The 57,671-nt window shown below is 71.8% G+C and carries 13 protein-coding genes and 1 pseudogene (1 of these 14 running past the window's edge); 12 read left to right on the forward strand and 2 right to left on the reverse strand.

Going from position 1 to position 57,671, the window contains the following annotated elements; genetic code table 11:
- Positions 1-426: 426 nt before the first annotated feature.
- The 8 genes and pseudogenes from ACIGWZ_RS08125 to ACIGWZ_RS08160 all read left to right on the forward strand — a co-directional run.
- Positions 427-6,543: pseudogene (locus tag ACIGWZ_RS08125) on the forward strand (type I polyketide synthase); the annotation flags it as partial.
- Positions 6,544-6,562: 19 nt separating this feature from the next.
- On the forward strand, positions 6,563-39,544 hold the full coding sequence (locus tag ACIGWZ_RS08130; protein WP_400062050.1) for an SDR family NAD(P)-dependent oxidoreductase: 32,982 nt from the start codon (positions 6,563-6,565) through the stop codon (positions 39,542-39,544).
- Between the two features lie 240 nt (positions 39,545-39,784).
- Positions 39,785-40,540, forward strand: coding sequence for a thioesterase II family protein (locus tag ACIGWZ_RS08135; RefSeq protein WP_400062052.1), 756 nt, complete (start codon positions 39,785-39,787; stop codon positions 40,538-40,540).
- Positions 40,541-40,909: 369 nt separating this feature from the next.
- On the forward strand, positions 40,910-43,828 hold the full coding sequence (locus ACIGWZ_RS08140; protein WP_400062054.1) for an AAA family ATPase: 2,919 nt from the start codon (positions 40,910-40,912) through the stop codon (positions 43,826-43,828).
- 104 nt (positions 43,829-43,932) lie between these two features.
- Positions 43,933-46,665, forward strand: a complete 2,733-nt coding sequence (locus tag ACIGWZ_RS08145; RefSeq protein ID WP_400062056.1) for a LuxR C-terminal-related transcriptional regulator — start codon at positions 43,933-43,935, stop codon at positions 46,663-46,665.
- On the forward strand, positions 46,655-49,429 hold the full coding sequence (locus ACIGWZ_RS08150; RefSeq protein WP_400062058.1) for a LuxR C-terminal-related transcriptional regulator: 2,775 nt from the start codon (positions 46,655-46,657) through the stop codon (positions 49,427-49,429). The genes ACIGWZ_RS08145 and ACIGWZ_RS08150 overlap by 11 nt, the downstream gene beginning before the upstream one ends.
- Positions 49,430-49,923: 494 nt before the next feature.
- A complete protein-coding gene (locus ACIGWZ_RS08155) occupies positions 49,924-50,505 on the forward strand; it encodes a PAS domain-containing protein (RefSeq protein WP_400062060.1) in 582 nt (193 codons plus the stop codon).
- A gap of 960 nt (positions 50,506-51,465) precedes the next feature.
- Positions 51,466-52,467, forward strand: a complete 1,002-nt coding sequence (locus ACIGWZ_RS08160; RefSeq protein ID WP_400062061.1) for an aldo/keto reductase — start codon at positions 51,466-51,468, stop codon at positions 52,465-52,467.
- 99 nt (positions 52,468-52,566) lie between these two features.
- Here ACIGWZ_RS08160 and ACIGWZ_RS08165 read toward each other — a convergent pair whose 3' ends face one another.
- Both ACIGWZ_RS08165 and ACIGWZ_RS08170 read right to left on the reverse strand, forming a co-directional pair.
- Entirely contained in the window at positions 52,567-53,439 is an 873-nt protein-coding gene (locus tag ACIGWZ_RS08165) for an NAD(P)H-binding protein (protein ID WP_400062063.1), read from the reverse strand.
- The gene (locus tag ACIGWZ_RS08170) at positions 53,436-53,864 is read right to left on the reverse strand and encodes a nuclear transport factor 2 family protein (RefSeq protein ID WP_400062065.1); all 429 of its coding nucleotides are present in this window, start codon (positions 53,862-53,864) and stop codon (positions 53,436-53,438) included. The genes ACIGWZ_RS08165 and ACIGWZ_RS08170 overlap by 4 nt, the downstream gene beginning before the upstream one ends.
- Positions 53,865-53,953: 89 nt before the next feature.
- Between ACIGWZ_RS08170 and ACIGWZ_RS08175 the strand changes: the two genes are divergently transcribed.
- From ACIGWZ_RS08175 to ACIGWZ_RS08190, 4 genes are all read left to right on the forward strand, one after another.
- Positions 53,954-54,562, forward strand: a complete 609-nt coding sequence (locus ACIGWZ_RS08175) for a TetR/AcrR family transcriptional regulator (RefSeq protein ID WP_400062067.1) — start codon at positions 53,954-53,956, stop codon at positions 54,560-54,562.
- Positions 54,563-54,689: 127 nt separating this feature from the next.
- Positions 54,690-55,259 (forward strand): ArsR/SmtB family transcription factor, encoded by a 570-nt coding sequence (locus ACIGWZ_RS08180; protein WP_400062069.1) that lies wholly within the window; start codon positions 54,690-54,692, stop codon positions 55,257-55,259.
- Complete coding sequence (locus ACIGWZ_RS08185; protein ID WP_400062071.1) at positions 55,256-56,542, forward strand: MFS transporter; 1,287 nt, start codon at positions 55,256-55,258, stop codon at positions 56,540-56,542. Before ACIGWZ_RS08180 ends, ACIGWZ_RS08185 begins: the two co-directional genes overlap by 4 nt.
- Positions 56,543-56,793: 251 nt before the next feature.
- Positions 56,794-57,671, forward strand: partial view of a calcium-binding protein gene (locus ACIGWZ_RS08190; RefSeq protein ID WP_400062073.1) — the 5' portion only. 22 nt of this gene lie beyond the right edge of the window; only the first 878 of its 900 coding nucleotides appear in the window; it begins with the start codon at positions 56,794-56,796; its stop codon lies off the right edge, out of view.

Consider the following 57,671-nt stretch of genomic DNA (forward strand, 5'->3'; position numbering starts at 1 on the left):
GGGGCCGTGGCGGAGGCCCTCGCGGCGAACGGTGCCGAGGTGCGCCGTCTGGTGCTGGACGAGGAGTGCGCCGACCGTACGGTGCTGCGCGAGCGCCTCGCCGAACCGGCGGGCGCCGACGGCCTCACCGGCATCGTCTCCGTCCTCGCCGAGGCGGAACGGCCCGGCAGCCGCCACCCGGGGATCGCGTGCGGACTCGCGCTGACCGTCTCCCTCGTCCAGGCGCTGGGCGACGCCGACATCACCGCCCCGCTGTGGCTGCTCACCCGGGGCGCCTTCTCCACCGGCCCCTCCGACCCCCTGACGCGGCCCGTCCAGAGTCAGGTCGCCGGCGTCGGCTGGACCACGGCCGTCGAGCACCCGCAGCGCTTCGGCGGCGTCGTCGACCTGACGGAGAGCCTCGACGCACCCGCCGGTCGGCGCCTCGCCGCCGTGCTGGCCGGCCGCTTCGGTGCCGAGGACCAGCTCGCGATCCGCCCCTCCGGCACCCTCGCGCGCCGCATCGTCCGCGCCGACAGCGGCACGCGCCGCACGACCCGCACATGGAAACCGCGTGGCACGACGCTCGTCACCGGTGGCTCCGGCACCCTCGCCCCGCACCTCGCCCGCTGGCTCGCCGGACAGGGCGCCGAGCACCTGGTGCTCGTCAGCCGCCGCGGTCCGGACGCCCCCGGAGCGGCCGAACTCGCGCTGGAATTGCGGAAGTTCGGTACGGCCGTAACCGTCGTGGCGTGCGACATCACCGACCGCGACGCCGTCGCCGCGCTCCTCGACGGCCTCAAGGCGGACGGCCACACCATCCGCACCGTCGTCCACACCGCCGCCGTCATCGGGCTCTCCGCCCTCGCCGACACCACCGTCGAGGCGTTCTCGGAGGTCCTGCACGCCAAGGTCACCGGCGCGCAGATCCTCGACGAACTCCTCGACGACGAGGAACTGGACGACTTCATCCTCTACTCCTCCACCGCCGGCATGTGGGGGAGCGGCGTCCACGCCGCGTACGTCGCGGGCAACGCCTACCTGTCCGCCCTCGCCGAGCAGCGCCGCGCCCGCGGCCGGCGCACCACGTCGCTCCACTGGGGAAAGTGGCCCGACGATCTGGAGCGCGAGCTCGCCGACCCGCACCAGATCCGCCGCAGCGGCCTCGAATACCTCGACCCCGAACTGGCGATGACGGCGCTCCAGCGCGCCTTGGACGACGACGAGACCGTCATCGGCCTCATGGACATCGACTGGGACACCTACCACGACGTCTTCACCGCAGGCCGCCCGTCGCCTCTCTTCGACCAGATCCCCGAGGTGCGGCGCCGCCTCGCCGAGAGTGCCGGGCCGGGCACCGCAAGCCCGGCCACCAGCGGCCTCGCGGGGCAGTTGCGCGGGCTCTCCGACGCGGAGCGGGACCGCCTGCTGCTCACCCTCGTCCGTACCGAGGCCGCCGCCGTCCTCGGCCACGCCTCCGCGGAGGCCTTCCCGGAGCGGCGCGCCTTCCGCGACATCGGCTTCGACTCGGTGACCGCCGTCGACCTGCGCAACCGCATCGCCGCCGCCACCGGTCTCGGCCTCCCGTCGACGATGGTCTTCGACTACCCGAACGCGGTCGCCCTCGCCGGCTTCCTCAAGGAGCGCTCGCTCGGCGTCGCCGGTGCGGTGCGGCAGGCGGCCGACCCGGCCACCACGGACTCTCCGGCCGACGACGACCCGATCGCCATCATCGGCATGGGCTGCCGCTATCCCGGTGGCGCCGCCACCCCCGAGGAGCTGCTGCGTCTCGCGCTCGACGGCGCCGATGCGATCTCCGCGTTCCCGTCCGACCGCGGCTGGGACGCGCAGAGCCTGCACGATCCGGACCCGGACCGGCAGGGCCGCACCTACTCCGTGCAGGGCGGCTTCCTCCACGAGGCCGCCGGCTTCGACCCCGGCTTCTTCGGCATCTCCCCGCGCGAGGCCCTCTCCATGGACCCGCAGCAGCGCCTCCTGCTCGAAACGTCCTGGGAGACCTTCGAGCGGGCGGGCATCGACCCCGGGACGCTGCGCGGCAGTTCGGCCGGCACGTTCTTCGGCGCCAGCTACCAGGACTACGCGACCAGCGTGCAGAACGGGACCGAGGGTTCCGAGGTCCACATGGTGACCGGCACCGCGGCCAGCGTGCTGTCCGGCCGGGTGTCCTATCTGCTCGGCCTGGAGGGCCCGGCGGTCACCGTCGACACCGCCTGCTCGTCCTCGCTGGTCGCCCTGCACCTGGCCTGCCAGTCCCTGCGCAACGGCGAGAGCACCCTCGCGCTCGCCGGCGGCGCCGCCGTGATGGCCACCCCGCACGCCTTCGTCGGCTTCAGCCGCCAGCGGGCCCTGGCCCGCGACGGCCGCTGCAAGCCGTTCTCCGACGCGGCCGACGGCATGACCCTCGCCGAGGGCATCGGCGTCGTCCTCCTGGAGCGACTCTCCGACGCCCGCCGCAACGGCCACCAGGTCCTCGCCGTGATCCGCGGCTCCGCCATGAACCAGGACGGCGCCTCCAACGGCCTCACCGCCCCCAACGGCCCCTCGCAGCAACGGGTGATCCGCCAGGCCCTCGCCAACTCCGGCCTCACCGCCGCCGATGTGGACGCCGTCGAGGCGCACGGCACCGGCACCAAGCTCGGCGACCCGATCGAGGCGCAGGCCCTGCTCGCCACGTACGGCCAGGACCGCGACCCGGCGCGGCCGTTGCTGCTGGGTTCGGTGAAGTCGAACATCGGTCATACGCAGGCCGCGGCCGGTGTCGCGGGCGTCATCAAGATGGTCATGGCGATGGACGCCGGTGTGCTGCCCGGCACGCTGCACCTCGACGAGCCGTCCGGGCACGTCGACTGGAGCGCGGGCGCCGTCGAGCTGCTGCGCGAGCGCACTCAATGGCCCGAGACGGGGCGCCCGCGGCGGGCCGGCGTCTCCTCCTTCGGCATCAGCGGAACCAACGCCCACCTCGTACTGGAGCAGGCGCCGCCCGCCGAACCGGCCGCCGCCGAGGAACCGCAGGACGCGGACTCCGTCGTCCCGTGGCTGCTGTCGGCCACGTCCGCGGCGGCGCTGCGCGACCAGGCCGCCCGGCTGCGGACCGCCGTCGAAGCCGACCCGGAGCCGGTACCGGCCCGCATCGGCCATGCCCTTGCCACCACCCGCGCCACCTTCGACCACCGCGCCGTCGTCCTCGGCGAACGGCGCGAGGACTTCCTGCGCGGTCTCGGCGCGCTGGCGGACGGCACGTCGGCGGCCGGCGTCGTCACCGGCCTCGCGGGTGGTGCCGGCCCCGCGGGACCCGTCTTCGTCTTCCCCGGCCAGGGCTCCCAATGGTGGGGCATGGGCCGCGAACTGCTCGCCACGTCCGAGGTGTTCCGCGCCGCCGTCGACGACTGCGCCGCGGCCCTCGCCCCGTACCTCGCGTGGTCGCTGCACGACGTCCTCGCCGGTGACGGCGATCCGGCGCTCCTGGAACGGGTCGACGTCGTGCAGCCCGCCCTGTTCACCATGATGGTCGCGCTGTCCGCGCTGTGGCGCTCCCACGGCGTCGAACCGGCCGCCGTCGTCGGCCACTCGCAGGGCGAGATCGCCGCCGCGTACGTCGCCGGGGCGCTCAGTCTGGACGACGCGGCGCTCGTCGTCGCCCTGCGCAGCCAGGCCCTTCCCCAGCTGTCCGGGCTCGGCGGCATGATGTCGGTGGCCGCACCCGTCGACCGCGTCACCGAACTGCTCACCCCGTGGGCCGAGGCGCTGTCCGTTGCCGCCGTCAACGGCCCGCGCTCCGTGGTCGTCTCCGGTGACGCCGACGCCCTCGACGCGCTGCTCGCGGCCTGCCGTGAACAGGGCGTCCGCGCCCGCAAGGTGTCCGTGGACTACGCCTCGCACGGCCGGCACGTCGAGGCGGTACGCGACGAACTCGCCCGCGTCCTCGCCCCGGTCAGCCCGCGCGTCCCCGAGGTGCCGTTCTACTCGACCGTCACCGGCGGCCGTCTGGACGAAGCCGCCTTCGACGGCACCTACTGGTACACCAACCTGCGCCGGACCGTCCGCATGCAGGACGCCACCGGCGCCCTGCTCGCCGACGGCCACCGCATCTTTGTGGAGATCAGCCCGCACCCCGTGCTCGCCGCACCGATCCAGGAGACGCAGGAGGCCATGGAGGAGGCCGGCGCCGAATCCGCGGTGGTCCTCGGCTCACTGCGCCGCGACGAGGGCGGCCGCAAGCGGTTCCTCGTCTCCCTCGCCGAGGCGCACACGCACGGCGCGGCCGTCGACTGGACCACCGCCTTCGCCCGGACCGCCCCGTTCGCGTACGGCCGGGTCGACCTGCCGACGTACGCCTTCCAGCGGGGAACCTTCTGGCCCGAGCCGAAGGCCGCCGACGCCCCGGCCGGCGGCGACGCGTCCGATGCCGCGTTCTGGGAGCTGGTCGAGAACCAGGACCTCGACTCGCTCGCCGACGCGCTCGGCGTCCCCGCCGGAGACGGGCGGTCGCCGCTCGGCGCCGTCCTGCCGGCGCTGTCCGCCTGGCGTGCCAAGTCCCGCAACCGCACCCTCGTCAACGAGCTCCGCTACCGCGTCGACTGGACCCGCGTCGGCGAACCCGCGGCGGCCCGCGCCGCCGGTCGGCTGCTCGCCGTCGTCCCGCTCGGCCATGCCGACGAACCCTGGGTGGCCGCCGCGCTCGACGCGCTCGGCAGCGACACCGTCCGCTTCGAGGCCAAGGGCATCGACCGCGCCGAATGGGCCGCCCGGCTTGCCCAACTCGTCGAGGACGGCGGCCAGTTCACCGGTGTCGTTTCGTTCCTGGCCGCCGCCGAGGAACTCCACGAGGACTTCGGGTCCGTTCCCGCCGGGCTCGGCCAGAGCCTCGTCCTCGTCCAGGCACTCGGCGACGCGGGCCTCACCGCGCCCCTGTGGTGCCTGACCCGCGGCGCCGTGGCCACCGGCCGCGACGACGCCCTCAGCAGCCCGGTACAGGGCGCGCTGTGGGGCCTCGGCCGGGTCGTCGCGCTCGAACACCCCGACCGATGGGGCGGACTGATCGACCTGCCGGCCGTCCTCGACGCCCGCGCCGCCGCACGGCTCACCGGCCTGCTCACCGACCCGGCCGGCGAGGACCAGCTCGCGATCCGGGCCTCCGGCGTGTTCGCCCGCCGCCTGACGCCCGCCGCACCCGCCGAGGACCGGCCCGCGCGGCACTGGCGCGGACGCGGCACCTGCCTGGTCACCGGCGGTACCGGCGGCATCGGCGGCCGGGTCGCCCGCTGGATGGCCGAGCGCGGCGCCGCACACCTCGTCCTGACCAGCCGCCGCGGCCCGGACGCCCCCGGCGCCGCCGAGCTGCGCGCCGAACTGGAAGCGCTGGGCGCCCGCGTCACCCTCGCCGCATGCGATGCCGCCGACCGCGAGGCGCTGGCGGCGCTCCTCGCGGACCTCCCCGCCGACCAGCCGCTCACCTCCGTGTTCCACTCCGCGGGAGTGGCCGACGGCGACGCCGCCGTCGCCGACCTGACGCCGGCACAGCTCGACGGCCTGCTGCGCTCCAAGCTCACCGCCGCCCGGCATCTGCACGAGCTGACCGCACACCTCGACCTCGACGCGTTCGTCCTCTTCTCGTCCGGCGCCGCCATCTGGGGCAGCGGCGGACAACCCGGCTACGCCGCCGCCAACGCCTACCTCGACGCGCTCGCCGGCCACCGCCGCTCGCTCGGCCTGACCGCCGCGTCCGTCGCCTGGGGAACCTGGGGCGAGGTCGGTATGGCCACCGTCCCCGAGGTCCACGAGCGGCTGCGCCGCCAAGGCGTCCTCGCGATGGAACCGGCGCACGCCATGGGCGCCCTCCAACAGATGCTGGAGGACGACGACACCGCACTGACCGTCACGCGGATGGACTGGCAGGTCTTCGCACCCAGCTTCACCGCGACCCGCCCGAGCCCGCTGCTGGCCACCGTTCCCGAGGCGGTACGCGCCCTCGCCGACGACCAGGCCACCGCTACCGGCCCCGAAGGCGACACCCCCGTACCGCCGCTGCGCCGGCGCCTGGACGCGCTGCCCACCGCCGAACGCGGCCGCGCGCTCGTCGAGGCCGTCCGCGCCGAGGCATCGGCGACCCTCGGCCACGACACACCCGACGCGATCCCCGCCACCCGCGCCTTCCGCGACGTCGGCTTCGACTCCGTGACCGCCGTCGAGCTGCGCAACCGGCTCCGCACGGCCCTCGGTCTGCCGCTGCCCGCGGCCCTCGTCTTCGACTACCCGACCCCCACGGCCCTGGCCCGGCACATCGGTGCACTGCTCTTCGGCGCGGCACCCGATGACGCGGACACCGGCCGCGCCGACGACCCCGACGCCCGCATCCGTGAGGCACTCGCCACCGTCCCCATCGGGCGGCTGCGCAAGGCCGGCCTCCTCGACCTGGTGCTGAAACTCGCCACCTCCGACGACGCCGACACCACCGCCCCCGAGGCGGCAGGCGAAGCGGACTCACTCGACGACATGGACGCCGAAGCGCTGCTGCGTCGTGCCACCGAGAACTCGGCGAACTGAAAGAGAGCTGGAGACAACGATGAGCACGTCCACCAACCAGTACGTCGAGGCACTGCGGTCGTCCCTGAAGGAGAACGAGCGGCTGCGCAGGCAGAACGAGCAGCTGGTGTCGGCGGCGTCGGAGCCCATCGCGGTCGTCGGCATCGGCTGCCGCTTCCCCGGCGGCGTCGCCTCGCCCGAGGACCTCTGGGATCTCGTCGCGCAGGGCCGGGACGTCATCGGGCCCTTCCCCCAGGACCGCGGCTGGGACCTCGAGCGCCTCGCCGGGGGTGGCGAGGGCGGCAGCCTCGCCCAGGTCGGCGGCTTCGTCGACGACGCCGCCGGCTTCGACCCGGGCTTCTTCGGCATCTCGCCGCGCGAGGCCGTCGCCATGGACCCGCAGCAGCGCATCCTGTTGGAGATCACCTGGGAGGCGCTGGAGCGCGCCGGCATCGACCCCGCCGACCTGCGGGGCAGCCAGGCCGGTGTGTTCGTCGGCACCACCGGCCAGGACTACGGCGAGGTCATCAAGGCGTCCGACGAGGACGCCGAGGTGTACGCGACCACCGGGCACGCCGCCAGCGTCATCTCCGGACGCCTCTCGTACACGCTGGGCGCCGAGGGCCCGGCCGTCACCGTCGACACCGGCTGCTCCTCGTCCCTGGTCGCCCTGCACTGGGCCGCCCAGGCGCTGCGCGGCGGCGAATGCTCGCTCGCCCTGGCCGGCGGCGCGTCCGTCATGGCGACGCCCGGCCCGTTCGTCTCCTTCACCTCGCAGAACGGCCTCGCCGCCGACGGCCGCTGCAAGCCGTTCTCCGACGCCGCCGACGGCACCGGCTGGGCCGAGGGCGCGGGCATCTTCGTCCTGATGCGGCTGTCCGACGCGCAGCGCGAAGGCCGCACCATCCTCGCCGTGCTGCGCGGCTCCGCCATCAACCAGGACGGCGCCTCCAACGGCCTCACCGCCCCCAACGGCCCCTCCCAGCAGCGTGTCATCCGCGCCGCGCTCGACAGCGCCCACCTGACGGCCACCGACGTCGACGCCGTCGAGGCGCACGGTACGGGCACCACCCTCGGCGACCCGATCGAGGCGCAGGCCCTGCTCGCCACGTACGGACAGGGCCGCGAACGGCCGCTGTGGCTGGGCTCGGTGAAGTCCAACATCGGCCATGCGCAGGCCGCGTCGGGCGCCGCGGGCGTCATCAAGATGGTCATGGCGCTCCAGCACGGCCTGCTGCCGCGCAGCCTGCACGCCGCCGAACCGTCCCGCAACGTCGACTGGACCGCGGGCTCCGTGGCACTCCTCGACGAAGCCGTCGACTGGCCCGAGACCGGGCGCGCCCGCCGCGCCGGTGTCTCCTCCTTCGGCATCAGCGGCACCAACGCCCACGTCATCCTCGAACAGGCCCCCGCCGCACCGGAGCCGACCACCGACAAGGGCGCCGCCCGCCCCGCCGTCGAGCCCGCCCTCGTACCGTGGACGCTCTCCGCCCGCACCGCCGCCGCCCTCGACGCGCAGCGCGCACGGTTCGCCGCGTTCCTCGCGGGCGCCCCCGAGGCCGGGCCGCTCGACATCGGCTACTCGCTCGCCGCGGGCCGCTCCGCGTTCGAGCACCGCGCCGTCCTGCTCTCCGACGGCACCGACCCGGCCGCCGCCGGCGAGGTTGCCCACGGCGTGGCCGGCGAAGGACTGTGCGCCGTGCTGTTCTCCGGCCAGGGCTCCCAGCGCCCCGGCATGGGCCGCGAACTGGCCGCCCGCTTCCCGGTGTTCGCCGACACCTTCGACGAGATCGCCGGTCTGCTCGACGCGGCCGGCGACCGGCCGCTGCGCGAGGTCGTATGGGGCTCCGACGCCGCACTGCTCGGCGAGACCGGATGGACCCAGCCCGCCCTCTTCGCCGTCGAGGTCGCCCTCTACCGCCTCATCGCCTCCCTCGGCGTCACCCCCGACTTCGTCGGCGGCCACTCCATCGGCGAGATCGCCGCCGCGCACGTCGCCGGTGTCCTCTCCCTGGAGGACGCCTGCCGCCTGGTCGCCGCGCGGGCCGGCCTCATGCAGGCGCTGCCCCGCGGCGGCGCCATGATCGCGATCCGCGCCACCGAGGACGAGGTCGCACCCCACCTCACCGACCGCGTGTCGATCGCCGCCGTCAACGGTCCGACGTCCGTGGTGATCTCCGGCGAAGAGGCCGCGACCCTCGCCGTCGCCGCCCACTTCGCGGCACAGGGCCGCAAGACGACACGACTGCAGGTCAGCCACGCCTTCCATTCGCCGCTCATGGACCCGATGCTGGCGGAGTTCCGCGCCGTCGCGCAGCGCCTCACCTATCACGAGCCGCGCATCCCCGTCGTCTCCAACCTGACCGGCACGATCGCCGCCGCCGACGACCTGTGCTCCGCCGACTACTGGGTCCGCCACGTCCGCGACGCGGTCCGCTTCGCCGACGGAGTCACCACCCTCACCGGCCGCGGCGTCACCACCCTCCTCGAACTGGGCCCCGACGGCGTCCTGTCCGCCATGGCCCAGGAGTCGCTGCCCGACGGCGACTTCGCCGCCGTCCCGCTGCTGCGCAAGGACCGCCCCGAGGAGCAGTCGGCCCTCACCGCCCTCGCCGGGATCCACGTCCGCGGCACCACCGTGCGCTGGTCGCGCCTGTTCGACGGCACCGGAGCCCGCCGCGTCGACCTGCCGACGTACCCGTTCCAGAACCAGCGCTTCTGGCCGGCCGCCGGCCGCTCCACCCAGGACATGCGGGCCGCCGGACTCGGCTCCGCCGAGCACCCGCTGCTCGGCGCGGCCGTCGAACTCGCCGACGGCGAAGGCGTCCTGTTCACCAGCCGCCTCTCCGTCCAGTCCCACCCCTGGCTCGCCGACCACGGCGTGCAGGGCCGCGCACTGCTGCCCGGCACCGCCTTCGTCGAACTGGCCGTCCGGGCCGGCGACGAGGTCGACTGCGACCGCATCGAAGAACTCACCCTCGCCGCACCGCTGGTGCTGCCCGAGCGCGGCGGCGTCCAGCTTCAGGTCCGCGTCGGCACCGCCGACCCCGCGGGCCGCCGCCCGCTGGGCATCTACTCCCGCCTGGAGGACGGCTTCGACCTGCCGTGGTCGCGGCACGCCACCGGCGTCCTCACCGCCGGCGGCGGCGCCCCCGACCCCGACTTCGACGCCACCGTCTGGCCACCCGCCGGCGCCGAACGGATCGACCTCGACGGCTGCTACGAGCGCCTCGCCGGCCTCGGCTTCGCCTACGGACCCGTCTTCCAGGGCCTGCGGGCCGCCTGGCGGAGCGGCACCGAGGTGTACGCCGAGGTCGCGCTGCCCGATCACGCGGGTACCGACGCCGCAGGCTTCGGCCTGCACCCCGCGCTCCTCGACGCCGCCCAGCACGCCGCCGCCTACACCGACCTCGGCGCGCTCAGCCGCGGCGGCCTGCCGTTCGCCTGGGAAGGTGTCTGCCTCGCCGCGTCCGGCGCCACCACCGTCCGCGCCAGGATCGCCCCCGCAGGCGACGACACCGTGTCCATCGCCGTCTACGACACGGCGGGCGGCACCATCCTGTCCGTGGACTCCCTGGTGTCCCGCGCCGTCCCCACCGACGCACCCGGCGACGGCGCCGCCGTGCACCGCGACTCCCTCTTCCGCACCGAGTGGACCACGCTCCGCAACCGGCCCACCCACCTGCCGGCCTCCGTCGCCGTCATCGGCCCCGACCCGTCCGCCGTCGCCGACGCGCTGCGCACCACGGGCATCCGGACCACCGCCCACCCCGACCTCCCCACCCTGGCCGCCACCGAAGGACCGCTCCCCGACCTGGTCCTCTCCACCGCGTCCGCCGCCCCCGGCACCCCGGTCACCGACGCCACCCGCGCCCTGACCGCCGCCGCCCTCGACCTGACCCAGCAGTGGCTCACCGACGACCGCTTCGCCGACGCCCGCCTGGTCTTCGTCACCCACGGCGCCACCGACGGCGACGACCTCGCCGCCGCGGCCGTCCACGGCCTGATCCGCACCGCCCGCACCGAGAACCCCGGCCGCCTCGCCCTCCTCGACCTCGACCGGGACCCCGCCCGCACCGCGCCCGAAGCCATGGCGGCCGCCCTGGCCGCCGCGTACGACGAACCCGACCTCGTCGTACGCGGCACCGACGTCCGCACCGCCCGCCTGGTCCGCGTGCCGGTGCCCGCCGAGCCCCGCGACTGGAACCCGGACGGCACCGTCCTGATCACCGGCGGCACCGGCGGACTCGGCGGCGTCCTGGCCCGCCACCTCGTCACCGCACACGGCGCCCGGCACCTGCTCCTCGCCAGCCGCCGCGGCCTCGCCGCCGACGGCGCACCGGACCTGGTCGAGGAACTGACCGGGCTCGGCGCCTCCGTACAGGTCGCGCCCTGCGACGTCGGCGACCGCGCCGCGCTCGCCGGCCTGCTGGACACCGTCCCCGACACCCACCCGCTGACCGCCGTCGTGCACACCGCGGGCGTCGTCGATGACGGCGTCGTCGGCTCGCTCACCCCGCGGCGCCTCGACACCGTCCTGCGGCCCAAAGCCGACGCCGCCTGGCACCTGCACGACCTCACCCGCCACCTCGACCTCGACGCGTTCGTCGTCTTCTCGTCCGTCGCCGCCACACTCGGCAGCCCCGGGCAGGCCAACTACGCCGCGGGCAACGCCTTCCTGGACGCCCTCGCCCTCCACCGCCACGCCGCGGGCCTGCCCGCCGTCTCCCTGGCCTGGGGCCCCTGGACGCAGAGCGTCGGCATGACGAAGACCCTCACCGACATCGACGTCGAGCGGATCGCCCGCTCCGGCATGCCGCCCCTGACGGTGGAAGCGGGCACCGCCCTGTTCGACGCCGGTCTCGCCTCCGGCCTCCCCGCCGTCGCCGCGGTCCGCCTCGACCTCCCCGTCCTGCGCACCCAGGGCGATATCGCGCCGCTGCTGCGCGGCCTGATCCGCACCCCCGCGCGGCGCGCCGCCGCCCCGGTGTCGCAAGCCGCCGACGGCCTGGCCCAGCGCCTGGCCCCCCTCGACGCCGCCGGGCGCCGCGAGATCCTGCTCGACCTGGTCCGCGCCCAGATCGCCCAGGTGCTCGGCCACGCGGACGCCGCCGAGGTCGAGGCGGGCCGCCAGTTCCAGGACCTCGGCTTCGACTCGCTGACCGCCGTCGAACTGCGCAACGGCCTCAACTCCGTGACCGGCCTGCGCCTGCCCGCCACCATGGTCTTCGACTACCCGACACCGAGCGCGCTCGCCGACCACCTGCGCGACGAACTCCTCGGCGCCGCCGCCGACACCCCGGCGGCCACCCCCCTGCCGGCCCTGCCACCCACCGCCGACGACCCGATCGTCATCGTCGGCATGGCCTGCCGCTACCCGGGCGACGTCACCTCGCCCGAGGACCTGTGGCGCCTGGTCAGCGAAGGCGCCGACGCCACCGGCCCCTTCCCGGCCAACCGCGGCTGGGACCTGGAGAACCTCTACGACCCCGACCCCGACCAACCCGGCCGCACCCACGTCCGCGCCGGCGGATTCCTGCACGACGCCGGCTCCTTCGACCCCGACTTCTTCGGCATGAGCCCGCGCGAGGCCATGGCCACCGACGCGCAGCAGCGCCTGCTGCTCGAACTGTCCTGGGAAGCGGCCGAACGCGCGGGCATCGACCCCGTCTCCCTCCGCGGCAGCCGTACCGGCGTCTTCGCCGGCATCATGTACAACGACTACGGCACCACGCTCACCGGCGACGAGTACGAGGCGTTCCGCGGCAACGGCAGCGCGCCCAGCGTCGCCTCGGGCCGCGTCTCCTACACGCTCGGCCTCGAAGGCCCCGCCGTCACCGTCGACACCGCCTGCTCCTCCTCCCTGGTCGGCATGCACCTCGCCGCCCAGGCCCTGCGGGCCGGTGAATGCTCCCTGGCGTTCGCCGGCGGCGTCACCGTGATGTCGACGCCGAGCACCTTCGTGGAGTTCTCGCGGCAGCGCGGCCTCGCCCCCGACGGACGCTCGAAGGCGTTCGCCGAGGCCGCGGACGGCGTCGCCTGGTCCGAGGGCGTCGGCATGCTCCTCCTGGAGCGCCGCTCCGACGCGCTCCGCAACGGCCACGAGATCCTCGCCGTGCTGCGCGGCTCGGCCGTCAACCAGGACGGTGCGTCGAACGGCCTGACGGCCCCGAACGGCCCGTCGCAGCAGCGCGTCATTCGCCAGGCCCTGGCCAGCGGCGGTCTGTCGGCGGACGACGTGGACGCGGTGGAGGCGCACGGCACGGGGACGACCCTGGGCGACCCGATCGAGGCGCAGGCCCTCCTCGCCACCTACGGCCGCGACCGCGACCCGCAACGGCCACTGTGGCTGGGTTCGGTGAAGTCCAACATCGGCCACACCCAGGCCGCGGCCGGCGTCGCCGGCGTCATCAAGATGGTGATGGCGATGCGGCACGGCATGCTTCCGCAGACCCTGCACGTCGACGCCCCCTCGTCACACGTCGACTGGAGCGCGGGCGCCGTCGAACTCCTCACCGAACACACCGCCTGGCCCGATAGCACCGGCGTCCGCCGCGCCGGCGTCTCCTCCTTCGGCATCAGCGGCACCAACGCCCACGTCATCATCGAACAGCCGCCGATCACGGCCACCGGCACCGCGGTCGACCCCGCGCACGGCCCCGTCGAAGAACTCCCGGCCGCCCCCTGGCCGCTGTCCGGCAAGTCGCCGAAGGCCCTGCGCGACCAGGCCGCACGCCTCCTCGCCCACGTCGAGGCCCACCCCGCGCTGCGGCCCGTCGACATCAGCTACTCGCTCGTCACGGCCCGCTCGGCCTTCGACCACCGTGCCGTCGTCCTCGGCGCCGACCGGGACGACGCCCTGCGCGCCCTCGCCGCGCTCGCCGCGGGCGAGGACGACGCCGACCTGCTGACGGGCACCGTCGGCTCCGGCCGCACCGCCTTCCTCTTCTCCGGCCAGGGCTCCCAGCGCCTCGGCATGGGCCGCGTCCTCTACGAGCGCATCCCGGCGTTCGCCGCCGCCCTGGACACCGTCCTCACCGGCCTCGACGCCGAACTGGGCCACTCCCTGCGGGACGTCATCTGGGGCGACGACGCCGAACTCGTCGACCGCACGGGCTTCACCCAGCCCGCCCTGTTCGCCGTCGAGGTCGCCCTGTTCCACCTCGTCGCATCGTGGGGCGTCACGCCGGACTTCGTCGCCGGGCACTCCATAGGGGAGATCGCCGCCGCGCACGTCGCGGGTGTCCTGTCCCTCGCCGACGCCTGCCGCCTGGTCGTCGCCCGCGCCGTCCTCATGCAGTCGCTGCCCGAGGGCGGCGCGATGATCGCCGTCCAGGCCACCGAGGACGAGATCCTCCCGCACCTCACCGACGACGTGTCGCTCGCCGCGATCAACGGCCCGGCATCCGTCGTCCTCTCCGGCGCCGAGGACACGGCGCTCGCCCTCGCCGCGCACTTCACCGAACAGGGCCGCCGCACGAGCCGGCTACGCGTCAGCCACGCCTTCCACTCGCCGCTGATGACGCCGATGCTCGACGACTTCCGCACGGTGGTCGAGGGGCTGTCGTTCGCCGAGCCGAGCATCCCCGTCGTATCGAATCTGACGGGTGATCTGGCGTCGGCCGACGAGCTGTGCTCCGCCGACTACTGGGTCCGCCACGTCCGCGACACCGTCCGCTTCGCCGACGGCATCCGCACACTCGGCGAGCGCGGCGTCACCACCTTCCTCGAGCTGGGCCCCGACGGCGTTCTGTCCGCCATGGCGCAGGAGTCCACGCCCGAAGGCGCCGGCACCGTGCCGCTCCTGCGCAAGGACCGCCCGGAGGAGCAGGCCGTCATCACGGCCCTGTGCCAACTCCACGTCCGCGGCGTCGACGCCGACTGGTCGACCGCCTTCGACGGCACCGGCGCGACCCACGTCGACCTGCCGACCTACGCCTTCCAGCACCGCTGGTTCTGGCCCGCCGCCCGCACCGCCGAGACCCGCGACATGCGCGCCGCCGGACTCGGCGCCGCCGAACACCCCCTGCTCGGCGCCGCCGTGGAACTCCCCGAAGGGGAGGGCGCCCTGTTCACCGGACGGCTCTCCGCCCAGTCCCACCCGTGGCTCGCCGACCATCGCGTCCACGGCACCGTCCTCCTGCCGGGCACCGCCCTCCTCGAACTGGCGATCCGCGCGGGCGACGAGGTTGGCTGCGGCCACGTCGAAGAACTGACCCTCGCCGCACCGCTCACCCTGCCCCAGGACGGCGCCGTCCGGATTCAGGTCCGCGTCGGTGTCGCCGACGACAGCGGCCGCCGCACCGTCACCGTCCACGCCCGCCCCGACAGCACCGACACCCGCACCTGGACGCTCCACGCCACCGGCGTGCTCTCCGACGAGGCCCCGGCAGCCCCCGCGTTCGACGCCACCGTCTGGCCGCCCACCGGCGCCCAGTCTCTGGATGTCGTCGGCTGCTACGAGCGCTTCGCCGAGGGCGGTTTCGGCTACGGGCCGGTGTTCCAGGGTCTGAAGGCCGCTTGGCGTGACGGTGAGGTCTTGTATGCGGAGGTCGCTCTGCCGGAGACCGCAGCGGACGACGCTGCCGCCTTCGGTCTGCATCCGGCGCTTCTCGATGCGGCCCTGCACGCCGCGCTGCTCGCCCGCGACGGCGAGGACGGCTCCGGTGGACTGCCGTTCTCGTGGGAGGGTGTCTCCCTGTTCGCGTCGGGTGCTTCGGCGCTGCGGGTGCGGCTGTCCCCGGCCGGGGACGACGGAGGCTCCGTCGCGATTGCCGTGGCCGACACCGCCGGGCGGGCCGTCGCCTCCATCGACACGCTCGTGGCGCGGCCCGTCCTCGCCGAGCAGCTCAACGGGGCCGCCCACCTCTCGCACGACGCCCTCTTCCACCTCGACTGGGTCCCGGTCACCCTGCCGACCACGGCGGACGCCACACCGCCGGCGCTCCTCGGCGCGGACACCGCGCTCCTCGCCGACGCACTCGCCGGCACCGGTGCCACCCGCCACCACGACCTCGCCACCCTCGCCGCATCCGACACGGCGGTGCCCGGAACCGTCCTCGTCCCGTTCGGCGCCCCACACGACGCCGACGCCGACTCCGACACGTGCTCCGGCATCGACACCGACTCCGACGCCGACACTGGCGTCGATAGTGCGGCGTCCGCCCATAGCCTCACCTGCGAGGCTCTGTCCGTCCTACAGCAGTGGCTTGCCGAGGACCGACTGGCCGACTCCCGCCTGGTGTTCGTCACCCGCGGCGCTGTCGCCTACGGCGACGAACCGGCCACCGATCCCGCCGCCGCGGCCATCTGGGGCCTCGTGCGCTCGGCGCAGACGGAGAACCCGGGAGTCTTCGGCCTCATCGACCTCGACGGAACCGACGCCTCCGGCGCCGCCCTCGCTGCGGCACTCGGCTCCGACGAACCTCAGCTCCTCCTGCGTGAGGGGCGGCTGCATGCTGCCCGATTGGCCCGTCCCCGTCCGACGTCGTCCGGCGAGGGTGCTGGCGAACCGGTCGAGTGGAGCGGAGAGGGCACGGTTCTCATCACCGGTGGGACCGGGGGGCTGGGTGCGCAGTTTGCCAGGCATCTGGTCAGCCGGTACGGCGTCCGTAATCTGCTGCTTGTCAGTCGGCGTGGTTTTGAGGCGCCTGGCGCGACTGAACTGGTTGCGGAGCTCACTGCGCGTGGTGCCGAGGTGGTGGTGCGGGCCGGTGATGTCGCTGACCGGGACACGGTGGGGGCCCTTCTCGCGGGTATTTCGGAGGCGCGTCCGCTGTCAGCGGTGGTGCATACGGCGGGTGTTCTCGATGACGGTGTGGTGGGTTCGCTGACGGTTGAGCGGTTGGCTTCGGTGTTGCGTCCGAAGGTGGATGCGGCGTGGCACTTGCATGAGGCGACGCGCGGTCTGGATCTCGATGTGTTTGTGGTGTTCTCGTCGGTGGCGGGTGTGTTGGGTGGTGCCGGTCAGGCGAACTATGCGGCAGCGAACGCCTTCCTGGACGCCCTGATGGCGCGGCGCCGGGCCGATGGTCTTCCCGGTCTGTCTCTGGCGTGGGGCCCCTGGGACCAGGGTGTGGGGATGACTGCGGGGCTCGATGTGCGTGAGGTGCGTCGGGCTGCGGAGTCGGGGATGCCGTTGCTGGCGGTGGAGGAGGGGCTTGCGCTCTTCGATGCTGCTCTTGCCACGGGCGGTGCGGCGCTGGTGCCGGTCCGCCTCGACCTCCCCGTCCTGCGCAACCTGAACCCCGTACCCGCCGTATTCCGCGGCCTCATCCGCACGCCGCTGCGCCGCACCGCGGGCGCGCCGTCCGCCGCAACCGACGCCGGACTCCTGGAGCGGCTCGGCCGCCTCGACCGAACCCAGCGCCACGAGGCACTTCTCGACCTCGTCCGCGCCTGTGCCGCGCTCGTCCTCGGCCATGCGAGCGGTGCCGACATCGACGCCGAACGCGCCTTCCGCGACCTCGGCTTCGACTCGCTGACCGCCGTCGAGCTGCGCAACCGCCTCAACTCCGCGACCGGACTGCGCCTTTCGGCGACGATGGTCTTCGACCACCCGACACTGAACGCGCTCGCCGATCACCTGGTCACCGCACTGTTCGGCGCCGAGACCGAGACCCGCGTACCACTCCAGTCCCTCCCGTCCATGGATGACGACCCGATCGTCGTCGTGGGGATGGCGTGCCGCTATCCGGGTGGTGTGGCCTCGCCGGAGGATTTGTGGCGTCTGGTCAGTGAGGGGGGCGATGCGATCTCCGGTTTCCCGGCGGACCGTGGTTGGGACCTGGACAACCTCTACGACCCGGACCCGGAGCATTTCGGGACCTCGTACTCGCGCTTCGGTGGATTCCTTGAGGGTGCGGGGGAGTTTGATCCGGGGTTCTTCGGGATGAGTCCGCGGGAGGCGTTGGCGACGGACTCCCAGCAGCGGTTGTTGCTGGAGTCGTCGTGGGAGGCGGTGGAGCGGGCGGGGATCGATCCGCTGTCGTTGCGGGAGAGCCGGACCGGTGTGTTCGCCGGTGTCATGTACAACGACTACGGGAGCATCCTGGGCGGTAGGGAGTTCGAGGGTTTCCAGGGTCAGGGCAGCGCCGGCAGCGTCGCCTCCGGACGTATCTCGTACACCTTTGGCTTCGAAGGCCCGGCGGTCACCGTCGACACCGCCTGCTCCTCCTCCCTCGTCGCCCTGCACTGGGCGATGCAGGCACTCCGCTCGGGCGAGTGCTCCCTGGCCCTGGCCGGCGGGGTGACCGTGATGTCGACGCCGAGCACGTTCGTCGAGTTCTCGCGGCAGCGTGGCCTGGCCCCCGATGGACGCTCGAAGGCGTTCTCCGAGTCCGCTGATGGGGTGGGCTGGTCCGAGGGCATCGGCATGCTCCTGCTGGAGCGGCAGTCGGATGCGGTCCGTAACGGTCACCAGATCCTGGCTGTGGTCCGTGGCTCGGCAGTCAACCAGGACGGTGCGTCGAATGGCCTGACAGCCCCGAACGGTCCGTCGCAGCAGCGCGTCATTCGCCAGGCTCTGGCGAGTGGTGGTCTGTCGGTCGGTGATGTCGATGTGGTGGAGGCGCACGGTACGGGGACGACGTTGGGTGACCCGATCGAGGCGCAGGCCCTCATCGCCACATACGGCAGCGACCGTGCCCCCGAACGGCCCCTGCTGCTGGGTTCTCTCAAGTCGAACATCGGTCATACGCAGGCTGCCGCGGGTGTGGCGGGCGTCATCAAGATGGTGATGGCGATGCGGCACGGGGTGTTGCCGCGGACCCTGCACGTCACCGAGCCTTCCTCGCACGTGGACTGGTCCGCGGGCGCCGTGGAGCTGCTGACGGACCGGATGGCCTGGCCGGAGACGGGTCGGGTGCGTCGTGCCGGTGTGTCGTCTTTCGGTATCAGCGGAACGAACGCGCACGTCATCCTGGAACAGCCAACAGCCATGCGTGAAAGGGATATTGAGGCGGTTGCCTCCGAGCCCGGTGTGGTGCCGTGGGTGCTGTCCGGTAAGTCGCCGGAGGCGCTGCGCGACCAGGCCGCAAGGCTCCTCGCCCACCTCCCGGAACACCCGGAGCTGCGCCCGATCGACGTCGCCCACTCGCTCGCCACGACCCGCTCGGCCTTCGACCACCGCGCCGTCGTCCTCGCTGCCAACCCCGCCGACACCGTCCGTACGCTGACCGCCCTGGCCACTGGCCAGCCGGACACTGCGGCCGTAACGGGCCGGACCCGCACCGGCCGCCGAGCCGTCGTCTTCTCGGGTCAGGGTGCGCAGCGGTTGGGGATGGGGCGTGGGTTGTATGGCCGGTTCCCTGTGTTTGCGGAGGCGTTGGATGGCGTACTGGCTCTGCTTGAGGGTGAGTTGGGTGGGTCGCTGCGTGAGGTGATGTGGGGTGAGGATGCCGGGTTGTTGGGGGAGACCGGGTGGACTCAGCCTGCGTTGTTTGCGGTGGAGGTGGCGCTGTTCCGGTTGGTGGAGAGCTGGGGTGTGCGGCCGGACTTTGTGGCGGGGCATTCGATCGGTGAGGTTGCGGCCGCGCATGTGGCCGGGGTGTTGTCTCTTGAGGATGCGTGCCGTTTGGTCGCTGCGCGTGGGCGTTTGATGCAGGCGCTTCCGGCCGGTGGGGCGATGGTCGCGGTGGAGGCGACCGAGGGCGAGGTCATCCCGCTGCTGACGGATGGTGTGTCGATTGCGGCGGTCAATGGGCCGGGCTCTGTGGTGGTGTCGGGTGCGGAGGCTGCCGTGGTGGCTGTGGCGGATCGGTTGGCCGAGCAGGGTCGTCGTACCACCAGGCTGCGGGTTTCGCATGCGTTCCATTCGCCGTTGATGGATCCGATGCTGGATGAGTTCCGTGTGGTGGTCGAGGGACTGTCGTTCTCCGAGCCGAGCATCCCTGTCGTATCGAATCTGACGGGTGATGTGGCTTCCGCCGAGGAGCTGTGTTCGGCCGGGTACTGGGTGCGGCATGTCCGTGAGGCCGTCCGCTTCGCCGATGGCATCCAGACCCTCGAAAGGGAAGGCGTCACGACGTTCCTCGAACTCGGCCCCGACGGCGTCCTGTCCGCCATGGCGCAGCAGTCCCTCACCGAGGGTGCGGCCACGGTGCCGTTCCTGCGGAAGGACCGGGACGAGGAGACGTCGGCGCTCACCGCGCTGGCTCATCTGCATGTGGCGGGAGTTCGTATCGATTGGTCGGTGTTCTTCGCCGGTGCCGGCGCTGCCCGTGTGGATCTGCCGACGTACGCGTTCCAGCGCGTCACCTACTGGCCTTCCGGGGCGCAGATCGCCGCCGCGAGCGGCGGTGCGGTCGGGCTCACTGCCGCCGGGCACCCGCTGCTCGACGGATCGGTCGAACTCGCCGAGGGCGAAGGGGTGTTGTTCACCGGGCGTCTGTCGCTGCGGTCCCACCCGTGGCTGGCCGATCACACGGTCCTGGGCACCGTGCTGCTGCCGGGCACGGCGCTGTTGGAGTTGGCCTTCCGCGCCGGTGACGAGGTGGGGTGTGATCGTGTCGAAGAACTGACGCTTGCCGCGCCGCTGGTCGTGCCCGAGCGCGGCGCGTTGCAGACACAGGTGCGGGTGGGTGTCGCCGACGACAGCGGCCGCCGCACCGTCACCGTCCACGCCCGCCCCGACAATGCCACCGACGCCTCCTGGACCCAGCACGCCACCGGCATCCTGACCGCCGACGAGGCCCCGGCAGCCCCCGCGTTCGATGCCACCGTCTGGCCGCCCACCGGCGCCCAGGCTCTGGATGTCGCCGGCTGCTACGAGCGCTTCGCGGAGAGCGGCTTCGGCTACGGGCCCGTGTTCCAGGGCCTGAAGGCCGCTTGGCGTGACGGCGAGGTCCTGTACGCGGAGGTCGCTCTGCCGGAGACCGCAGCGGACGACGCTGCCGCCTTCGGTCTGCATCCGGCTCTTCTCGATGCGGCCTTGCACACCGCGCTGCTCGCCCGCGACGGCGAGGGCGGCTCCGGTGGACTGCCGTTCTCCTGGGAGGGTGTCTCCCTGTTCGCGTCGGGTGCTTCGGCGCTGCGGGTGCGGCTGTCCCCGGCCGGGGACGACGGAGGCTCCGTCGCGATTGCCGTGGCCGACACCGCCGGGCGGGCCGTCGCCTCCATCGACACGCTCGTGGCGCGGCCCGTCCTCGCCGAGCAGCTCAATGGAGCCGCGCACCTGTCCCACGACGCGCTGTTCCACCTCGACTGGGTACCCGTCGCCGAGGGGCCGCGGGACCAGGACATGCCCACCGCCGTCGCCTTCGTGGGCGCGGACACGGCCGGCCTCGCCGACGACCTGGCCGCGGCCGGCATCGCCACGTCGACCTACCCCGACCTGGCCGCCCTCGCGGCCGATGACGCCGGGATCCCGGACACGGTGCTCGTCACGGTGGACGGCAGCGGCGCAGGGTCCGCGGCCGACTCCGCGCACGCCCTGAGCGCCGCCGCCCTCGCCCTGATCCAGGAATGGATGGGGGAGGTGCGGTTCGGCGGGGCACGGCTCGTCCTCGCGACGCGCGGTGCCGTCGCTGCCGGTGGTACCGACATCACGGACGTCGCCGCCGCAGCGGTCTGGGGCCTGGTGCGCTCCGCGCAGTCGGAGAGCCCGGACACGTTCGTCCTTGTCGACCGGGGTCCCGCCGCGACGGCTCAGGGCGCGACGGCTCAGGGCGCGTCGGCCGATAGCAGGTCCGCCGACGACAGGTACACAGATGACAGGTCCGCCGCAGCCGAACGCGGTCGGGTGCTGGGCCGGGCGCTGCGCAGCGGTGAACAGCAGCTGGCGCTGCGCGACGGCACCCTTCTCGCCTGCCGGCTGGCTCGCCACGATGCGGCCGCCGCGCTCGTTCCGCCGGCCGCCCCGGCCTGGCGGCTCGACAGCACGGCCAAGGGCAGCCTCGACGGCCTGGCCCTCACCCCGTACCCGGAGGCCCTGGAACCCCTCAGCGGCCATGACGTCCGTATCGAGATCCGCGCCGCCGGGCTCAACTTCCGCGATGTCCTGAAGGCCCTCGACATGTACCCCGGTGACGCGGGCCGGTTCGGCCACGAGGCCGCCGGTGTCGTCGTCGAGGTCGGCCCAGAGGTCACGGGGCTCGCCCCCGGCGACCGGGTCATGGGGATGGTGTCGGGCAGCTTCGGCTCGCTCGCCGTGGACGACGCACGCCGCCTCACCCTCCTGCCGGACGACTGGTCCTGGGAGACCGCTGCCGCACTGCCGCTGGTGTTCCTCACCGCGTACCACGCGCTCAAGGACCTCGGCGCCTTGCACGCCGGGGAGAAGGTCCTCGTGCACGCGGGTGCCGGCGGTGTCGGCATGGCGGCCGTGCAGATCGCCCATCACTTCGGCGCGGAGGTGTTCGCCACCGCGAGCGAGGGCAAGTGGGACGTGCTGCGCTCCCTCGGCGTCGCCGACGACCACATCGCCTCCTCCCGGACGCTGGACTTCGAGGCCGCGTTCGCGGCCGTCGCCGGCGACGGCGGACTGGACATGGTCCTCAACTCGCTGGCCGGTGAGTTCGTCGATGCCTCGATGCGGCTGCTCGGCGACGACGGACGGTTCCTGGAGATGGGCAAGACCGACATCCGCGACGCCGACGGCGTCCCGGACGGCATCCGCTACCAGTCCTTCGACCTCGCCTGGGTGGAGCCGGACGCCATCGGCGCCATGCTGGCCGCGCTGATGGACCTCTTCCGGGCCGGTAACCTCCAGCCGCTGCCGGTCCGCACCTGGGACGTCCGGCACGCCAAGGATGCCTTCCGCTTCATGAGCATGGCCAAGCACACCGGCAAGATCGTGCTCACCCTGCCCCGCACCTGGTCCTCGACCGGCACGGTGCTGGTGACGGGTGGTACGGGTGGATTGGGCGGTGTGGTGGCGCGTCATCTGGTGGTGGCGCGTGGGGTGCGGCGTTTGGTGTTGACGAGTCGTTCCGGCCCGGCGGCTCCGGGTGTTGCCGAGTTGGTGGCGGATCTGGAGTCGCTGGGTGCTGTGGTGTCGGTGGCCGCGTGTGATGTCGCCGATCGTGCCGCGGTGGCCGGTGTGGTGGCCGGGATTCCGGACGAGCATCCGTTGTGCGCGGTGGTGCATGCGGCGGGTGTGCTGGACGACGGTGTGGTCGGCTCGCTCACCCCTGAGCGGTTGGCTTCCGTGCTGCGTCCGAAGGTGGACGGTGCGTGGAATCTGCATGAGGCGACGCGCGGCCGGGACCTGGACGCGTTTGTGGTGTTCTCGTCGGTGGCGGGTGTGTGGGGTGGTGCGGGGCAGGCCAACTATGCGGCGGGTAACGCGTTCTTGGACGCATTGGCCGTTTACCGTCAGGGCTTGGGGCTGCCCGGTGTCTCTCTTGCGTGGGGTGCTTGGGAGCAGGGTGTGGGGATGACTGCGGGGCTCGATGCGCGTGAGGTGCGTCGGGCTACGGAGTCGGGTATGCCGTTGCTGGCGGTGGAGGAGGGGCTTGCGCTCTTCGATGCTGCTCTTGCCACGGGCGGTGCGGCGCTGGTGCCGGTCCGCCTCGACCTCCCCGTCCTGCGCAACCTGAACCCCGTACCGCCCTTGCTGCAAGGTCTTGTCCGCGCCCCAGCACGCCGCGCCGTCGCAGCCAGGGCAGGCACCGACGCCGACCTGGCCGAGAAGCTCGGCCGACTCGAGCGCACCGAGCGACACCAGGCCCTGCTCGCCCTGGTCCGCGAACAGGCCGCCCTGGTCCTCGGCCACGCCGACGGCGCCGGCGTCGACCCCTCCCGCGCCTTCCGCGACCTCGGCTTCGACTCGCTCACCGCGGTGGAACTCCGCAATCGCCTCGGCGCGGCCACCGGTCTGCGGCTGCCGGCCACGGCCATCTTCGACTACCCGACCGTCGCCGCCCTCGCCGAGCACCTCCTCGTCGCACTCCTCGGCCCCGACGCCGCATCGGACCCCGACCGCCCGGACCTCTCGCCCTCCCAGCTGGAGGACGACCCGATCGTCGTCGTCGGCATGAGCTGCCGCTTCCCCGGCGGCATCACCTCGCCCGAGGACCTGTGGCGCCTGGTCAGCGAAGGAGCCGACGTCGTCTCCGACTTCCCGGCCGACCGCGGCTGGGACCTGGACCACCTCTACCACCCCGACCCGGCGCACACCGGCACCTCGTACACCCGCTCCGGTGGGTTCCTGCACGACGCCGCCGAGTTCGACGCCGACTTCTTCGGGATGAGCCCGCGTGAGGCGATGGCGACCGACTCCCAGCAGCGACTGCTGCTGGAGTCGTCGTGGGAGGCGATCGAGGGAGCCGGCATCGACCCGCTGTCGCTGCGCGACAGCCAGACCGGCGTGTTCGCCGGCGTCATGTACAGCGGCTACGGCACCACACTCGACGGCGCCGAGTTCGAAGGCTTCCAAGGGCAGGGCAGCGCGCTGAGCGTCGCCTCCGGACGTGTCTCCTACACGTTCGGCTTCGAAGGCCCGGCGATGACCGTCGACACCGCCTGCTCCTCGTCCCTGGTCGCCCTGCACCTCGCCGCCCAGGCCCTGCGCGCCGGAGAATGCTCCCTGGCACTGGCCGGCGGTGTCACCGTCATGTCGATCCCCGACACCTTCGTGGAGTTCTCGCGGCAGCGTGGCCTGGCCCCCGACGGACGCTCGAAGGCGTTCTCCGAGTCCGCCGATGGGGTGGGCTGGTCCGAGGGCGTCGGCATGCTCCTGCTGGAGCGGCAGTCGGACGCGATGCGTAACGGTCACCAGATCCTGGCCGTCGTCCGTGGCTCGGCAGTCAACCAGGACGGTGCGTCGAACGGTCTGACGGCGCCGAACGGTCCGTCGCAGCAGCGCGTCATCCGCCAGGCTCTGGCGAGCGGCGGTCTGTCGACCGGTGATGTCGATGTGGTGGAGGCGCACGGTACGGGGACGACGTTGGGTGACCCGATCGAGGCGCAGGCGCTCATCGCCACGTACGGCCAGAACCGCGCGGACGACCGGCCGCTGCTCCTCGGCTCCGTGAAGTCGAACCTCGGCCACACCCAGGCAGCCGCCGGTGTCGCCGGCGTCATCAAGATGGTCATGGCGATGCGGTACGGCGTCCTGCCCCGCACCCTGCACGTCACCGAGCCTTCCTCGCACGTGGACTGGTCCGCGGGCGCGGTGGAGCTGCTGACGGACCGGACGGCCTGGCCGGAGACGGGGCGGGTGCGTCGTGCCGGTGTGTCGTCGTTCGGTATCAGTGGGACGAATGCGCACGTCATTCTGGAGCAGGCAACGGCCGTTGACGAACGGGTTGTTGAGTCGGTGGTGTCGGTGCCTGGTGTGGTGCCGTGGGTGCTGTCGGGTAAGTCGCCGGAGGCGTTGCGTGGTCAGGCGGCGCGGCTTCTCGGTCACCTCCAGGCGCGTCCGGAGCTGCGGGCGGTCGACGTGGCGCTTTCCCTTGTGACGCAGCGGTCATTGTTCGGGCATCGTGCGGTGGTGCTGGCCGGTGATCATGAGGAGGCGGTGCGGGCGCTGGCTGCTGTCGCCTCCGGTGAGCCGGATCCTTCGGCGGCCGGTGGTGTGGTGGTTGCGGGGCGTTCGGCGGTGTTGTTCTCGGGTCAGGGTGCGCAGCGGTTGGGGATGGGGCGTGGGTTGTATGGCCGGTTCCCTGTGTTCGCGGAGGCGTTGGATGGCGTACTGGCTGTGTTAGAGGGTGAGTTGGGTGGGTCACTGCGTGAGGTGATGTGGGGTGAGGATGCCGGTTTGTTGGGGGAGACCGGGTGGACTCAGCCTGCGTTGTTCGCGGTGGAGGTGGCGCTGTTCCGGTTGGTGGAGAGCTGGGGTGTGCGGCCGGACTTCGTGGCGGGGCATTCGATCGGTGAGTTGGCGGCCGCGCATGTGGCTGGGGTGCTGTCTCTTGAGGATGCGTGCCGTCTGGTCGCCGCCCGCGCCACTCTCATGCAGGCACTTCCGGCTGGCGGGGCGATGGTCGCTGTGGAGGCGACCGAGGATGAGGTCATCACGCTGCTGACGGATGGTGTGTCGATTGCCGCGGTCAATGGACCGGCCTCTGTGGTGGTGTCGGGTGCGGAGGCTGCCGTGGTGGCTGTGGCGGATCGGCTGGCCCGGCAGGGTCGTCGTACCACCAGGCTGCGGGTTTCGCATGCGTTCCATTCGCCGTTGATGGATCCGATGCTGGATGAGTTCCGTGTGGTGGTCGAGGGACTGTCGTTCTCCGAGCCGAGCATCCCTGTCGTATCGAATCTGACGGGTGATGTGGCGTCCGCCGAGGAGCTGTGTTCGGCCGGGTACTGGGTGCGGCATGTCCGTGAGGCCGTCCGCTTCGCCGACGGCATCCAGACCCTCGAACGCGAAGGCGTCACGACATTCCTCGAACTCGGCCCCGACGGCGTCCTCTCCGCCATGGCCCGCGAATCCCTCACGGACGACGTCGTCACCGTGCCCGCCCTGCGCAAGAACAGCCCCGAGGAACGCTCCCTCCTCGCGGCCGTCGCACAGCTGCACACCCGCGGCGAGACGATCGAATGGACGGCCTTCCTGGCACCGACCGGTGGCCGCTGCGTGGACCTGCCGACGTACGCCTTCCAGCACCGGACGTTCTGGCCGATCGCTACCCGGAGCGCCGCCGATGTCACCTCCGTCGGCCTCGTCGCCGCCGAGCACCCGCTGTTGGGCGGCCTCGTCGAACTGGCCGAAGAGGAAGGTGTGTTGTTCACCGGACGGCTGTCCGTGACGTCGCATCCCTGGCTGGCCGACCATGCCGTCATGGGGCAGATCGTGTTGCCCGGCACGGCACTCCTGGAGTTCGCTCTCCGCGCCGGTGACGAGGTGGGCTGCGACCACGTCGAGGAGCTGACCCTCGCCGCACCGCTGGTCCTCCCGGAGCGCGGCGGTCTTCGGACCCAGGTGCGCGTCGGTATCCCCGACGACGCCGGGCGCCGCAGCGTCACCGTCCACTCGCGGCCGGAGCACTCCGTAGACGAGCCGTGGACTCAGCACGCCGCGGGCGTCCTCGTCAACGGCCTGCTCACGGTATCCGACCCGTTCGACGCGACGGCGTGGCCTCCTGCCGACGCCGAGCCCGTCAACCTGGAGGATTTCTACGGGCACCGCGCCGCCGAGGGTTTTGCCTACGGGCCCGCGTTCCAGGGACTGCGCGCGGCGTGGCGGCGGGACGACGAAGTGTTCGCCGACGTGTCACTCCCCGAGGGCGCACGGGGTGATGCGGCCGCCTTCGGCCTGCACCCGGCTCTGCTCGACGCCGGCCTGCACGCGGCCTGGCTCGCCGGGCCGTCCGGTGAGCCAGATGGACGCGAGGGTGGGCGCCGCGATCCGTCCGGCGACGGCGCGCAGCCGGGCAGCGTTCCGTTCTCCTGGAACGGAGTCTCCCTGACCGCCTCCGGCGCCTCATCCGTCCGCGTCCGGCTCCGCCGTCACACCGACGGAACGCTCACCCTGGCCATCGCGGACACCACCGGCGCGCCCGTGGCCACCGTGCAGGCCCTGGCGATGCGAGCCGTCTCCGCGGACGCACTGAACGCCACCGCGGACCACACCCGCGACGCGCTCTTCCGCATCGACTGGACGACGATTGCCGCACCGGCCGCCGACACGGGACAGGTGGCGGTGACACTCATCGGCGACGATCCCTTCGGACTCGCCGAGCGCCTGCGCGAGGGGGGAACCGAAGTCGACGTCCTCGCCGCACTGCCGGCCAACGACGAGCTGTCAGGTCTGTTCCTGCTGCCCGTCGCCGCACCCGGCGAGTACGACGGGGACTCCGTCCCCGCAGACACCCACGCTCTGACGCAAAGCGTTCTGACATCGATTCAGAAACGCCTGGAGGACGAGCGGTTCTCCGCTGCCAGGTTCGTGTTCGTGACGCGTGGTGCCACGACGGGTGCGGATGTGGCCGGGGCGGCAGTGTGGGGGCTGGTGCGCTCGGCCCAGTCCGAGAACCCGGGCTGCTTCGGTCTGCTCGACCTCGACCTCGACCTCGACCTCGACCTCGACCCGGACCGGGATCCGGTGAGCCTGGCGCTGTCCGCCGTCACGTCGGATGAGCCGCAGCTCGCGGTGCGTGGGGGCGAGGTCCGTGCCGCGCGTCTCGTCCGTCGGCCTGCTCCCGAACCCGCTGCTGTTCCGGAGTTCCGTGTAGGTGGTGAGGGCGCGGTCTTGGTGACCGGTGGTACGGGTGGTCTGGGTGCTGTGGTGACTCGGCATCTGGTGGTGGCGCATGGTGTGCGGGATCTGTTGTTGGTCAGTCGGCGTGGTGGGGCGGCCGAGGGGGCGCCCGAACTGGTCGCGGAATTGGGCGAGTTGGGTGCGCGGGTCGCGGTGGTGGCCTGTGATGTGAGTGACCGTGCTGCGGTGCGGGAGTTGCTGGATCAGTATGTGGTGTCGGCTGTGGTGCATGCCGCGGGTGTGGTGGATGACGGCATGGTGGGGTCGTTGACGCCGGAGCGGTTGGCTGCGGTGCTGCGGCCGAAGGTGGATGCGGCGTGGCATCTGCACGACCTCACACGCGAACTTGATCTCGACGCGTTCATCGTCTTCTCCTCCGTCGCTGCCCTGTTCGGCAATTCCGGTCAGGCCAACTACGCGGCAGGCAATGCCTTCCTCGACGCGTTGATGACGCGACGCCACGCCGAGGGCCTGCCCGCCCTGTCTCTGGCGTGGGGCCCCTGGGACCAGGCGGACGGGATGGCGGGGCGGCTCACCGAAGCCGAGTCCGAGCGCCTCGCACGGTCCGGAGTCCCGGCCCTCAGCGTCGAGCAGGGCCTCGCCCTGTTCGATGCCGCCCTTGCCACCGGCGATGCGGCCCTGGCGCCCGTCCGTCTCGATCTGCCGGCCCTGCGTGCGCAGGGTGAGGTACCACCGCTGCTGCGGTCCCTGATCCGCACCCGCTCGCGCCGCGCGGCGGTCGCGGGATCGGCCACCGCCAGCGGCCTGGTAGAGCGCCTGTCGCGCCTGACCACGACCGAGCGGTCGGAAGTCCTCCTCGACCTCGTCCGCGGCCAGGTCGCCCTGGTCCTCGGTCACGCGGATGCCGCGGCCGTCCATCCGGCGCGCGCCTTCCGCGAGCTGGGCTTCGACTCGCTCACCTCGGTGGAACTCCGGAACCGTCTGAACACCGTCACCGGCCTGCGGCTGCCCGCCACCATGGTCTTCGACTATCCGACCGTCGAGGTCCTGGTCTCCTTCCTCCTCGACGAACTGCTGGGTGCCGATGCGAAGGTGGCCCTGCCAGCGGTGCGCCGTACGGCGGCGGTCGCCGACGATCCGATCGTGATCGTGGGCATGGCGTGCCGGTATCCGGGTGGTGTTGCGTCGCCGGACGATTTGTGGCGGCTGGTCACGGAGGGCAGCGACGTCATTTCCGGATTCCCGACGAACCGTGGTTGGGACATCGACGGCCTTTACCACCCGGATCCCGATCACCTCGGTACGTCCTATACGCGGTCGGGTGGGTTTCTGCATGAGGCGGGGGAGTTCGATCCGGGGTTTTTCGGGATGAGTCCGCGGGAGGCGTTGGCGACGGATGCGCAGCAGCGGTTGTTGCTGGAGGCGTCGTGGGAGGCGGTGGAGCGGGCGGGTATTGATCCTGTGGGGTTGCGGGGTAGTGCGACGGGTGTGTTTGCGGGGGTGATGTACAGCGATTACTCGGCTGTGCTTGCGCGTCCGGAGTTCGAGGGTTTTCAGGGGAGTGGGAGTTCGCCGAGTCTGGCGTCGGGTCGGGTGTCGTATGCGTTGGGGCTTGAGGGTCCTGCGGTGACGGTGGATACGGCGTGTTCGTCGTCGTTGGTGGCGATGCATTGGGCGTTGCAGGCGTTGCGTTCGGGGGAGTGTTCGCTGGCGTTGGCCGGTGGTGTGACGGTGATGTCGACGCCGTCGGTGTTTGTGGATTTTGCGCGGCAGCGGGGTCTGTCGCCCGATGGTCGGTGCAAGGCGTTCTCGGATGCGGCTGATGGGGTGGGCTGGTCGGAGGGTGTCGGGGTGTTGGTGCTGGAGCGGCAGTCCGATGCGGTCCGTAACGGTCATCAGATCCTGGCCGTCGTGCGTGGTTCGGCCGTCAATCAGGACGGTGCGTCGAATGGTTTGACGGCGCCGAACGGTCCGTCGCAGCAGCGGGTGATTCGTCAGGCTCTGGCGAGTGGTGGTCTGTCGGTCGGTGATGTCGATGTGGTGGAGGCGCACGGTACGGGGACGACGTTGGGTGACCCGATCGAGGCGCAGGCCCTCATCGCCACGTACGGCGGTGAGCGTGACCCTGAGCGGCCGTTGCTGCTGGGCTCGGTGAAGTCGAACATCGGTCATACGCAAGCCGCGGCGGGTGTGGCCGGTGTCATCAAGATGGTGATGGCGATGCGGCACGGGGTGTTGCCGCGGACGCTGCATGTCGCCGAGCCCTCCTCGCATGTGGACTGGTCCGAGGGGGCCGTCGAACTCCTCACCGAGCAGACGGCTTGGCCGGAGACGGGTCGGGTGCGTCGTGCGGGTGTGTCGTCGTTCGGTATCAGCGGGACGAACGCGCACCTCATCCTTGAGCAGCCGGCGACGCTGATTCAGGGCAAGGTCGTCGGCCGCACCGAGGGTCCGGCCGTGGAGCCGGGTGTCGTGCCGTGGGTGCTGTCCGGCGAGTCGAAGGAAGCTCTGCGCGGCCAGGCGGCAAAGCTGCTGGCAGCGGTCGAGGAGCGGGCGGAACTCCGTCCCGAGGACGTGGGACTGTCGCTGGCCACCAGCCGCTCCCTGTTCGACCACCGCGCGGTCGTCCTCTCGACGGGCAGGGACAGGGACACAGGAATCCGGACCCTGGCGGCTCTGGCGGCCGGCGAGTCCGATCCGGCGGTTATCCCGGGCTCTGCTACGACGGTTGCGGGGCGTTCGGCGGTGTTGTTCTCGGGTCAGGGTTCGCAGCGGTTGGGGATGGGGCGTGGGTTGTATGGCCGGTTCCCTGTGTTCGCGGAGGCGTTGGACGGCGTACTGGCTCTGCTTGAGGGTGAGTTGGGTGGGTCGCTGCGTGAGGTGATGTGGGGTGAGGATGCCGGTTTGTTGGGGGAGACCGGGTGGACTCAGCCTGCGTTGTTTGCGGTGGAGGTGGCGCTGTTCCGGTTGGTGGAGAGCTGGGGTGTGCGACCGGACTTTGTAGCCGGTCATTCGATCGGTGAGATTGCGGCCGCGCATGTGGCCGGGGTGCTGTCTCTTGAGGATGCGTGCCGTCTGGTCGCCGCCCGCGCCACTCTCATGCAGGCGCTACCGGCCGGTGGGGCGATGATCGCCGTGCAGGCGACCGAGGATGAGGTGGTGCCGTATCTCACCGACCGTGTGTCGATTGCCGCGGTCAATGGACCGGCCTCTGTGGTGGTGTCGGGTGCGGAGGACGCGGTCTTGGAGGTCGCGGCCCGCTTCGAGGCGGAGGGGCGTAAGACGACGTCGCTGCGGGTTTCGCATGGGTTCCATTCGCCGTTGATGGATCCGATGCTGGATGCGTTCCGTGCGGTGGTCGAGGGACTGTCGTTCTCCGAGCCGACCATCCCTGTCGTGTCGAATCTGTCGGGTGGTGTGGCGTCGGCCGAGGAGTTGTGTTCGGCCGAGTACTGGGTGCGGCATGTCCGTGAAGCCGTCCGCTTCGCCGACGGCATCCAGACCCTCGAACGCGAAGGCGTCACGACGTTCGTCGAACTCGGTCCCGACGGCGTCCTGTCCGCCATGGCGCAGCAGTCCCTCACCGAGGGTGCGGCCACGGTGCCGTTCCTGCGGAAGGACCGGGACGAGGAGACGTCGGCGCTCACCGCGCTGGCTCACCTGCATGTGGCGGGAGCTCGTATCGACTGGGCGGCGTACTTCGCCGGCAGCGGCGCCACTCGTGTGGAGCTGCCGACGTATGCGTTCCAGCGCCGTTGGTTCTGGCCGGCCGGTGTGCCGGGTGGGTCTGCCGGTGGTGTGCGTGCCGTGGGCCTGGGTTCTGCGGGGCATCCGTTGTTGGGCGCTGCGGTGGAATTGGCGGCTGGGCAGGGTGTGGTGTTGACGGGGCGGATGTCGTTGCAGTCACATCCGTGGCTGGCCGACCATGCCGTCCACGGCACCGTTCTCCTGCCGGGCACCGCGCTCCTCGAATTGGCGATTCGGGCGGGCGACGAGGTCGGCTGCGACCGTGTGGAAGAGCTGACCCTTGCCGCGCCGTTGGTGCTGCCCGAGCGCGGGGCCGTCCAGGTCCAGGTCGTGGTCGAGGATCCGGATGAGGCGGGTCGTCGTGCGGTGGGTGTGTATGCGCGCCCGGAGAGTACGGATGAGGTGGCGTCCTGGTCGCAGCACGCTGCGGGCGTTCTGACCTCTGCCGGTGCGTCGGCCTCGGCGTTGGCGTCGGCTGAGGGGTTCGATGCGGCGGTGTGGCCGCCTGAGGGTGCGGTGGCGGTGGACGCCGAGGGTTGTTACGAGGTGTTCGCGGATGCCGGGTTCATGTATGGGCCGGTGTTCCGTGGGCTGCGGGCGGTGTGGCGTCGTGGTGAGGAGATGTTCGCCGAGGTTGCCTTGCCGGAGGCGGCGGAGGGCGATGCGGTCGCCTTCGGTCTGCATCCGGCGCTTCTCGATGCCGCCCTGCACACCGCGCTGCTCACCGGCGGCGGCACCGCCGGAGTGCCGTTCTCATGGCAGGGGGTTTCCCTGTTCGCGTCGGGTGCTTCGGCGCTGCGGGTGCGGTTGGCTCCGGCCGGCCCGGATGCGCTGTCGCTGAATGTCGTGGACCCGGCGGGCAAGCCGGTCGCCTCGATCGACGCCCTCCTCACCCGCACCGTCGCCGACCAGGACATGGTCGGAACCGACGCCCTCGTGCGCGATGCGCTCTTCGGCGTCCAGTGGGCCGCCGTAGCTGCTTCCCCGGGGGAGCGGGCATCGCGGACCGTCGGCCTCCTCGGTGCCGATCCACTCGGACTCGCCGACACGCTCGCCAACTCCCGCGTTCCCGTGGAGGTGTACGAGACCGTGGATGCACTGGCGGCGGCGGAGACGCCCGTACCGGATGTCGTGCTCGTGGGCGTCAGCGCTCAGGCCGATTCCGCCGTTGCCGAGTCGGCCCACCGGCTCACGGCCGACGCTCTGGGGACGATCCGGAAGTGGCTGGCCGATGACCGTCTCGCCGACGCGCGCCTCGTCTTTGTGACGCAGGGTGCGGCCGACGGCCAGGACGTCGCCGCGGCGGCCGTACAGGGCCTGGTGCGCTCGGCGCAGACCGAGAATCCGGGCGTCTTCGGCCTCGTCGATCTTGACGGAACCGATGCCTCGGGTACCGCCCTCGTTGCGGCGCTCGACTCCGACGAACCTCAGCTCCTCGTGCGTGACGGGCGGCTCCATGCCGCCCGTCTGGCCCGACTGGGTCGATTGGCTGGGCCGGCCCGTCCGACGCCGCCCGGCGAAGGTGTCGTCGAGCCTGCCGAGTGGAGCGGAGAGGGCACGGTTCTCATCACCGGTGGGACCGGGGGGCTGGGCGCGCAGTTCGCCAGGCATCTGGTCAGCCGGTACGGCGTCCGCAATCTGCTGCTCGTGAGCCGGCGTGGTTTTGAGGCGCCGGGCGCGACTGAACTGGTTGCGGAGCTCACTGCGCGTGGTGCCGAGGTGGTGGTGCGGGCCGGTGATGTCGCTGACCGGGACACGGTGGCGGCTCTCCTTGCGGGTCTTTCGGAGGCGCGTCCGCTCTCAGCGGTGGTGCATACGGCGGGTGTCCTCGATGACGGTGTGGTGGGTTCGCTGACGGTTGAGCGGTTGGCTTCGGTGTTGCGTCCGAAGGTGGATGCGGCGTGGCACCTGCATGAGGCGACGCGCGGTCTGGATCTCGATGCGTTTGTGGTGTTCTCGTCGGTGGCGGGTGTGTTGGGTGGTGCCGGTCAGGCGAACTATGCGGCAGCGAACGCCTTCCTGGACGCCCTGATGGCGCGGCGCCGGGCCGATGGCCTTCCCGGTCTGTCTCTGGCGTGGGGCCCCTGGGACCAGGCGGACGGCATGGCGGGGCAGCTCAGCGAAGCCGAGGCCGACCGCCTCACACGTTCCGGAATGCCGCCGCTCGCCCTCGACCAGGGCCTCGCGCTGTTCGACGCGGCCCTCACGGCGGACACGCCCCTGGTCGCCCCGGTCCGGCTCGCCGTCGCGGCACTGTCCGCGCAGGACGAGGTGCCCGCCGTCCTGCGCGGCCTCGTCAGGAACCGCACCCGCCGTACGGCGGCAGGCGGTTCCGCCACCGCATCCGGTCTCGTGGAACGCCTGACCGCCCTGCCGGCCGAACGACGTCAGGAAGCACTCCTCGACCTCGTCCGCACACAGGTCGCTCTCGTCCTCGGCCACGCCGACGCGGCCGCCGTGGACGTCACCGCACAATTCCGCGACCTCGGCTTCGACTCGCTGACCGCGGTCGAGCTCCGCAACCGTCTGAGCACGACCACCGGACTGCGGCTGACCACCACGCTGGTCTTCGACTACCCGAATGCCCTCGCACTCGCGGACCATCTGCGGAACGAACTCTTCGGCACCGAAACCGAATCGGCCCTGCCGGTACGGCTGCTCCCGTCCACGGCTGACGACCGGATCGTCGTCGTGGGGATGGCGTGCCGCTATCCGGGTGGTGTGGCCTCGCCGGAGGATCTGTGGCGTCTGGTCGGTGAGGGGGGCGATGCGATCTCCGGTTTCCCGGCGGACCGTGGTTGGGACCTGGACAACCTCTACGACCCGGACCCGGAGCATTTCGGGACCTCGTACTCGCGCTTCGGTGGATTCCTTGAGGGTGCGGGGGAGTTTGATCCGGGGTTCTTCGGGATGAGTCCGCGGGAGGCGTTGGCGACGGACTCCCAGCAGCGGTTGTTGCTGGAGGCGTCGTGGGAGGCGGTGGAGCGGGCGGGGATCGATCCGCTGTCGTTGCGGGGGAGCCGGACCGGTGTGTTCGCCGGTGTCATGTACAACGACTACGGGAGCATCCTGGGCGGTAGGGAGTTCGAGGGTTTCCAGGGTCAGGGCAGCGCCGGCAGTGTCGCCTCCGGACGTATCTCGTACACCTTTGGCTTCGAAGGGCCGGCGGTCACCGTCGACACCGCCTGCTCCTCCTCCCTCGTCGCCCTGCATCTCGCGGCACAGGCCCTGAGGGCGGGGGAGTGCTCCCTGGCCCTGGCCGGCGGGGTGACCGTGATGTCGACACCGGGCACGTTCGTCGAGTTCTCGCGGCAGCGGGGTCTGTCGCCCGATGGTCGGTGCAAGGCGTTCTCGGATGCGGCTGATGGGGTGGGCTGGTCCGAGGGGGTGGGCATGCTGGTGCTGGAGCGGCGGTCGGATGCGATGCGTAACGGTCATCAGATCCTGGCTGTGGTCCGTGGTTCGGCCGTCAATCAGGACGGTGCGTCCAACGGGCTCACCGCCCCCAACGGACCCTCCCAGCAGCGGGTCATCCGTCAGGCTCTGGCGAGTGGTGGTCTGTCGACCGGTGATGTCGATGTGGTGGAGGCGCACGGTACGGGGACGACGTTGGGTGACCCGATCGAGGCGCAGGCTCTCATTGCCACGTACGGCGGTGATCGTGACCCTGAGCGGCCGTTGCTGCTGGGCTCGGTGAAGTCGAACATCGGTCATACGCAGGCCGCGGCGGGTGTGGCGGGTGTGATCAAGATGGTGATGGCGATGCGGCACGGGGTGTTGCCGCGGACGCTGCATGTCACCGAGCCCTCCTCGCATGTGGACTGGTCCGAGGGGGCCGTCGAACTCCTCACCGAGCAGACGGTTTGGCCGGAGACGGGTCGGGTGCGTCGTGCGGGTGTGTCGTCGTTCGGTATCAGTGGGACGAATGCGCACGTCATTCTGGAGCAGGCAACGGCCGTTGACGAAAGGGTTGTTGAGCCGGTGGTGTCGGTGCCTGGTGTGGTGCCGTGGGTGCTGTCGGGTAAGTCGCCGGAGGCGTTGCGTGGTCAGGCGGCGCGGCTTCTCGGTCACCTCCAGGCGCGTCCGGAGCTGCGGGCGGTCGACGTGGCGCTTTCCCTTGTGACGCAGCGGTCGCTGTTCGGGCATCGTGCGGTGGTGCTGGCTGGTGATCATGAGGAGGCGGTGCGGGCGCTGGCTGCTGTCGCTACCGGTGAGCCGGATTCTTCGGCGGCCGGTGGTGTGGCGGTTGCGGGGCGTTCGGCGGTGTTGTTCTCGGGTCAGGGTTCGCAGCGGTTGGGGATGGGGCGTGGGTTGTATGGCCGGTTCCCTGTGTTCGCGGAGGCGTTGGATGGCGTACTGGCTGTGTTCGAGGGTGAGTTGGGTGGGTCGCTGCGTGAGGTGATGTGGGGTGAGGATGCCGGGTTGTTGGGGGAGACCGGGTGGACTCAGCCTGCGTTGTTTGCGGTGGAGGTGGCGCTGTTCCGGTTGGTGGAGAGCTGGGGTGTGCGGCCGGACTTTGTGGCGGGTCATTCGATCGGTGAGGTTGCGGCCGCGCATGTGGCCGGGGTGTTGTCTCTTGAGGATGCGTGCCGTTTGGTCGCCGCCCGCGCCACTCTCATGCAGGCACTTCCGGCTGGCGGGGCGATGGTCGCGGTGGAGGCGACCGAGGGCGAGGTCATCCCGCTGCTGACGGACGGTGTGTCGATTGCCGCGGTCAATGGACCGGCCTCTGTAGTGGTGTCGGGTGAGGAGGGCGCGGTCTTGGAGGTCGCGGCCCGCTTCGAGGCGGAGGGGCGTAAGACGACGTTGCTACGGGTCTCGCATGCGTTCCATTCGCCGCTGATGGATCCGATGCTGGATGACTTCCGCACGGTGGTCGAGGGACTGTCGTTCTCCGAGCCGAGCATCCCTGTCGTATCGAATCTGTCGGGTGATGTGGCTTCCGCCGAGGAGCTTTGTTCGGCCGGGTACTGGGTGCGGCATGTCCGTGAGGCCGTCCGCTTCGCCGATGGCATCCAGACCCTCGAAAGGGAAGGCGTCACGACGTTCCTCGAACTCGGCCCCGACGGCGTCCTGTCCGCCATGGCGCAGCAGTCCCTTACGGGCGATGCGGCCACGGTCCCGCTTCTGCGCAAGGAGCGCGACGAAGAGGTCGCGGCTCTCATCGCGCGGTCGTACCTGCACATTCGGGGAGTCGCGGACAGCTGGCTGGACTTCTTCGCCGGTACCGGCGCTGCCCGTGTCGATCTGCCGACGTACGCGTTCCAGCGCGTCACCTACTGGCCTTCCGGGGCGCAGATCGCCGCCGCGAGCGGCGGTGCGGTCGGACTCACTGCCGCCGAGCACCCGCTGCTCGAGGGGTCGGTCGAACTCGCCGAGGGCGAAGGGGTGTTGTTCACCGGGCGTTTGTCGCTGCGGTCCCACCCGTGGCTGGCCGATCACACGGTCCTGGGCACCGTGCTGCTGCCGGGCACGGCGCTGTTGGAGTTGGCCTTCCGCGCCGGTGACGAGGTGGGGTGTGATCGTGTCGAAGAACTGACGCTTGCCGCGCCGCTGGTCGTGCCCGAACGTGGCGCGTTGCAGACACAGGTGCGGGTGGGTGTCGTCGATGAGAGCGGCCGCCGCACCGTCACCGTCCACTCGCGTCCCGACAATGCCACCGACGCCTCCTGGACCCAGCACGCCACCGGCATCCTGACCGCCGACGGCACCCCGGCCGACACCGGCTTCGACGCCACCGTCTGGCCCCCGGCAGGTGCCGCCCCCCTCGACACCGAGGAGTGCTACGAGCGCTTCGCGGAGAGCGGCTTCGGCTACGGGCCGGTGTTCCAGGGCCTGAAGGCCGCTTGGCGTGACGGCGAGGTCCTGTACGCGGAGGTCGCCCTGCCGGAGACCGCAGCGGACGACGCTGCCGCCTTCGGTCTGCATCCGGCTCTTCTCGATGCGGCCCTGCACGCCGCGCTGCTCGCCCATGACGGCGAGGACGGCGAGGACGGCGAAGACGGCCCCCGCGGACTGCCGTTCTCCTGGGAGGGCGTCTCCCTGTACGCGAGCGGCGCGACCGCGCTGCGGGTCCGGCTGGCCCCGGTCGGCCGGGATGCGCTGTCGCTGAGTGTCGTGGACCGGGCGGGCGCGCCGGTCGCCTCCGTCGACTGCCTGCTCACCCGCACCGTCACCAGCGAGCAGATGCGATCCGCCGGCGGCGACCCGTACCGGGACTCCCTCTTCGGTGTCGACTGGAACACGATCGCGGCCGCGGAGCCGACCCGGCCGGTAGCCGTGGCCTTGGTCGGCACGGACGCGTTCGGCCTGGCCGGCACGCTCGCGGACACCGTATCGGCCACCGACATCCATGCCGACCTCACCGCGCTTGCCGCATCGGACGGGCCCGTGCCGGACGTCGTCCTCGTCCCGGTCGCCGGGACGCCGGCCGGGACCGGCGCGGCGCCCGATGTGCCCGGTGCCGTCCGCGAGGCTGCCGGTCAGGTGCTGGCGCGGCTCCAGCAGTGGCTGGGGGAGGAGCGGTTCGCCGCGTCGCGGCTGGTGTTCGTCACCCGCGGAGCGGTCTCCGTGGACGATTCCGGAACCCCGGATCTCGGGGCCTCGGCCGTCTGGGGTCTGGTCCGGTCGGCGCAGAGCGAGAACCCTGGCTGCTTCGGCCTCATCGACCTCGACCCGGCGCTGGGCGCCGCACCGGCCGCGCTCGCCGACGCCCTGGCCACCGTTGCAGAGGAACCGCAACTGGCCCTGCGCGGCGACAAGGTGAGGGCCGCCCGCCTGGCCCGGATCGCCGCACCGCAGACCGCGCCCGTCGGCGACGGCATCGCGGAGGGGCCGGACCGCGACGGCACCGTACTCATCACCGGCGGCACCGGAGGCCTCGGCGGGCTCCTGGCCCGGCACCTCGTCGCCGAGCGTGGCGTGCGAAGCCTGCTCCTCGTCAGCCGCAGTGGACTCGCGGCCGACGGCGCGGAGAAACTGGTCACCGACCTCGAATCCCTTGGGGCCGAGGTGACGGTGCGGGCCTGCGACGTCGCCGATCGGGGCGCTGTGGCGGCCCTTGTCGCGAGTGTGCCGGACGAGCACCCGCTGACAGCGGTCGTGCATACGGCGGGTGTCCTGGATGACGGTGTCATCGGCTCCCAGACGCCCGAGCGCCTCGACACGGTGTTCCGGCCGAAGGGCGACGCCGTCTGGTACCTCCACGAGGCGACCCGCGCTCTGGACCTGGACGCGTTCGTGGTGTTCTCCTCCGTCGCCGGCGTGCTCGGCGGCGCCGGCCAGGCGAACTACGCGGCGGCGAACACGTTCCTCGACGCGCTGATGGCGCAGCGCCGGGCCGAGGGGCTGCCCGGTGTGTCGCTCGCGTGGGGGCCGTGGGACCAGGCGGGCGGTATGACGGGCACGCTCACCGACGCCGAGGCCGACCGCCTCGCGCGTTCCGGAATGCCGCCGCTCGCCGTCGACCAGGGCCTCGCGCTCTACGACGCGGCCACGGCCGGCGGCAGGGCCCTGACCGTGCCGGTGCGGCTCGACCTCGCCGCCCTGCGTGCCCTGGGCGACGTACCGGCGCTCCTGCGCGGACTGATCCGCACGCCCGCACGGCGGGCCGTGGCCGGCGCCACGACGGAATCGGCGGACGCGCTCACCCGGCAGCTCGCCGGGCTCGGCTCGCAGGAGCGCGACGAGGTCCTGCTGAAGCTGGTGCGGGGACAGGCGGCCGTGGTGCTCGGGCACGCGGACGGCTCGGCGATCGGAACGAGCCGGCAGTTCCGGGACCTCGGCTTCGACTCGCTGACGGCCATCGAATTCAGGAACCGGCTCAACGCCGCCACCGGGCTGCGCCTTTCGGCCACCTTGATGTTCGACTACCCGACGCCGGCCGATGTCGTCCGGCACCTGCGCTCCCAGTTGGTCACCGAGGAACGCACCGGAGCGGACTCCGTCCTGTCCGTCCTCGACAGCCTGGAGAAGGCCCTCGCCGACCTCACCGTCGACGACCTCCAGGAGCACCAGCGGGTGGCCGGCCGGATCGAGGTGCTCAGGGCCAAGTGGGCCGAGCTGCGCCGCCAGGACACGGGCGCCGACGAGGGCGTGAACGACGCGGACATCGAGGAGGCATCCGACGCCGACATGTTCGCGATGCTCGACGACGAGCTCGGCCTGAACTGACGCACCGGAGGGAAGACGGGCGGCGAAAGTCTAGGGATTCACCCACTGTGCGGGCATGTCCAATGAATTCCGCGGCCCACAAACGATTTTGCGGGCCGTGGTGACTCGGGGAGTGAGTCACTCGGTCCCCTGATGGAAGGCGTTCGCGAGGTGCCACGGCCCTGTCCCCCCGCCGCGGCGTCCCCCTGAGCCCGCCTTTCGGCACGTCCCGCTCGGTTCCACCTTTAGGAGATCCCCCACATGACGACGTCCACCGAAGAGGGCCTGTGGGCGCGGTGCTTCCACCCCGCACCATCCAGCCCCAGCCAGCTCTTCTGCTTTCCCCACGCGGGTGGCTCGGCGTCCTTCTACTTCCCCGTGTCCGCCCAACTGTCGTCCGTGGCAGAGGTGTTCGCCATCCAGTACCCGGGGCGGCAGGACCGGCGCAAGGAGGTCGGCCCCAGCGATATCGCCGCTTTCGCCGACCAGGTCTACGGCGCGCTGCGTCCGGCCCTGAAGGCCCGGCCCACCACCTTCTTCGGCCACAGCATGGGCGCCACACTGGCCTTCGAGGTGGCCCGGCGTCTCGAGGCGGACGGTGGTGAACTCGTCCACCTTTTCGCCTCCGGCCGTCGCGCACCCTCCCGGACCCGCGACGAGAACGTCCACCGGAAGACCGACGAAGGCATCGTCGAGGAACTGAAACTCCTCGCCGGAACCGACACCGCGCTCCTCGGCGACGAGGAGATCCTGCGGATGATCCTGCCCGCGATCCGGAGCGACTATCAGGCCATCGAGACCTATCGCTGCGCGCCCGACGTCACCGTCCGGGCACCGCTGACGGTGCTCACCGGCGACAGCGATCCGAAGACCTCGCTCGACGAGGCGGAAGCCTGGCGCGGCCACACCACCGGACCCTTCGACCTGCGCGTTTATCCCGGCGGACACTTCTACCTCACCGCCGAGGCCCCGGCTGTCATCGGCCTCCTGAGGCAGCATCTCGCCACTCGGAGCTAGCCCGGCGCTCTGCGCCCGGCACACCGCAAGAGCGCAGAGCCAGTAGCTCCCTTCCCGTACGGAGTCTCCCGAGGACGGTTGCACGACGACCGTCGCACGCCGCTCCGGCCGCCCGCGTCCGCCGCCCGCCCACCCCCGCAGGCGGCGCGCCGCGTTCTGATACAGGCATCCGGCGTCCCGTCGTGATCGCATCACGGAAGTCGGCCGGAAACACATAGGTTCTGCGTCTGATTCCTGCCAGAGTTATTCGCTCCTCGAAATGTGGCGCGGCACCACGCAGTTCAGCATGCGCGTATGAGTGAATCGGCTCTCTTCGGATGCATCGGCGTAGGGCGGACGCGGCTGAGCCCATGAGGGAGAGAGAACGAGATGCAGGACCGGCCCGATTCCTCCGGTTCACCGACCACGTTGGTGGGGCGCGACGACGAACTGCGCGTGCTCACCCGGCACGCCGAGGACGCACGAGGCGGACGCGTGGGCCTGGTGATGGTGCACGGCCCGGCAGGGATGGGCAAGACCAGCCTGCTGCGTACCTTCATCGCGAGCGACGCCTGCCGGGACATGACCGTCCTGTACGGCTCCTGTGCCGAGACCGTGGCAAGCGCCGGCTACAGCGGAGTGCGGGAGCTGTTCGGCGTGCTGGGCCTGAGTGGTGCGGACGCGCGGAACTCGCCCCTGCTGCAAGGGTTTGCCGCCCGTTCGCTACCGGCGCTCGCCGACCGCCCGGCCGACGGCGACACCGGCGACGTCACGACGGCGTACCCGGTGCTGCACGGGCTGTACTGGCTCGCCGCGCAGCTCATGACCGAGCGCCCGCTCGTGCTCGTCCTCGACGACGTCCACTGGTGCGACGAGCGCTCACTCGGCTGGATCGACTTCCTGCTGCGGCGTGCCGAGGACCTGCCGCTGCTGGTGGTCCTCGCCCAGCGCAGTGAGGCCGAACCCGTCGCGCCCGCCGTGCTCGCCGACCTCGCCGCTCGGCGCAGTCCTACCACCGTCGCCCTGCGTCCCCTGGGCCACGACGAGGTGGGGGAGCTGGCACGACAGGTCTTCCGCGGCGCGGCCGCCCCGTCGTTCGTCGCACGCGCAGCTGCCGTGTCCGGCGGCAATCCGCTCAGCCTCCGGCGCCTGCTCGAAGAATTGCGTGCCGAGGGCGTCGCACCGGACGCGCACGGCGAGCGCCGGGCCGCCGAGGTCGGCAGCGATCTCCTCGCCCGCTCCGTCGAAGTCCTCCTCGACCGGCGCCCGCCCTGGGTACGGGACGTGGCCCGCGCCATCGCCGTACTCGGAGAGGAGTCCACCGAACTGCTCGCCGCACTCGCCGGTGTGCCCGCGGCCCTCGTCGACGAAGGCGTGCTGGTCCTGCGGCGCGCCGGCATCATGGCCACCGACCGGACCGACTTCGTCCACGACGTCGTCCGCGCGGCCGTTCTCGACTCCCTCGACCCGCAGGCTCTCGACGACCTGCGCACCAGCGCGGCGCTCCTGCTCAGCGATGTGGGACGACCGGCCGAGGAAATCGCCGGACAGCTCATGCTGTTACCCGTGCTCGACCAGCCGTGGATGACGGGCGTGCTGCGCGACGCCGCCGCGCACGCCGAGAAACGCGGCGCCCCCGAGGCCGCGGTCCGCTGCCTGTACCGGGTCATCGAGAGGGAACCCGACAGCGTGGACGTCCGCATCCGCATGGCCGGAGCGCTCGCCGAGTTCAACCCGCCGGAGGCCATCCGGATTCTCCAGGAGGCCCTGCCGCTCGCCGCCGACCCGCGGACCCGTGCCCGCGTCGCCGTGCGGTACGGCCTCACCTGCCTCGCGGTCCAGGAGTCACCGTCCGGCGTACGCATGCTCGAAGAGGTGCTCGCCGAGCTGGAGGCCGAACTCGGCCCCGAGCCCGGGCCCGCCGACCGGGAACTGCGGACCGTGGTCGAATCCGTCCTGCTCATCGTCGGCGCCGACGAGAAGTCGACCATCCGCGCCGTCCGCGACCGCGCCGCCCGCCTTGCCGTCCCGCCCGGCGACACACCGGCACAGCGCCAGATGCTCGCCATGACGACCGTCCTGACGGCGATGGGCGGCCGCGACGCCGCCCGCGCCGTCAACCAGGCACGCCGCGCACTCCGCCTCCCGTCCGTCGAGCTGGAGACCTGGTCCCAGCTCACCTCGTCCTTCGCGCTCACCCTCGCCGACGAGATCGACGATGCGCAGTACGCCCTTGAGCGGCTGCTCCAGTACGGACAGGGCAACGCGGCCGTGTGGACCTACGTACTGGCCCTGTCCTCCCGCGCCATCCTCCACCACAGCGTCGGAGCCTTTCCCGACGCGCTCGCCGACGCCCAGACCGCCATGGAGATCATCGGCGAGGAACGCTGGGGCGACAGCGCCGTGCTGCCCCGCGTGGCCCTCGCCACCGTCCTCGTCGACCTCGGGGATCCCGAACGCGCCGAGGACGTCCTCGACGGCATCAAGCGCGGGCGCCTCGACCGCTTCGTGATCGAGTACCACTGGTATCTCACCGCCCGCGCCCGCGCCCGCTGGGCCCGCGGCGACCGCCAGGGAGCCCTCGAACTCTTCCTGGAGTGCGGAAGATCCCTGGAGGAGTCCGCGTTCAGCAACCCGGCCTTCGTGCCGTGGTGGGCCGATGCGGCCATCCTGCTCGCGTCGCTCGACCGCCCCGGCCAGGCACGGGAACTCGCGGAGTACGGCAGCGAACTCGCCGCTCGCTGGGGGACGCCACGCGGACTCGGCCTCGCCCGCATGGCACACGGCGTCGCGGCACCGGGCAAGGAGGGCATCGACCACCTCACCGCATCGGTGGCTCTCCTCGCCGACTCACCGGCCCGCGCCCTTCAGGCCCGGTCCGAGTACCTCCTGGGCCGTGCCCTGGTGCACGCCGGCGAACAGCGGGCCGCCCGTGAGCACTTGCGCATCGCCGGCGACCTCGCGCAGCTCTGCGGCGCCGTCGCCCTCGGGGCCGAGGCCAGGAAACTCCTGGTCACCGCGGGTGGCCGGATCAGGAACACCACCACGTCGCCACTCGGGATGCTGACCGGCATGGAGCGCACGGTCGCGGACCTGGCGGCGAAGGGCGTGAGCAACCGTTCCATCGCGGAATCCCTCTTCGTCACCGTACGGACCATTGAGACTCATCTGACCAGTGTGTATCGGAAGCTCGGGGTTGCCCGGCGCACGGAACTGGCCGCCGTCCTGCGGCCCCGGAACCCGGCGGACCGGGAACCCACCGGACCGGCGGTCCCGGCCTGGGTGACCCAGGCGCGCGGACGCAGTTGAGGCGAAGGGAACGAGAGCGAGCGGTGACGAACAAGAGCTCCGCAGGGCGGAACCGAATCAGCTGTGCCCCGCACTGCCCGCCGGATGCCCACGGCGATGCGACGATGCTGCTCGAATGCCGCCGCGAACAGGACGTCCTCCGCGACCTCCTGGGCGGCCTCACCCGATCCGCCGCCTCGGTCCTCACCCTGACCGGGCGGCCCGGCCATGCGCAGAACTCCCTCGTGCGCTGGGCCGCATGCCGTGCGCGGGCCGGCGGCGTCCGCGTGCTCCAGGCACAGGCCACCCCCGCCGAACGCGAACTGCGGCACGGCGTCGTCCGTCAGCTGACGACCCCCCTCAACGGCGCCGGCGGCACGCTCGACGCGCTGAACCACCTCCTGCGCTCCGCCCGCACCACTCCCACCCTGGTCGCCGTCGAAGACCTGCAGTGGCTGGACCAGGCCTCCCTGACCTGGCTTCAGGCGCTGCTGCGCGGCCTGCCGACCCACATCCCGCTCGCCGTGGTGACCTCCAGCAGCGGCGATGTCATCCTCCCCGGCACCGAGTGCGGTGGGCCCTCGCCCCAGGTGGCCGTGCCCGTCCGACGGGTCGCGGTGCCCGCCCTCACCGATCGCGGGGTCGCCACCACCGTCCTGGCCACCTGCGGGCGCGCCGGGGACGAGGAGTTCGTCGCCGCACTCACCACCGCCACCGCCGGCAACCCGGCCGTCCTGCACGACGTACTGCGTGCGCTGAAGAGCCACGGTCACGCCCCTGTCTCCGCCCGCGTACCCGATGTGCACGCCCTGACGGCCGGCGTCGTCGGAGCGCACGCCGCCCGCGCCCTCGACGGCCTGCCCGCCGAAGTCAACTCCGTGCTGCGGGCGCTGGCCGTCTGCGGCGATCTGCTCGACTTCTCCCTCGTCTGCACCCTCGTCATGTCCCGCACCATCCCCGAGGACCGGATCCGCACCCTGCTGGAAAGCGTCGGCCTCACCGTGTCCGTCGGCGACAAGGTGCACATCCGCTTCCCCGTGTCGAAGGCCCGCGTCCTGGAGGACATGGAGACCGGCGAACGAGCCGACCTCTACGCCCGGGCCGCCGAACTCGCCCACCGCGCGTCCGCCGGCGACGAGGACGTCGCCCACCTCCTGCTGCGCTCACCTCCGCTCGGCGCCTCCTGGGTCGTGCCCGTCCTGCGCCGCAGCTTCGCCGCCGCGCTGCGCAGGGAGGACCACCACCGCGCCTACGCCTGCCTCTCCCGCGCCCTGAAGGAGCCCCTCGACGCCGCCGAGCGCACCCGGCTCACCTTGGAACTCGCCGCCGCCGAAGCCGTCGCCGTGCCGGAGGCCGGCGACCGCCGCCTGGGCGAACTCGTCCGAAGCGCCGACGCCGTGCCGTCAGCCGTCGGGGTGCGCGTACGCGCCGTCGATCTGGGATTCGCCCGCGGGAACAGCGACTGGGCACGCCGCACCGCCGCCGAGGCTCTGCACCGCGCCACCCCTGCCGAGCGCGCGAACCTCGTCGCCCTGTTCTGGCTGGCTTCCATGAGCCGCGACGACGGCGAACCCATGGTCCCCGAAGTTCCCGCGCTGCCCGACCTGCCGCTGTCGCCCGCGCAGGCCGCCACCCGGGCCTGGCAACTCGTCGCCGCGGGCGAGGGCGCAGACAAGGCCAGAGAACTCGCGCGGATCGCGCTCACCGACGACGGCCGCGGCGAGGCGCTCATGATGCCGCGCCTTGCCGCATGTCATGCACTCATCCTCACCGACGACCACGACGAGGCCGGCGCGGCCCTCGACGGCATCCTCGCCACCGCCCGCCGCTCCCACCTGCGCGCCATCACCTCCCGCAGCCTGGCCCTACGCGCCTACCTGCACCTGCGCTCGGCCCGCCTCGACGCGGCCGAACGCGCCCTGGGCGCCGCCGAACGCGCCCTGCCTGCGGCCAGTTGGCACCCCATGACACTGCCGGGACTGGTCGCGCTCCGGATCTGCGTCAGCGTGGAGGCCGGGCGCCTCGACCGAGCCCGCCAGTTGGCCGAGACGCCCTTGCCCGCCGGTGGCGAGGAAGGGGTGTGGTGGTCGTCATTACTGGTCGCCCGCGCCCGCGTGGCCGCCGAGGACGGGCAGTGGCACGAGGCCCTGCGGCTCTCCCAGGAGAGCGGCCGCCGGCTCCTGCGCCGCCAGTGGCACAACCCGGCCGTCCTGAGCTGGCGGCCGCTCGCCGCCCGCGCCTGTCTGGAGACCGGCGACCGAGCCGAGACCCGTCGCCTGCGCGACGAAGAGCTGGCCCTCGCCGACCGCTGGGGCACCGCGAGCGCCCGCGGCATCGCCCGCCTGGAGACCGCCCGTCTCTTCGACGACGACCCGAAAGGTGCCGTCGACCGCGCCCGCGAGGCGGCCGCGCTCCTCAGGAACTCACCGGCCCGCCTCGCCCAACTGTGGGGCCTGGTCCGCCAGATCAAGGCCGAGTCCGCCCAGGGCGACTCCACGGCGGCCGCGCGCTCGCTCGACGAACTGTCCGCACTCGCCCCCGTCCACCCCTCTAGCCGCCTCGGCACAACCGTGGAAGCCCTGACGGCCCAGGGCACGCCGCCCAGCGCCGACCCGGCCGCGCCGCCCACACCCGTCGTACGCCCCGGCTGGGGCACCCTGTCCGAGGCCGAGAAGCGCACGGCCGAACTCGCCGGGCGCGGCCACGGCAACCGCGAGATCGCCGAACAGCTCTCCGTCAGCAGGCGCACCGTGGAACTCCGCCTCAGCAACGCCTACCGCAAGCTGCGGATCGGCGGCCGTGACGAACTGCGCAGGCTCCTCGGCGCCATGGAGGGGGCGGTCACGGATGCTGCTTGAGCGCGAGGCGGAGCTGGTCCGCATCAGGGCGGCACTCGATGCGGCGCAGGCGGGCGACTCCTCGCTCCTCGTGGCCACGGGGCCCCTCGGCAGCGGCCGCTCCGCGCTGCTGTGCCGGCTGCCGGAACTGGTCGACGCGGATACCCGTGTCCTGCGCGCCAACGCCTCCCTCAGGGAGAGCGACTTCGCCTTCGGTGCGGTGCGCCAGCTCTTCGACCCTCTGCTGTCCGCGACCGGCGTCCACAAGGCCCCCGGCGCCACCACCCCGCACGACCGGTTCGGCCCTCCCACGCTCACCGGCGACCGGCCGACCACCGGCACCGGCGGCGCCCTCGCCGACTCCGAAGCCGTCCAGCGGAGTGCGCAGTCGTTGCTCGCCGAAGCCGGCGCCGGCGAGCAACCGCGCCTCCTGATCCTCGTCGACGACCTCCAGTGGGTCGACGGGCCCTCCCTGCGCTGGCTCGCCCACCTCACCCGGCGGCAGCACGGGCTGCGCGCCGTCGTGGTCTGCACCCTCGCAGACGGCGACCACCGCGCGCGTCACCCCCTCGTACGCGAAGTCGTCCGCACCGCCCGCGACGTACTGCCCCTCGCGCCCCTGTCACCCGAGGGCATCCGCACCCTGTTCACCGAGCGGCACCTCGCTCCCGCGCAGGACGCATACGCCCGTGCCGTCCACGACGCCACCGGCGGCAACCCGCTGTTCGTCACGGCGCTGCGGCGCGCCCTGGGCGACACCGGCCGCCCGCCCACCGCCGAACTCCCCGCACTCTGCCCCGCCGAGGTACGCGACCGCATCGCCGGTCACCTGCGGATCCAGCCGCAACCGGTCCGCGATGTCGCCGCCGCCGTCGCCGCACTCGGCGACCACAGCGACCCGACGCTGCTCGCCGAGCTCGCCGGGATCGACGAGGTCGGCTTCTTGGCGGCCCGCCGCGTCCTCACCGAGGCCGGTCTGCTCGCCGCCGGACGCGAGATCCGCTTCGTCCACCGCGTCGTACGCGACGCCGTCGACGCATGCCAGACCCACGCCGAACGTGAACGCTCCCACAACGCCGCCGCCGACCTGCTCTACCGCTGTGGTCGGCCCGCGGAGCAGGTCGCCGCCCATCTCCGCGCCGTCGTCCACCCCGGCAGGCCCTGGTCGGCGACCGTCCTGCGCTCAGCGGCCGATACCGCCCTGCGCGACGGCAGACCCGTCGAAGCGGCCCGCTATCTGCGCAGCGCCCTGCTGCACCACCGCACTCAGGACGAGCACCGCGCCCGCGTCCTGGTCGACCTGGCCACCGTCGAGCGCGCCTTCGACCCCGACGCCTGCGAACGGCACCTCACCCAGGCCATCGCGCTGCTCCACACGCCCGGCGACCGTGCCGCCGCCACCCTGCGCATCCCGCTGACCCTGCTCGGCACCCCGAGCGCGACCGCCGCCGAGCTGCTGCGGGACGCCGCCGCCGCGCTCGACGACGCGGACGTCCCGCATACGGAGCCCGCGGCCGATCTCGCGCTGCGTCTGGAGGCCCGGCTGCGCCACAGCCGGCACGAGACCCCGGTCGAGCTGGAGTCCTCCGCCGACCGCCTGCGCAGCATGGGTCCGAGGCCACAGCTGAACACCGTGGGCGAACGCGAACTGGTCTCCGTCCTGCTGTGGGCGGGCACCCTCGCCGGCAGCCTCACCGGCGAAGAGGCCGCCCGGACCGGCAACCGCATCCTGGAGCGCGAACCGGCCACCGCGGCCCGCGCCCACACCACCCTGCCGCTCGTCATGGCCTCGCTGTGCGCCGCCGAGTCCGTGCGCGGCGCGTCCTCCTGGCTCGCCGGCGACCAGCGCACCCGCCGGATGTACGCGCCGGGCGCCGACGACGTCCTGCAGTGCGCGGAACGCGCATTCGTCCTGATGGCGAAGGGCCGCGCCGCACCCGCGCGGGAGCACGTCGAACGTGCCCTCTCGCTGGATGCCGCGCACTGGCAGCCACCCGCCGTCATGAGCCTCGCGTCGGTCGCCTTCGAACTACGCGACCCGGTGCTCAGCGAACGCATCCTCGCGCACGCCCGGTACCGCAGGCCGGCCGGACTGGCGCTCGGGGCGACCCTGCAGATCCTCCAGGGCGTCACCGACGCCCAGAACGGCCGCAGTCGCAAGGCCCTGGGCACCCTCCTGACCTGCGGCCGCCAACTGGAGGTCGCAGGCTGGCGCAACTCCGCGCTGTTTCCCTGGCGGCCCTATGCAATCGGCCTCCACAAGAGGCTCGGCGAAGCGGAGGCCGCGCTGCGCCTCGCCGAGGACGAACTGGCCTGGGCCCGCGCGTGGGGCGCCCCGACGAGCCTCGGCCGCGCCTTGCGACTCAAGGGCTGGCTGCTGGGCGGTGACGGCCTCGACCTGCTGCGCGAGGCAGTCGACACGCTGCGCTCCTCGCCGTACGAAGTCGAACTCGCCCGCACGCTGGTCCTCTTGGCGCGGCGGGGCGGTGGTCCGGAGGCGGCAGCGCTCCTGAGGGAGGCCGCGGAGATCGCCGCCGCGTGCGGCATTCCGTGGCTTGCCGAGCGGGCCGAGCGCGACCCCGACAGCACCAGGGTCCCGCCGTCCACGGTGCTCACCCCGAGCGAGCGGCGCATCGTGTCCATGGTCGCCGATGGCTTGAGCAACCAGGACATCGCGAACGAACTCGGCGTCAGTTGCCGTGCCGTGGAAAAACACCTCACGAGCTCCTACCGAAAGCTCGGGGTGTCAGGACGGCGCGAACTGGTGACGGCCCTGCCCGGCTGACCGGGTTCCTTCACCTGCATTCCACTCTGCCGAACCGATACTTCATGTGTCACGTGTGGCGCGCGACACGTGCAGGTGTCAGGGATAACCCTGAACGAAAGCAGGGAATCTGAAACATTGGCTCAGGTCTTCCGTCCCGGCCGACGTGATTCAGGCCACCACAGAATCAATGCTGCGGACCGAACCTTGAGGAGTGCGGACCACAGGGTTAGCCGGGCGCGGAGGACTCGCGTTGACGCGCAGACATGCGACTTACTAGTGTACTTTGCAAGCAAATCGATAATCGTTCGAACGTTCTGCGGGGCGGGTTCGTGTGAGAATTTCTGCTGTTGCCGGTCGTTAAGGAAATGGAAACGGTGACGGGGGTTATCCGAAAGGGTGGCGGTCTCGTGGTATTAGCTCAACTGGCAGATTCGGCTCGCGGTACGGCAGGCGCAGCGGCCCCAGAGCAGGCCGCACCGGGCGATGGACGGTTCGGTCGCGCGGGCATGTGCATGGCGTCACTCGACCGAGACCTCACCGTCCAGCACGTCAACCAGGAGTTCTTCGGCCGCTTCGGCGACTCCTCCGGGGACGTCTGCGGGCGCAACTTCCGCGACCTGCTGCACCCGAGTGTGCAGCAGCCGCTGATGAGACAGTTCGCGCGCCTAGTGGAGGGCAAACGGCAGCGCTTCGCCTCGCATGTCGTTGCCGTCGGGTCCAAGGACTCGGCGTTCGTCGGCACGCTGGCCGCCTCCGCTGTCACCGGTGAGACGACGCACGTCGCCGGGGTCCTGGTGCTGATGGACTCGCTGGAGGGCGCGGATTCGGCCGGTACCGAGGTCGTGACCAGCCAGAAGAGGATCCTGACCGAAATCGACGCCCGGATACTCGAAGGCATCGCCGCGGGCGTGTCGACCATCCCCCTGGCCTCGCGGCTCTATCTCAGTCGCCAGGGCGTCGAATACCACGTGACCGGGCTGCTGCGGAAACTCCGGGTGCCCAACCGCGCGGCCCTCGTCTCCCGCGCCTACTCCATGGGTGTCCTGAATGTCGGCACCTGGCCGCCCAAGGTTGTCGACGACTTCATCAAGTAGGACGGTCTCCTGCGCGGCCAGCGTGAACGCGCAGGTGAACTCGCAGGTGAACGCGTAGCGGAGACTCGGCGGCCGGTAGCCCCGGCGCCATGAGAGGGTCCGCTCGATACCCGCCCCTGCGTCCGCCCCGAGCCGGCGCAGGACCGATTGTGCGGCCCGCCCCACCTCCGGCCCCGTGACCAGTTCGCGAACCGGCGGTGGGGCGTTGCTGTGCAATCCCCCCGACGACCCGCCTCGGACGACCCTTCACCCCTTCCCGCGAGCAGTTCGAGGCCCCTCTCCAACAGATTTCATTACGCCATCCATTCAAATGAAGCGCGCGCGTAATTGCTCTGCGGAATCTCCGGCGATCACGCATCCCCCAGCGCGGTCTTGCGCGGCCTTACAGCCCCGTGCCAACGCGACCCCTGACCGTTTTTGTGGTCTGGCTGCAACCCGAGACATTACGTATGCCTTACGTACGCGCCGTTGGTCTTGCGCCGACGTCGACTCGCCGTCCCACTCGGCGTTGCACAATGGGCATTTTCGCACCGGGCTCATGTGGCATCTATTCCTTGCCATGTGCCACAGAGTTCGGTCGGGAAAGTAAATTCCATGTAGCCCCTCAGCGACGAATCCGATGGATCCCGATGGGTAATCGGACGGGGAAACGGGCAGCCGGCGTGTGGTTTTCGCCCTCAACGGTGTGGCCTTTGCGCCCGTTTCCCTGCGGCGGCCTCGTCATCATGCTCGTCCCGTAGGCTGGGCCGATCGTGCGCACCCCACTCGTGCAGTCCGTTGCCCCCCCGCCTGCTCGCCCGTCGACCTCGGCGCCGCCGGCTGTCGGACGACCGGTTGCGCGCCACCAAGGGCGGGGCCACTACACCGAAGATGGCAGATGGTGCCGTACGGCGCTCGCGCCCGCACCGTTGTCCGGTCCGCTGTCCGCTCCCTTTGTCGCTCCGCTGAGAGGAACGTTCGATGAAGTACCGCAAGTTGGGGGCCGACGGCCCCGCGGTGTCCGCGATCGGCCTGGGCTGCATGGGCATGTCGGTCGCGTACGGCGTACCGGACGAGGAGGAGTCCCAGCACACCCTGGATCGCGCCCTTGAGATGGGCATCTCCCTTCTGGACACCGCGGACGCCTACGGACGGGGCAGCAACGAGGAGTTGGTCGGCCGCTGGCTGAGTCGGCACGCAAAGGAACGGGACCGGATAGTGGTGGCGACGAAGTTCGGACTCCGTCATGACGCGGCCACGGGCCGGGTCGGCGACGTCGACACTTCCGCCGCGTACGTTCCGGTGGCCTGCCGGGCCTCGCTGGTCCGTCTGGGCATTGAGCACATCGACCTCTACTACGTACATCGCCGCAACCCCGTCACACCCATCGAGGAGACGGTCGGTGCCATGTCCGAGCTGGTGGAGGCAGGGCTGGTACGCCATATCGGGCTGAGTGAGGTCAGCCCGGCGACGCTGCGCAAGGCCCATGCCGTCCACCCGGTCAGCGCGGTCCAGGTGGAGTACTCCCTCTTCACCCGCGGCGTGGTGGAGGGTGAACTGCTCGCCACCTGCCGGGAACTGGGCATCGCCGTCGTGGCCTATTCCCCGCTCGGGCGCGGCATGCTCACCGGGGCCGTCTCCTCCCGCGGCGACCTGGTCCCGCAGGACAACCGTCGGCGCTGGCCCCGGTTCGCCGACGAGAACATCCAGCGCAACCTGGCGCTCGTCCAGGCCGTACGGGACGTCGCCGAGCGGATCGGCTGCTCGCCCGCCCAGGCCGCGCTGGCCTGGCTGCTCGCCCAGGGCGAGGACATCGTGCCCATCCCCGGTACCAAGCGCCGCCGCTATCTGCAGGAGAACGCCGTTGCAGCGACACTGGTTCTGACCGAGGCCGATCGCGACCTGCTGCGCCAGGCCGTACCCGAGGAGGCGGTGGCGGGCGAGCGCTACCCGGAAGCGGCCCTGGAGAGGCTGGGCCACTGACCGCACTTCACGCCCACGAGCTCGTCCTGGCCGAACCTGGTCGAGCGGTGGTTCGCCGAAGTCACACCCGCGCGACCGTGTCCTGGCGGTCGACCTCGCCTACCGGGGCGAGCCGGTCTCCGGCGCTGCCCGAACAGACAGCTCCCGTTCAGCAACTACCCGGAAGCTGTGTGGCGGGCGGCCGGTGAGGCGCCGGACCGTGTCGGTGGTACGGTCCTCGGCTCCCTCGGCGATGGCGCTGTCCATGTCGGCCAGCATCGTGGCGAACTCCCTCGGTATCACCGCGGCCAGACGGTCGCGCATGTCGTCATGGGACAGGCGGTGGTGGACCACCGAGCGGCCGGTGACCTGGGTGACCGTCGCGGCGATGTCGTCGTAGCTGAGTGCCTCCGGCCCCGTCAGGACCAGGTCGGTGTCGGGTGCGCGGTCGTCGGTCAGGGCGTGCACGGCGACGGCGGCGATGTCGTCGGCGTCCACGAAGCCGACGCGGCCGGTTCCGGCAGCGGTCAGGATGACGCCGTCATTGCGGATGCTGTCGGCGTGGGCATGCGCCCCGGTGAAGTTCTGCATGAACCAGGAGGGCCGCAGGACCGCCCACTGCTCGAACAGACCGGGCAGGGTCTGGTGCACCGCTCCCACCGCCGGGCCGCCCTCGGGGATGGCCGAGGAGCTGAGGAGTACGGCACGGCGTACGCCGACGGCGCGGGCCTGTCGGAGGAAGGGCAGCATGACCGCGGCCGGGTTCGGGTCGCCGACGGGCGGGACGAGGTAGACGCGGTCGGCTTCGCCAAGGGCGTCGCCGAAGGTGGCGGGGTCGTACCAGTCGAAGCGGACCGGTTCCGCGCCGGCGAGCGGGGTGGCCCGGCGGCTGGCGGCCTTGACGCGCTGACCGGCGGCGATCAGCTGTGCGGTGGTGCGGCTGCCGGTGGTGCCGGTGGCGCCGATGACCAGGACGGTGCCGGTGGCGGTCATCGGGCGCTGCTCCCCGTGAAGTTCGTCCCGGGTTCTTGGACGGCGAGGGGGCTCCAGTAGTCGCGGTAGGAGGTGAAGCGTCCGTCCTGAGCGGTCACGACGGCGATGTAGGTCATGTCGAAGGGGGCGCCGGTCTCGACCATGCGGCCCACGCCGCGCATCTCGACCACGATGGTCCCGGGGTCGGTGGTCTGGTGGATCCGCAGGTCGGGAAAGTCGTGCAGGTCGATGTGGTCGGGGTAGTCGCGCATATAGGCGGCGATGGCCGCCCTGCCCTCCAGGCGCTGGGGCCACCCCGCGGGAGCGAAGGGGAACTCCATGGTGCCGTGCTCGGCCCAAAGGCCGACCCAGGCGGGGATGTTCTTGTCCAGCAGCAGACGCAGGCTGTGGCGGTACAGGTCCGCCGGTGAGGTGTTCGTGGGCATGAGCTTCTCCATCCCGTACGATACGGACCCGAGGTCCGCTTTTTCGAACGATACGGACCACGGGTCCGCATTGCAACTGGAGGTACCGCATGCCCGAGCGCAAACCACGCAAGGACGCGGCCCGCAACCGGGCTGCCGCCCTCGCCGCCGCCGACACGCTCTTCACCCGCTGCGAGCGCCCCGAGGAGGTCACCATGGCCGACATCGCGGCGGCGGCCGGCGTCGGCAAAGGCACGCTCTTCCGTGCTTTCGGCGATCGCACCGGGCTGATCCGCGCGTTGTACGGGGCGCGGCTCCAGCCGATCGAGGACGCCGTGGAAGAGGGCCCGCCGCCGCTGGGGCCCGCAAGCCCGCCGTTGCAGCGCGTACCGGCCCTGCTCGACGCCGTCCTGTGCTTCAAGCTCGACAACCGCCACCTCGCACTGGCCTTGGAGGAAACCGGCACGGACAGCCCCTACCGGACGGAACACTACGAGCGCTGGCACGCCCTGCTCCGCGACCTGCTGGAGCGCATCCCGGGCGTCGCCGACAGCGACTTCGCCGCCCACGCACTGCTCGCCGCGACCCGAGCCGACCTCGTCGCACACCTGGCCGGCGAGAAGCGGATGCCACGTGAGGAACTACGGGACCGACTGGCGAAGTTCACCGCCGGAGTCCTCGGGGCATCGGGTGAAGCGGGTCTGCGCGCCGGTCCCTGAGGCGTGCACTCAAGGACTCGGGCGGTGAGAGTGCAGGGGCGAAGGCCTCACGCGCCGGACGGCCGATTCCGGAGGCGCGAACGAAACCCCCTTGCCCAATGGTCAAGAAACGTTGACCATTGGGGGCGTGCCTACCGATGATCTTCCCGAGACCTTCCACGTCACCACGGACGAGCAGCTACGCGCCGTTTCCAATCTCACGCGTCACCGGATCATGGCCGTGCTCCGCTTCGAGCCCGCGACGATTTCGCAGATCGCCGAGCGAGTGGGCCTTGCGAAGGGGAGTTCCAGCTACCACGTACGGCTGCTCGAACGGGCCGGCCTGGTGAAGGTGGTCCGAACGCGGAAGGTCCGGGGGGTCACCGAGCGGTACTACGCAATGGCCGCGCGGGCGATCGTGCTGCCGGATCCGGGCGAGGGCGGGCCGGATGTGCTGATGCGGCATGCGGTGGCGGACCTGGAGGCAGCGCCGGTGGATGGCGAGCGGCACGTACGGATGGCGCATCTACGGCTCACCGAGGAGCAGTTCGCGGAGCTGGGGGCGCGGCTGCAGGCACTGGCGGACGAGTACCGGGAGCTGTCCGATCCGTCGCTGCCGGACGCGTCACTCGTCTTCGCACTGTTCCACCCGGCATCGCGCGAGCAGGCCGAAGGGGACGTCGCATCGCGCGAGCAGGCCGAAGGGGACGTCAAGTGACCACGAGCGTACGGAAGTTGCCGACCGCGTTCGGACGGTTGTGGACTGCGCAGACGGTGTCCTCGCTCGGTGACGGGGTGTCGCATGCCGCGCTGCCGCTGCTCGCGTTGACGTTGACGCGGGATCCGATGGCGCTCGCCGTCGTCACGGCCGCCGGAACGCTGCCGTGGCTGCTCTTCGGGGTGCTCGGCGGTGCGCTGGTGGACCGCTGGGACCGTCGGCGCACGATGTGGGTCATGGACGCGGCGCGCGCGGTGCTGCTCGCGATGCCGGCAGCGGCTGCCGCGCTCGACGTGCTGAGCATTCCCCTGCTCGCGGCCGTGGCCTTCCTGCTCGGCCTCGGGGGACTCTTCTTCGACACGGCCGCCACGGCCTATCTGCCGGATCTGATCGGCCGCGATCCTGCGCTCCTGGAGCGCGCCAACTCCCGCCTGCGCGGCACCCAGACCGCCGCGTCCGGCTTCGCGGGGCCGCCTGCGGGCAGTGCCTTACTCGCGCTCGGGCGGGCGGTTCCGCTGCTCGCCGACGCGGTGTCGTTCGCGCTCTCCGCACTGCTCGTACGGTCGCTGCCCGCCGCACCCCGGCCTGTACCGCAGGCCCGTGAGTCGCTGCTGCGGCAGGCGCGGGCCGGCGCCTCCTACGTATTCCGGGATCAGTTGCTGCTCGGGCTCGCGCTGCGGCCGGCGGTCGGGAACATCGCCTTCCTCGCCGTGGAGACCGTACTCGCCCTCTTCGCGCACGATCGTCTCGGCATCGACACCTTCGGCTTCGGACTGCTCCTCACGGCGGAGGCCACCGGTGGTCTGCTCGGCGCGGGCATCGCCTCCTTCCTCGGCCGACGACTCGGCACCGGCACCGCGCTGACCTGCACGGCCGCAGTCGAGGGACTCGCCATCCTGGGCCTTGCCGTCGCCCCGAACCCGTACGTCGCCGGGCTGGCGCTCGCCGTCTGCGGAGCGGGCATGGGCGCCACGATGGTGCTCGGCCCCTCCCTCCGACAGGCGATCGTCCCTGCCCACCTGATGGGCCGGGTCGCCTCCACCTCCCGCATGCTCGCCATGTGCGCCGCCCCGTTCGGCGCCTTCCTCGGCGGCTGGCTGGCCACCACCTACGACGTACGCACCCCGCTCTACGCCGCCGCCGGCCTCCTCCTCACCATGACCGCCGTCACGTCGACCATGACCGGCAACCGCCGGGTCGAGGCGGCGCTGCGTGCCGCCGCCCCGGCCGAAGATCCAGATCATCCGGAATCCTGGGATCCCGTTCAGGAGGGTGCCAAGTAGGGCTCCGCGAGGTCGTTGAGCCAGTGCTGAGCCCAACTCGGCGTTCCTGCCTCGGCCCCGGAGCCCAGCGGGCCGGCGCCGCCGTCCCTCCTCGTCGTCCTCGACAGCCTCCGGGTCCCGGAAGCGGCGCAGCGGCGTGAGAACCGGCACCGCCGAGAACCGCTCCGCGCCAAGCGGGAAAGGCAACCAAAGGCATACCCCGGGAGTCACACGTTGTCGTTGGAACCACTTACTCCCCACGGAGGAATGCAATGCCCTCTCGTCTCTTCGGCCGCCGCACGTTAGGCGCCGCGTCGGCGCTGTCGCTGGCTCTCGGTGCGGGGCTGTCCGCTCCGGTGCTGCTGGCCGGTACGGCCGGTGCCGCGACGTCGTCGGCCACCGCCGCGCTCAGCGGCGGGACGGTCGTCTATGCGGCCGGCCTCGGCCAGACCAACAAGGTGTCGGTCACCGCGTCGAAGGCCGGCGCGGATATCGCGTACCTCATCGACGACGTCGTCACGATCAGTGCGGGCAATGGCTGCACCTACCCCAGCAGTACGGACCGCACGAAGGTCTCCTGCAAGGTCGCCACGATGGACAGCCAGGACCCGTACGCCACCCTTGAGATGTCCCTCGGCGACGGCAACGATGTCGTCGCCTACCACAACAAGACCGACCAGACGTACTACTTCGCCTCGATCGACCTGGGGGCCGGCAGGGACACCTTGACCGAATCCGGCCGCGTCGAGGGCAACGATGTCAGCGGCGGGGCGGGTGACGACACCCTGAGCGTGGGTGCGGTCACGGTAGTGCGCGGCGGGGAGGGTACCGACACGATCCACGCCGCCGACGGCACCATCGCACAGGGCGGCGACGGCAACGACACCCTTTACTCCACCGGCGACGACAGCGCCGTCGACGGCGGTGCCGGCAACGACGTGATCCACGGCGGCGAGGCCAGGCAGAGCCTGTCCGGCGGCGACGGCAACGACACGCTCTACGGCGGCCCCGGGAAGGACTTCCTCTACGGTGGCAGGGGCCACGACGTCCTTTACGGCAACGGCGGCGAGGACACGATCTACGGGAACAGCGGCAACGACAAGTTGTACGGCGGTCCCGGCGCCGACACCCTCTCCGGCGGCCCCGGCAC

Origin of the sequence: Streptomyces sp. NPDC053427 (genome assembly GCF_044544985.1) — a bacterium.
Taxonomy (GTDB): domain Bacteria; phylum Actinomycetota; class Actinomycetes; order Streptomycetales; family Streptomycetaceae; genus Streptomyces.

Coding starts and splice junctions, on each gene's coding strand:
- ACIGWZ_RS08135 (WP_400062052.1), top strand. CDS start 39,785: ATGACGACGTCCACCGAAGAGGGCCTGTGGGCGCGGTGCTTCCACCCC.
- ACIGWZ_RS08175 (WP_400062067.1), top strand. CDS start 53,954: ATGCCCGAGCGCAAACCACGCAAGGACGCGGCCCGCAACCGGGCTGCC.
- ACIGWZ_RS08140 (WP_400062054.1), top strand. CDS start 40,910: ATGCAGGACCGGCCCGATTCCTCCGGTTCACCGACCACGTTGGTGGGG.
- ACIGWZ_RS08170 (WP_400062065.1), bottom strand. CDS start 53,864: ATGCCCACGAACACCTCACCGGCGGACCTGTACCGCCACAGCCTGCGT.
- ACIGWZ_RS08165 (WP_400062063.1), bottom strand. CDS start 53,439: ATGACCGCCACCGGCACCGTCCTGGTCATCGGCGCCACCGGCACCACC.
- ACIGWZ_RS08145 (WP_400062056.1), top strand. CDS start 43,933: ATGCTGCTCGAATGCCGCCGCGAACAGGACGTCCTCCGCGACCTCCTG.
- ACIGWZ_RS08155 (WP_400062060.1), top strand. CDS start 49,924: ATGGCGTCACTCGACCGAGACCTCACCGTCCAGCACGTCAACCAGGAG.
- ACIGWZ_RS08150 (WP_400062058.1), top strand. CDS start 46,655: ATGCTGCTTGAGCGCGAGGCGGAGCTGGTCCGCATCAGGGCGGCACTC.
- ACIGWZ_RS08160 (WP_400062061.1), top strand. CDS start 51,466: ATGAAGTACCGCAAGTTGGGGGCCGACGGCCCCGCGGTGTCCGCGATC.
- ACIGWZ_RS08130 (WP_400062050.1), top strand. CDS start 6,563: ATGAGCACGTCCACCAACCAGTACGTCGAGGCACTGCGGTCGTCCCTG.